Source organism: Metapseudomonas resinovorans DSM 21078 (genome assembly GCF_000423545.1).
Lineage (GTDB): Bacteria > Pseudomonadota > Gammaproteobacteria > Pseudomonadales > Pseudomonadaceae > Metapseudomonas > Metapseudomonas resinovorans.
The window spans coordinates 1-47,626 of record NZ_AUIE01000039.1 but is presented as its reverse complement, the minus strand read 5'-3'; the positions used below and the strand labels follow the sequence as shown (position 1 = coordinate 47,626).

49 protein-coding genes and 1 pseudogene are annotated in these 47,626 nt (G+C 64.9%); 19 read left to right on the top strand and 31 right to left on the bottom strand.

Going from position 1 to position 47,626, the window contains the following annotated elements; all coding sequences use genetic code 11:
- Positions 1–472 precede the first annotated feature (472 nt).
- The 4 genes from thrC to xerD form a co-directional block, all read right to left on the bottom strand.
- The gene (gene thrC, locus G559_RS0121915) at positions 473–1,882 is read right to left on the bottom strand and encodes a threonine synthase (RefSeq protein ID WP_028630305.1); all 1,410 of its coding nucleotides are present in this window, start codon (positions 1,880–1,882) and stop codon (positions 473–475) included.
- 88 nt (positions 1,883–1,970) lie between these two features.
- Positions 1,971–3,275, bottom strand: a complete 1,305-nt coding sequence (locus tag G559_RS0121910; RefSeq protein ID WP_028630304.1) for a homoserine dehydrogenase — start codon at positions 3,273–3,275, stop codon at positions 1,971–1,973.
- A 110-nt stretch (positions 3,276–3,385) separates the two neighbouring features.
- Positions 3,386–4,114: a disulfide isomerase DsbC N-terminal domain-containing protein gene (locus tag G559_RS0121905; RefSeq protein ID WP_028630303.1), complete on the bottom strand. Its 729-nt coding sequence runs from the start codon at positions 4,112–4,114 to the stop codon at positions 3,386–3,388.
- Between the two features lie 188 nt (positions 4,115–4,302).
- Positions 4,303–5,199: a site-specific tyrosine recombinase XerD gene (gene xerD, locus G559_RS0121900; RefSeq protein WP_028630302.1), complete on the bottom strand. Its 897-nt coding sequence runs from the start codon at positions 5,197–5,199 to the stop codon at positions 4,303–4,305.
- A gap of 76 nt (positions 5,200–5,275) precedes the next feature.
- On the opposite strand from xerD, the gene G559_RS0121895 reads away from it, so the two are divergent.
- Together G559_RS0121895 and G559_RS0121890 are read left to right on the top strand one after the other, a co-directional pair.
- Positions 5,276–7,114, top strand: coding sequence for a cation:proton antiporter (locus tag G559_RS0121895; protein ID WP_028630301.1), 1,839 nt, complete (start codon positions 5,276–5,278; stop codon positions 7,112–7,114).
- A 95-nt stretch (positions 7,115–7,209) separates the two neighbouring features.
- Positions 7,210–7,890 (top strand): hypothetical protein, encoded by a 681-nt coding sequence (locus G559_RS0121890; protein WP_028630300.1) that lies wholly within the window; start codon positions 7,210–7,212, stop codon positions 7,888–7,890.
- 45 nt (positions 7,891–7,935) lie between these two features.
- Here G559_RS0121890 and G559_RS0121885 read toward each other — a convergent pair whose 3' ends face one another.
- The 6 genes from G559_RS0121885 to ffh form a co-directional block, all read right to left on the bottom strand.
- A complete protein-coding gene (locus G559_RS0121885) occupies positions 7,936–8,364 on the bottom strand; it encodes an acyl-CoA thioesterase (RefSeq protein ID WP_028630299.1) in 429 nt (142 codons plus the stop codon).
- A gap of 192 nt (positions 8,365–8,556) precedes the next feature.
- On the bottom strand, positions 8,557–8,907 hold the full coding sequence (gene rplS, locus G559_RS0121880; RefSeq protein WP_028630298.1) for a 50S ribosomal protein L19: 351 nt from the start codon (positions 8,905–8,907) through the stop codon (positions 8,557–8,559).
- Positions 8,908–8,951: 44 nt separating this feature from the next.
- Positions 8,952–9,704, bottom strand: a complete 753-nt coding sequence (gene trmD, locus G559_RS0121875; RefSeq protein WP_028630297.1) for a tRNA (guanosine(37)-N1)-methyltransferase TrmD — start codon at positions 9,702–9,704, stop codon at positions 8,952–8,954.
- A 10-nt stretch (positions 9,705–9,714) separates the two neighbouring features.
- Complete coding sequence (gene rimM / locus G559_RS0121870) at positions 9,715–10,251, bottom strand: ribosome maturation factor RimM (protein ID WP_028630296.1); 537 nt, start codon at positions 10,249–10,251, stop codon at positions 9,715–9,717.
- A gap of 8 nt (positions 10,252–10,259) precedes the next feature.
- Positions 10,260–10,511: a 30S ribosomal protein S16 gene (gene rpsP, locus G559_RS0121865; protein WP_028630295.1), complete on the bottom strand. Its 252-nt coding sequence runs from the start codon at positions 10,509–10,511 to the stop codon at positions 10,260–10,262.
- Positions 10,512–10,647: 136 nt separating this feature from the next.
- The gene (gene ffh, locus G559_RS0121860) at positions 10,648–12,021 is read right to left on the bottom strand and encodes a signal recognition particle protein (protein WP_028630294.1); all 1,374 of its coding nucleotides are present in this window, start codon (positions 12,019–12,021) and stop codon (positions 10,648–10,650) included.
- A gap of 156 nt (positions 12,022–12,177) precedes the next feature.
- On the opposite strand from ffh, the gene G559_RS0121855 reads away from it, so the two are divergent.
- The gene (locus G559_RS0121855; RefSeq protein WP_028630293.1) at positions 12,178–12,978 is read left to right on the top strand and encodes a cytochrome C assembly family protein; all 801 of its coding nucleotides are present in this window, start codon (positions 12,178–12,180) and stop codon (positions 12,976–12,978) included.
- Positions 12,979–13,129: 151 nt separating this feature from the next.
- Positions 13,130–13,810, top strand: a pseudogene (locus tag G559_RS0121850) (transporter associated domain-containing protein); the annotation flags it as partial.
- Here the strand turns inward: G559_RS0121850 and G559_RS29190 are convergent.
- Genes G559_RS29190 through G559_RS0121825 form a run of 5 tightly spaced genes read right to left on the bottom strand, consistent with a single transcriptional unit; the run spans position 13,794 to position 17,140 of the window.
- A complete protein-coding gene (locus tag G559_RS29190; RefSeq protein ID WP_081668138.1) occupies positions 13,794–14,588 on the bottom strand; it encodes an SGNH/GDSL hydrolase family protein in 795 nt (264 codons plus the stop codon). The pseudogene G559_RS0121850 and the gene G559_RS29190 sit on opposite strands and share 17 nt — an antisense overlap.
- Complete coding sequence (purT, locus tag G559_RS0121840) at positions 14,585–15,766, bottom strand: formate-dependent phosphoribosylglycinamide formyltransferase (RefSeq protein WP_028630291.1); 1,182 nt, start codon at positions 15,764–15,766, stop codon at positions 14,585–14,587. The genes G559_RS29190 and purT overlap by 4 nt, the downstream gene beginning before the upstream one ends.
- A 17-nt stretch (positions 15,767–15,783) precedes the next feature.
- Complete coding sequence (locus G559_RS0121835) at positions 15,784–15,996, bottom strand: DUF1289 domain-containing protein (RefSeq protein WP_028630290.1); 213 nt, start codon at positions 15,994–15,996, stop codon at positions 15,784–15,786.
- On the bottom strand, positions 15,993–16,517 hold the full coding sequence (locus tag G559_RS0121830; RefSeq protein ID WP_028630289.1) for a gamma carbonic anhydrase family protein: 525 nt from the start codon (positions 16,515–16,517) through the stop codon (positions 15,993–15,995). Before G559_RS0121830 ends, G559_RS0121835 begins: the two co-directional genes overlap by 4 nt.
- A 20-nt stretch (positions 16,518–16,537) precedes the next feature.
- The gene (locus tag G559_RS0121825) at positions 16,538–17,140 is read right to left on the bottom strand and encodes a CoA pyrophosphatase (RefSeq protein ID WP_028630288.1); all 603 of its coding nucleotides are present in this window, start codon (positions 17,138–17,140) and stop codon (positions 16,538–16,540) included.
- Positions 17,141–17,309: 169 nt separating this feature from the next.
- On the opposite strand from G559_RS0121825, the gene G559_RS0121820 reads away from it, so the two are divergent.
- Positions 17,310–17,864 carry an NUDIX hydrolase gene (locus G559_RS0121820; RefSeq protein WP_028630287.1) on the top strand — a complete coding sequence of 185 codons (555 nt, stop codon included), beginning with the start codon at positions 17,310–17,312 and terminating at the stop codon, positions 17,862–17,864.
- 42 nt (positions 17,865–17,906) lie between these two features.
- Positions 17,907–18,410 (top strand): L,D-transpeptidase family protein, encoded by a 504-nt coding sequence (locus tag G559_RS0121815; RefSeq protein WP_028630286.1) that lies wholly within the window; start codon positions 17,907–17,909, stop codon positions 18,408–18,410.
- Positions 18,411–18,566: 156 nt separating this feature from the next.
- On the opposite strand, the gene G559_RS0121810 is transcribed toward G559_RS0121815, so the two are convergent.
- Positions 18,567–19,532: a PA2778 family cysteine peptidase gene (locus G559_RS0121810; RefSeq protein ID WP_028630285.1), complete on the bottom strand. Its 966-nt coding sequence runs from the start codon at positions 19,530–19,532 to the stop codon at positions 18,567–18,569.
- Positions 19,532–19,939, bottom strand: coding sequence for a PA2779 family protein (locus tag G559_RS0121805; RefSeq protein WP_028630284.1), 408 nt, complete (start codon positions 19,937–19,939; stop codon positions 19,532–19,534). Before G559_RS0121805 ends, G559_RS0121810 begins: the two co-directional genes overlap by 1 nt.
- A gap of 166 nt (positions 19,940–20,105) precedes the next feature.
- On the opposite strand from G559_RS0121805, the gene G559_RS0121800 reads away from it, so the two are divergent.
- The 3 genes from G559_RS0121800 (at position 20,106) to G559_RS0121790 (ending at position 24,314) form a co-directional block, all read left to right on the top strand.
- Positions 20,106–20,627 carry a sigma-70 family RNA polymerase sigma factor gene (locus G559_RS0121800; protein WP_051246831.1) on the top strand — a complete coding sequence of 174 codons (522 nt, stop codon included), beginning with the start codon at positions 20,106–20,108 and terminating at the stop codon, positions 20,625–20,627.
- Between the two features lies 1 nt (position 20,628).
- Positions 20,629–21,591, top strand: a complete 963-nt coding sequence (locus tag G559_RS0121795) for a FecR domain-containing protein (RefSeq protein ID WP_028630282.1) — start codon at positions 20,629–20,631, stop codon at positions 21,589–21,591.
- 185 nt (positions 21,592–21,776) lie between these two features.
- Positions 21,777–24,314: a TonB-dependent receptor gene (locus tag G559_RS0121790; RefSeq protein ID WP_081668137.1), complete on the top strand. Its 2,538-nt coding sequence runs from the start codon at positions 21,777–21,779 to the stop codon at positions 24,312–24,314.
- Positions 24,315–24,513: 199 nt separating this feature from the next.
- On the opposite strand, the gene G559_RS29185 is transcribed toward G559_RS0121790, so the two are convergent.
- The 4 genes from G559_RS29185 to G559_RS0121770 form a co-directional block, all read right to left on the bottom strand.
- Positions 24,514–25,023 (bottom strand): DUF3016 domain-containing protein, encoded by a 510-nt coding sequence (locus tag G559_RS29185; RefSeq protein WP_036997709.1) that lies wholly within the window; start codon positions 25,021–25,023, stop codon positions 24,514–24,516.
- A gap of 87 nt (positions 25,024–25,110) precedes the next feature.
- The gene (locus G559_RS0121780; RefSeq protein WP_081668136.1) at positions 25,111–25,434 is read right to left on the bottom strand and encodes a DUF3325 domain-containing protein; all 324 of its coding nucleotides are present in this window, start codon (positions 25,432–25,434) and stop codon (positions 25,111–25,113) included.
- Positions 25,434–26,957, bottom strand: coding sequence for a PepSY-associated TM helix domain-containing protein (locus G559_RS0121775; protein ID WP_028630279.1), 1,524 nt, complete (start codon positions 26,955–26,957; stop codon positions 25,434–25,436). Before G559_RS0121775 ends, G559_RS0121780 begins: the two co-directional genes overlap by 1 nt.
- On the bottom strand, positions 26,954–27,250 hold the full coding sequence (locus G559_RS0121770; protein ID WP_028630278.1) for a DUF3649 domain-containing protein: 297 nt from the start codon (positions 27,248–27,250) through the stop codon (positions 26,954–26,956). The genes G559_RS0121775 and G559_RS0121770 overlap by 4 nt, the downstream gene beginning before the upstream one ends.
- Before the next feature lie 247 nt (positions 27,251–27,497).
- Here G559_RS0121770 and G559_RS0121765 point away from each other — a divergent pair, with 247 nt between their 5' ends.
- On the top strand, positions 27,498–27,809 hold the full coding sequence (locus tag G559_RS0121765; RefSeq protein WP_028630277.1) for a DUF3509 domain-containing protein: 312 nt from the start codon (positions 27,498–27,500) through the stop codon (positions 27,807–27,809).
- Between the two features lie 22 nt (positions 27,810–27,831).
- On the opposite strand, the gene G559_RS0121760 is transcribed toward G559_RS0121765, so the two are convergent.
- Positions 27,832–28,323 carry a phosphate-starvation-inducible protein PsiE gene (locus G559_RS0121760; protein ID WP_028630276.1) on the bottom strand — a complete coding sequence of 164 codons (492 nt, stop codon included), beginning with the start codon at positions 28,321–28,323 and terminating at the stop codon, positions 27,832–27,834.
- 294 nt (positions 28,324–28,617) lie between these two features.
- On the opposite strand from G559_RS0121760, the gene G559_RS0121755 reads away from it, so the two are divergent.
- Both G559_RS0121755 and G559_RS0121750 read left to right on the top strand, forming a co-directional pair.
- Entirely contained in the window at positions 28,618–28,881 is a 264-nt protein-coding gene (locus G559_RS0121755; protein ID WP_028630275.1) for a YebG family protein, read from the top strand.
- Positions 28,882–29,026: 145 nt separating this feature from the next.
- Entirely contained in the window at positions 29,027–29,923 is an 897-nt protein-coding gene (locus G559_RS0121750; protein ID WP_028630274.1) for a sterol desaturase family protein, read from the top strand.
- On the opposite strand, the gene G559_RS0121745 is transcribed toward G559_RS0121750, so the two are convergent.
- The gene (locus tag G559_RS0121745; RefSeq protein ID WP_028630273.1) at positions 29,906–30,583 is read right to left on the bottom strand and encodes a helix-turn-helix domain-containing protein; all 678 of its coding nucleotides are present in this window, start codon (positions 30,581–30,583) and stop codon (positions 29,906–29,908) included. The two genes, G559_RS0121750 and G559_RS0121745, sit on opposite strands and share 18 nt — an antisense overlap.
- A gap of 164 nt (positions 30,584–30,747) precedes the next feature.
- Here G559_RS0121745 and G559_RS30495 point away from each other — a divergent pair, with 164 nt between their 5' ends.
- Together G559_RS30495 and G559_RS0121740 are read left to right on the top strand one after the other, a co-directional pair.
- Positions 30,748–30,900, top strand: coding sequence for a hypothetical protein (locus G559_RS30495; protein ID WP_155945752.1), 153 nt, complete (start codon positions 30,748–30,750; stop codon positions 30,898–30,900).
- Positions 30,901–30,994: 94 nt separating this feature from the next.
- Complete coding sequence (locus tag G559_RS0121740) at positions 30,995–31,861, top strand: DMT family transporter (protein ID WP_028630272.1); 867 nt, start codon at positions 30,995–30,997, stop codon at positions 31,859–31,861.
- Between the two features lie 120 nt (positions 31,862–31,981).
- Here G559_RS0121740 and G559_RS0121735 read toward each other — a convergent pair whose 3' ends face one another.
- The 4 genes from G559_RS0121735 to G559_RS0121720 form a co-directional block, all read right to left on the bottom strand.
- The gene (locus G559_RS0121735) at positions 31,982–33,088 is read right to left on the bottom strand and encodes a dihydrolipoamide acetyltransferase family protein (RefSeq protein WP_028630271.1); all 1,107 of its coding nucleotides are present in this window, start codon (positions 33,086–33,088) and stop codon (positions 31,982–31,984) included.
- 15 nt (positions 33,089–33,103) lie between these two features.
- Positions 33,104–34,105 (bottom strand): alpha-ketoacid dehydrogenase subunit beta, encoded by a 1,002-nt coding sequence (locus G559_RS0121730; protein WP_028630270.1) that lies wholly within the window; start codon positions 34,103–34,105, stop codon positions 33,104–33,106.
- Positions 34,098–35,192 carry a pyruvate dehydrogenase (acetyl-transferring) E1 component subunit alpha gene (gene pdhA, locus G559_RS0121725; protein ID WP_028630269.1) on the bottom strand — a complete coding sequence of 365 codons (1,095 nt, stop codon included), beginning with the start codon at positions 35,190–35,192 and terminating at the stop codon, positions 34,098–34,100. The genes G559_RS0121730 and pdhA overlap by 8 nt, the downstream gene beginning before the upstream one ends.
- Before the next feature lie 92 nt (positions 35,193–35,284).
- Positions 35,285–36,304, bottom strand: a complete 1,020-nt coding sequence (locus G559_RS0121720) for a Leu/Phe/Val dehydrogenase (RefSeq protein ID WP_028630268.1) — start codon at positions 36,302–36,304, stop codon at positions 35,285–35,287.
- A gap of 163 nt (positions 36,305–36,467) precedes the next feature.
- Between G559_RS0121720 and G559_RS0121715 the strand changes: the two genes are divergently transcribed.
- Positions 36,468–37,271, top strand: coding sequence for a SirB1 family protein (locus tag G559_RS0121715; RefSeq protein WP_028630267.1), 804 nt, complete (start codon positions 36,468–36,470; stop codon positions 37,269–37,271).
- 8 nt (positions 37,272–37,279) lie between these two features.
- Here the strand turns inward: G559_RS0121715 and G559_RS0121710 are convergent, their stop codons facing one another.
- The 3 genes from G559_RS0121710 to G559_RS0121700 form a co-directional block, all read right to left on the bottom strand.
- The gene (locus tag G559_RS0121710) at positions 37,280–39,826 is read right to left on the bottom strand and encodes a LuxR C-terminal-related transcriptional regulator (RefSeq protein ID WP_028630266.1); all 2,547 of its coding nucleotides are present in this window, start codon (positions 39,824–39,826) and stop codon (positions 37,280–37,282) included.
- A 185-nt stretch (positions 39,827–40,011) separates the two neighbouring features.
- Positions 40,012–41,379 (bottom strand): DUF1329 domain-containing protein, encoded by a 1,368-nt coding sequence (locus G559_RS0121705; RefSeq protein ID WP_028630265.1) that lies wholly within the window; start codon positions 41,377–41,379, stop codon positions 40,012–40,014.
- A gap of 20 nt (positions 41,380–41,399) precedes the next feature.
- Positions 41,400–43,196, bottom strand: coding sequence for a DUF1302 domain-containing protein (locus G559_RS0121700; protein WP_028630264.1), 1,797 nt, complete (start codon positions 43,194–43,196; stop codon positions 41,400–41,402).
- 254 nt (positions 43,197–43,450) lie between these two features.
- Here G559_RS0121700 and G559_RS0121695 point away from each other — a divergent pair, with 254 nt between their 5' ends.
- The 3 genes from G559_RS0121695 (at position 43,451) to G559_RS0121685 (ending at position 46,363) form a co-directional block, all read left to right on the top strand.
- Positions 43,451–44,227, top strand: coding sequence for a helix-turn-helix domain-containing protein (locus G559_RS0121695; protein ID WP_394296421.1), 777 nt, complete (start codon positions 43,451–43,453; stop codon positions 44,225–44,227).
- Positions 44,228–44,536: 309 nt separating this feature from the next.
- The gene (locus G559_RS0121690; RefSeq protein WP_028630262.1) at positions 44,537–45,943 is read left to right on the top strand and encodes an NAD(P)/FAD-dependent oxidoreductase; all 1,407 of its coding nucleotides are present in this window, start codon (positions 44,537–44,539) and stop codon (positions 45,941–45,943) included.
- 75 nt (positions 45,944–46,018) lie between these two features.
- Positions 46,019–46,363, top strand: a complete 345-nt coding sequence (locus G559_RS0121685; protein ID WP_028630261.1) for a cupin domain-containing protein — start codon at positions 46,019–46,021, stop codon at positions 46,361–46,363.
- Between the two features lie 117 nt (positions 46,364–46,480).
- Here G559_RS0121685 and G559_RS0121680 read toward each other — a convergent pair whose 3' ends face one another.
- Positions 46,481–47,254 (bottom strand): crotonase/enoyl-CoA hydratase family protein, encoded by a 774-nt coding sequence (locus tag G559_RS0121680; RefSeq protein WP_028630260.1) that lies wholly within the window; start codon positions 47,252–47,254, stop codon positions 46,481–46,483.
- Between the two features lie 118 nt (positions 47,255–47,372).
- Between G559_RS0121680 and G559_RS29180 the strand changes: the two genes are divergently transcribed.
- On the top strand, positions 47,373–47,626 hold a 254-nt coding region (locus tag G559_RS29180), incomplete at its 3' end, for a hypothetical protein (RefSeq protein ID WP_036997547.1).

The following is a 47,626-nucleotide window of genomic DNA, read 5'->3' as shown; positions in this document are numbered from 1 at the left end:
CCCTGCATCCGGGTCCGGCTTCGCCGGACTTCCCTCCCTCCATCGTCGCTCCGGGGGCCCGGCGAGAGGGGCCATCCATGGCCCCGCACGCCTCTCGCGGCATCCATGCCGCTCGTCCCCCTGCGCAACGATTCCGCTCGGCCTCCTGAAGGGGCGTAGTCGCTGCCCCTCCTCGACTGCCCGGTTTCAGGCCCGTGTGGGCTTCAGGATGGTTCGTGCCTCGCCGGCGCGAGTCCCCCCTCTCCTCTTCAGGGAGAGGGGCCGGGGCGGGCCGCGTTCGGATGAGGGGGGGGATTGGCACGGAGGCCTGGAGGTACCGGGCTAGAGGGCTCTACTCAACGTTGCAACAGCTAACGCAGACATAGCCAATGAATTCGTCCCTACAGGATTTATACGCCCTCGCGAGGAATCACAAACATGAAAAAGGCCGGCCCCTTTCGGGAGCCGGCCTTTTCGTTTCAGGCGCTCTGACTTACAGCGGCTTGCCGCGGTTGCCATGCTGGCTGACGAAGGTCTGGATCTGCTTCAGGTCGTTTGGCAGCACGGTGCAACGTTCCTCGCGCTGGAACAGATCGGCGAGGTGCGGCGGCAGTGCCGGGGCCTGGCCGACGCCGGCCTTCTCCACCGCTTCCGGGAATTTGACCGGGTGGGCAGTGCCCAGGGTGACCATCGGGGTCGCCAGGCTGCGGCGGCATTCGCGGGCGGCGCGCACGCCGATCGCGGTGTGCGGGTCCAGCAGCTCGCCGCACTCGTTGTAGACCTCGGCGATGGTTTCGCAGGTGGCTGCGTCATCCACGGCCAGCGAATCGAACAACTTGCGCGCTTCGGTCCAGCGGTCTTCCTCGACGCTGAAGCCACCACCCTGCTTGAAGGTGTCCATCAGGTTGGCGATGGCAGCACCGTTACGACCGTGCAGGTCGAACAGCAGGCGCTCGAAGTTGGACGACACCATGATGTCCATGGACGGCGACAGGGTCGGATGCAGGGTGTCCTTGACGTACTGGTTGCCGCTCATGAAGCGGTGCAGGATGTCGTTGCGGTTGGTGGCGACGATCAGTTGGCTGATCGGCAGGCCCATGTTGCGCGCCAGGTAGCCGGCGAAGATGTCGCCGAAGTTGCCGGTGGGCACGGAGAACGCCACGGAACGTGCCGGACCACCCAGCTGGATGGCCGCGTGGAAGTAGTAGACGATCTGGGCCATGATCCGCGCCCAGTTGATCGAGTTGACCGCTACCAGGCGGGTGCCCTTGAGGAAGCCCTGGTCGGCGAAGCTGGCCTTGACCATCTCCTGGCAGTCGTCGAAGTTGCCCTCGACCGCGATGTTGTGGATGTTGTCGCCGAGGATGGTGGTCATCTGGCGACGCTGCACCTCGGACACACGGTTGTGCGGGTGCATGATGAAGATGTCGACGTGCTCGCAGGCCTTGCAGCCTTCGATGGCGGCCGAGCCGGTGTCACCGGAGGTGGCACCCATGATCACCACCCGCTCGCCGCGCTTGCTCAGCACGTGGTCGAGCAGGCGACCCAGCAGTTGCAGGGCGAAGTCCTTGAAGGCCAGGGTCGGACCGTGGAACAGCTCCAGCACCCACTCGTTGCCGTTCAACTGGCGCAGCGGCGCCACGGCGTTGTGGGCGAAGACGCCGTAGGTTTCCTCGAGGATCTTCTTGAAGTCGGCATCGGCAATGCTGCCGGCCACGAAGGGGCGCATCACGCGGAAGGCCAGTTCGTGGTACGGCAGGCCGGCCCAGGAGGCGATTTCTTCCTGGGTGAAGCGCGGCAGGTTTTCCGGGACGTAGAGGCCGCCGTCACTGGCCAGGCCAGCCAGCAGCACGTCTTCGAAGTTCAGGGCCGGAGCCTGGCCGCGGGTACTGATATAGCGCATGTCTTAAAACCTTGGTTTCGAGCGGCCGGGGTCGGTGCGTCGCTCCGGGGGATCGCCCCTCGCGACGGCACCTGCGCCCGGCGGCTGCTTAGTTCAGTTGCTCGACGCGGATGCGCACGACGCTGCCTACCACGTCTTCCAGAGCTTCCAGCGCGGCGATGGCGTCGTTGACGCGCGCCTCGACGACCCGGTGGGTAACCAGGATCATCGGCACCAGGCCGTCCTGCTCTTCGACTTCTTTCTGCATGATGGATTCGATGTTGATGCCACGCTCCGACAGGATGGACGCGACCTGTGCCAGCACACCCGGGTGGTCCTTGGCCTGGATGCGCAGGTAGTAGGCGCTCTCACAGGCTTCGATCGGCAGGATCGGGTGGTCGGACAGCGAGTCCGGCTGGAACGCCAGGTGCGGCACATGGTTCTCCGGGTCGGTGGTCAGCGCGCGAACCACATCCACCACGTCGGCGACCACGGCGGACGCGGTGGCCTCCATGCCGGCGCCAGCGCCGTAGTACAGGGTGCTGCCAGCAGCGTCACCGTTGACCATCACGGCGTTCATCACACCGTTGACATTGGCGATCAGGCGGTCGGCCGGGATCAGGGTTGGGTGCACGCGCAGCTCGAAACCGCTGTCGGTGCGACGCGCCACGCCCAGGTGCTTGATGCGATAGCCCAGGGCTTCGGCGTAATTCACGTCGGCACTGGTCAGCTTGGAGATGCCCTCGGTGTAGGCCTTGTCGAACTGCAGCGGGATACCGAAGGCAATGGAGGCGAGGATGGTCAGCTTGTGGGCGGCATCGATGCCTTCTACGTCGAAGGTCGGATCGGCTTCGGCGTAACCCAGTGCCTGGGCTTCTTTGAGCACGTCTTCAAAGGCACGGCCCTTCTCACGCATTTCGGTGAGGATGAAGTTGCCGGTGCCGTTGATGATGCCGGCCAGCCAGTTGATGCGGTTGGCGGAGAGGCCTTCGCGGATCGCCTTGATCACCGGGATGCCGCCGGCCACGGCGGCTTCGAAGGCAACCATGACGCCCTTCTCGCGGGCCTTGGCGAAGATTTCGTTGCCGTGCACGGCGATCAGCGCCTTGTTGGCGGTAACGACGTGCTTGCCGTTCTCGATGGCCTTCATGACCAGCTCGCGGGCTTGGGTGTAGCCACCGATCAGCTCGATGACGATGTCGATTTCCGGGTTGTTGACCACGTCGAAGATGTCGGCGGTGATGGGGGTAGCGCCGGTATCACATTTCGGGTTGGGACGACGAGCGGCAATCTGGGCAACCTCGATTCCACGCCCGGCACGGCGGGCAATCTCCTCGGCGTTGCGTTTGAGTACGTTGAAGGTGCCGCCACCGACGGTCCCAAGGCCACAGATGCCTACTTTTACCGGCTTCACGCTGAACTCCCCATCATCACTGCGAAAGCGGCCGGGAGTGTCCCGGCCGAGGAAAAGAGCCGCACTTTACGAAGCGGCTGAATATTGGTCAATCGAGGCAGATGCCCGGATTACTTGGCCTCAAGGGCCAGCTTCGCCAGTTGCGGAGCCGGCTGATAGCCCGGAATCATCTGGCCATTGCCCAGCACGATGGCCGGAGTACCGTTGACGCCGATCAGTTGGCCCAGCTCGAACTGCTTGGCCACCGGGTTATCGCAGGTCGCGGCGGGAAGATCCTCACGGGACTTGGCCTTGTTCATGGCAGCCTGGCGGTCCTTGCTGCACCAGACGCTGACCAGGCTGTTGTAGCCGTGGCTGCCGATGCCCTGGCGCGGGAAGGCGACATAACGCACTTCGATACCGCGGCGGTTCAGCTCCGGCACTTCGCTGTGCAGCTTCTGGCAGTAGCCGCAGTCGGTGTCGGTGAACACGGTGATATGGGCCTTGGCGGGCTCCTTGGGCGAGAACACCACCATCTCGCCGGCGGGGATGGCGTTGATTTCCTTGGCGATGGAGCGGCTCTCGGCCTGCTCGGTAAGGTTCACCGGCTTGCCGTTCTGCACGTGGTACAGGTAGCCCTGCATCAGGTACTGACCGTCGGCGCTGGTGTAGAGCATACGGCCGCCCTTGAGCTGGACCTGGTAGATGCCGGTCATCGGGCTTTCACCGATGGATTCGATGGGCAAGCCGAGCTCCAGGGCGTCGAGGGTCTTGCGGATAGCCTGGTCCGGGTCGTCGGCGAGGCTGATGGTGCTGGCAAGGCCGAGGGCCAGACCGGCGATAAGACGGGTCACGCGCATGGGTACTCCTGTCGAGCAGCGGACGTACGGAAATCGCTCAAGCCTAACACAGAAGCCCTGGCGCACAGATGTCGGACGCCCGGCGGCCGTTGTGGGAGAACGGCCGGGGAATTCGTCGGAAGGAAGCGACGCATGCGTGAGGTCCGGGACCTGTGCATGACATCCCTGTCGTGGCGCCTCTGCCTGGCTCACCCCCGTGGATGGTGGCGGGCATGCAGCTCCTGCAGACGAGCCTGGGCGATGTGGGTGTATATCTGCGTGGTGGACAAGTCGCTGTGGCCGAGGAGCATCTGCACCACGCGCAGGTCGGCGCCGTGGTTGAGCAGGTGGGTGGCAAAGGCGTGGCGCAGGGTGTGCGGCGACAGTGACTTGCTGATTCCAGCGACCTGGGCCTGGTGCTTGATGCGGTGCCAGAAGGTCTGGCGGGTCATCTGCTCGCCACGCAGGCTGGGGAACAGCACGTCGCTGGGCTTGCCGTCGAGGAGGAAGGGCCGCGCCTCGCGCTGGTAACGCTCGAGCCAGGCGATGGCCTCCTCGCCCAGGGGAACCAGGCGTTCCTTGCTGCCCTTGCCGAACACCTTCAGCACGCCCTGGCGCAGGTTGACCTGTTCCAGGGTCAGGCTCACCAGCTCGGTGACGCGCAGGCCACAGGCGTAGAGAACTTCAAGCATGGCGCGGTCACGCAGGCCGATAGGATCATCCAGCTCCGGCGCTTCCAGCAGCGCCTCCACATCGGCCTCGGACAGCGACTTGGGCAAGGGACGCCCCAGTTGCGGCAGGTCGATCTGCAAGGTCGGGTCTTCGACGATCAGGTTCTCCCGCAGGAGGAAGCGGTAGAAACCGCGCAGGCCGGAAAGGAAGCGCGCGGTGGAGCGCGCCTTGTAGCCCTGCTCCAGGCGCCAGGCGAGGTGGTCGAGGATCAGGTCGCGTCCGGCCTTGTCCAGCGCCAGACCGCGTTCATCGAGCCAGCCGTTGAAATGGGCGAGATCGCTGCGATAAGCCGAACGCGTATGTTCGGACAGGCCTTTTTCCAGCCAGAGGGCGTCGAGGAAGCGGTCAATCAGAAGGTGATCCAGGGCGGGCATGGCAGACTGCTTGGCGTGTGAGACGCGCTAGTCTTCCACGGGCGTAAACCGATTTCATCCCCGACAAGGAGTCTCGATGAGCGAACACCATATTCTGCTAGGTCTGGGCGGCATCGGCGCGGCCGCTCTGTTCTGCCAGTGGCTGGCCTGGCGCCTGCGCCTACCGGCCATCCTCTTCCTGCTGCTGGCGGGCATTCTCGCGGGTCCGGCTACCGGCCTGCTGGACCCGCAGGCGCTGTTCGGCCCGCTGCTATTCCCACTGATTTCCCTGTCGGTAGCGCTGATCCTCTTCGAAGGCAGCCTTACCCTGCATTTCTCCGAATGGCGTGAAATCGGCACCGTCGTCCGGCGCATGGTCACGGTCGGCGCATTGATCACCTGGGCGGTGATTGCTGTCGCCACGCATTGGCTGCTGGGTTTCTCCTGGGAGCTGTCACTGCTGTTCGGCACCCTGACGCTGGTCACTGGGCCCACCGTCATCGTCCCGATGCTGCGCGTAGTACGGCCGCGATCCTCGATCGCCAACATCCTGCGCTGGGAAGGCATCGTCATCGATCCCATCGGTGCATTGCTGGCGGTCGTGGTGTTCAGCTTCATTGTCAGCCGCGACGACGGCGGCTGGAGCGCCAGCCTTTCGACTTTTGCCGCGGTGATCGCTTGCGGTACTGCGCTGGGCGCGGCCGGTGGCTGGCTGTTCGGCCTGGTACTGCGACGCCACTGGCTGCCGGAATACCTGCAGAACCTCGCGGCACTGGCTGCCGTGCTGGGGGTATTCATCGGCGCCAACCTGCTGGTGCATGAGTCCGGCCTGCTGGCGGTGACCGTCATGGGCATGGGCCTGGCCAACATGCGTGGCGTGGACGTGCGACAAATCCTGCACTTCAAGGAAAACCTCAGCGTCTTGCTGATTTCCGGGCTGTTCATCCTGCTTGCCGCGCGTCTGGATTTTGCTGCCCTGGTGGCCATGGGCCCGGCAACCCTGCTGTTGCTGGCGGTGATCCAGTTCGTCGCACGCCCGTTGAACGTCGCCGTCAGTACGCTGGGTTCCAGCCTGAACTGGCGGGAGCGCGCGCTGCTGGCCTGGATCGCGCCGCGCGGCATAGTCGCGGCGGCGGTGTCCGCGATCTTCTCCTTGCGCCTGATGGAAGCGGGCCACGAACAGGCGCAACTGCTGGTGCCCCTGACGTTCCTGGTGATCATCGGCACCGTGGTGCTGCAAAGCGCAACATCCCGACCGCTGGCACGGCTGCTGAACGTCGCCGAACCGGCGCCATCGGGTTTTCTGATCATCGGCGCCAACCCGGTAGCTCGTGAGGTGGGCAAGGCCCTGCAGAACCTCGATATCCGCGTGCTGCTCACCGACTCCAGTTGGGAGAACATCCGCGCCGCGCGCATGGAAAACCTGCCGACCTACTTTGGCAATCCGACGTCGCAACACGCCGAAGCACACCTGGACCTGGTAGGTCTCGGCCACCTGCTGGCACTCTCCCCGTCCAGCGAACTGAATGCCCTGGCCTGCATGCACTTCCGCCACGATTTCAGTGCGCAGCGCCGATTCACGCTACCCAGCGGCAACGAAAGCCGGCGCAGCGACAAGCACCGCACCAGCGATACGGTACGCGGCCGTCCCCTGGGCAACCAGGCACTGACATATCCGCAGTTCGCCAGCTACCTGTCCAAGGGCGCTGACGTGCGCACCACCACCTTGACCGCAACCTTCGGCTGGAGCGAGTACCAGGCCCTGCACGGCGATCGCGCCACCCTGCTGCTGGCCCTGGATCCGCGGGGCTGGACGCATCTGGCAGGGCAGCCGCTGGACTTCACGCCGGAGAAAGACTGGACCCTGGTGTCCCTGATCGAAACCGAAGCGCAACCCGGTGTTACCGCCGATCGCACACTGGTCCAAACACACTGACAGGCGGCATGGCCAGCCTATCCTTAGTCTGGTGACAGGATCGGGCTGGCCGTGGATGATTTCATCTTGCTATCACCCATTGCCGGTACCGGAACATGGCCAACCAAATGAATTCCCGCCTGGGGCAGATCCTCATCAACAAGGGCCTGATCACCCCCCAGGAGCTGGATGCCGCGATCAAGATGCAACTCACCAGCAAGATGCGGCTGGGTGAAGTACTGATAGCGCAAGGCCTGCTATCCCAGAAGCAACTGACCAAAGCCCTGAAGAAGCAGAGCAATCTGCGTCTGGCGGCTACCCTCGTGGCCGCGTTGATGAGCCCCTTCCAGATGGCCAGCGCCGACATCCAGCGCCTGCAGCCGCCCGCCAGCATCAGCCGCCAGGAAACCCCGCAGGGCCTGCGCCCGCTGACAGACCTGGAGATGAGCAGCGTCAGCGCCCAGGGCCTGGACGATGTGCTGCAGGGTCTGTTCCTGCAGGCAGAAAGCGGCGACGGGCTGGGGGCGGTAAAGCACCTGGCGAAGCTGGTGATGCCGGTGCTGGATAGCCTGGATGCGGAAACCTCGATGAAAGACGTGGTTTACGACACCAGCAAGATGACCTCGATGGTCAACCCGGACGGCTCCGTGAATGTGCGACTACCCAGCTCCATCGGCGAACTGCGCTTCGACAACATCCGCGTCGCAGGCGCGCCACAGGACCAGAGTTTCGGCAGCCTGACGCTGAACAACATCGACCTGTCCCAGGCATCGCTGAAGATCAGCATGCGCAACTGAACCCGGCGGGATACTACAAAGGCACCCTGTGGGTGCCTTTTGCATTCATGCGGCGCTGGCGGCCGGGGGATGGTCTGGCAGAACCTGCACCGGGCGCTTCTCCGCGTCGATGGCGACGAAGCTGAACAGGCCGGTAATGGCCTTTTCGCGGGAGGCGCTGTACATGTCCTCGACGAACACCTCGACCTCCACCTTGAGGCTGGTGTTACCCACCTTCACCACCCGCCCGACCAGTTCTACGATGGAGCCCGCCGGAATCGGGTGCTTGAAGTCGATGCGGTCACTGGAAACAGTCACCAGCGGCAAACGGCAGAAGCGCGTGGCGGTGATAAAGGACACTTCGTCCATCCAGGCCAGGGCAGTACCGCCGAACAGGGTGTTGTGATGGTTAGTGCTGGGCGGGAACACCGCCTTGGTCACCCGGCTCTCGGACAGCTCGGTCCTGCGGGCGATTTCTTGCTCTCTCGGGGTCATGCCACTACTACCTGAATCGAACTCATGTGGCTGCCACTCGTGCGGCGACTCTTGTCGTTCTTCTGTGCGCTGCCGGATGGGCAGTTGCTCCCGGCTGGCGGCACCAGCGGGGCGCGGATTATCCCCTTCCCACGGCCAATAAAAAACCCGCCGAGGCGAACCTGGGCGGGTTTTTGGGGAAAGCTGCGGCGATTAGGCCAGCTTTTCCTTGATACGAGCTGCCTTGCCGGACAGGTCGCGGAGGTAGTACAGCTTGGCTTTGCGCACGTCACCGCGACGCTTGACGCTCAGGCTGTCAACCAGCGGGGAGTAGGTCTGGAAAGTACGCTCAACGCCTACGCCGTTGGAAATTTTGCGCACGGTGAAAGCGCTGTTCAGGCCGCGGTTACGCTTGGCGATGACCACACCTTCGAAGGCCTGCAGACGGGAACGGTCGCCTTCCTTCACTTTAACTTGAACGATTACGGTGTCGCCCGGGGCGAAAGCCGGAATCTCTTTATTCATTTGTTCAGCTTCGAGTTGCTGAATGATCTTGTTGGTCATCGCTATGCTCCTAAGGCAGGCCTTCTGGGCGTGCCATCGATACGTTAACTATCGTCCCGCTGGCGGATGTATTCCTCCAGCAGCTTTTTCTCTTCTCCAGAAAGCGAGCGGCAATCCAGAAGATCAGCCCGACGTTCCCAGGTGCGCCCAAGCGCCTGCTGCAAACGCCATCGCCGGATGTGTTCGTGGTTGCCGCTGAGCAGCACCTCAGGAACACGCTTGCCTGCATACAACTCCGGTCGGGTGTAATGCGGGCAATCGAGCAGTCCATCCGTAAAGGAGTCCTCCTCGGCGGAGTCCGCGTGGCCCAGCGCTCCGGGCAGCAACCGCGTCACCGCATCGATCAGCACCATGGCCGGCAGCTCACCGCCGGACAGGACGTAGTCTCCGATCGACCATTCCTCATCGACGTGCTCTTCAATGAAGCGTTCGTCAATGCCTTCGTAGCGCCCGGCAATGAGGATCAAAGCCTCCTCATTCACCAGCTCGCGCACGGCTGCCTGCTTCAGCTGGCGCCCTTGCGGCGAGAGGTAGATAACCTTCGCTCGATCCCCTGCCGCTGCCTTGGCTGCTGCCAGGGCCCGCTCCAGGGGTTGAATCTTCATCACCATGCCCGGGCCGCCACCGAAGGGCCGATCATCCACCGTCTGGTGGCGGTCCTCCGTGAAGCTCCGTGGGTTCCAGCAGTTGAGCTTGAGCAGCCCCTGCTTCACCGCGCGGCTGGTAATGCCGTACTCGCTGATGGCGGCGAACATCTCGGGGAAGATGCTGATAACTTCGACCTGCATGCTTTTCATGTCAGGCCCCTCAGAAATCAACGTCCCACTCCACCCGGATCTCGCCAGCGTCCAGATTGATCGACAGCACGCACTGCTCCGTATAGGGCAGCAGGCGCTCACGATCATCGAGGCTGCCAGCGCAAGGCTTGACCACCATCACATCGTTGGCACCGGTCTCCAGCAGGTGATCGATTCGACCGAGCAAGTGCCCGTCCTGATTGATCACATTGAGACCTTCCAGCTGATGCCAGTAGAACTCGTCTTCGTCGAGCTCCGGCAGTTCGCTGCGAGGGACACAGATTTCAAATCCTGCGTAGGTACGAGCGACTTCGCGATCGTCCAACCCTTTCAGCCTTACCACCAGGACTTTGCCGTGTACGCGTCCACTGATGACTTCGACCTGCTTTACCTCGTTGTCACGCCTGAGCGTCCAACGGCGGTAATCGAGCACGTTATCCAGCGGATCGGTGAAGGAGTAGACCTTCACCTCGCCACGTACGCCATGCACCGAGAAAATCTTGCCGAGAACGATCAGTTCATCGGCGGGAGCCGGCGTCGTGCTCATAAAGATGCTTAGGCAGCAGCCTTGGCAGCTTCCTTCAGCAGCTGAGCAACACGCTCAGACGGCTGGGCGCCCTGGCTCAGCCAGTAGCTGACGCGCTCCTGGTTCACGGAGAGCTTCACTTCTGCACCGGTGGCGACCGGGTTGAAGAAGCCGATACGCTCTACGAAGCGACCATCGCGCGCATTGCGGCTGTTGGTCACGGTCAGGTGGTAGAAGGGGCGCTTCTTGGAGCCGCCACGGGCAAGACGGATGGTTACCATTGAACTTCGTTCCTATAGTCGGTGCTTTTCAAGCAATGCACACACATGGGCCATGGGCCCGAAAGGCCGCATATTCTAAGGATTATCCGGCCGATTGCAAATCTCTTTTTGCTGGCCGCCGGTCGGCGGCCGGGGCTCACATCTTCGGCATGCCGCCGGGGAACATGCTGCCCATACCGCGCATCATCTTGGCCATGCCGCCCTTGGCGGTGACCTTCTTCATCATTTTCTGCATCTGTTTGTGCTGTTTGATGAGACGCCCAACGTCCTGCACCTGGGTGCCGGAGCCCAGCGCGATGCGGCGCTTGCGCGAACCGCTGATCACTTCCGGGTCGCGACGCTCGGCAGGCGTCATGGAGTTGATGATCGCCTCCATCTGCTTGAACTGCTTCTCCGCGGCGTTCTGTGCGTTGCCCATCTGAGACAGGTTGACGCCGCCGAGCATCGGCAGCTTGTCCATCAGGCCGCCGAGGCCGCCCATGTTCTTCATCTGTTGCAGCTGATCGCGGAAGTCCTCGAGGTCGAAACCCTTGCCCTTCTTGATCTTCTTCGCGAGCTTCTCGGCCTTCTCGCGATCCATGGTCTGCTCGGCCTGCTCGATCAGGCTGAGCACGTCGCCCATGCCGAGGATGCGGGAGGCCACGCGGTCCGGGTGGAAGGGGTCGAGCGCTTCGGTCTTCTCGCCCATGCCGAGGAACTTGATCGGCTTGCCGGTAATGGCGCGCACCGAGAGCGCGGCACCACCACGGGCGTCACCGTCGACCTTGGTCAGCACCACGCCGGTCAGCGGTAGGGCATCGTTGAAGGCCTTGGCGGTGTTGGCGGCGTCCTGACCGGTCATGGCATCGACCACGAACAGGGTTTCCACCGGCTTGATCGCGGCGTGGACCTGCTTGATCTCGTCCATCATCTCGGTGTCGACGTGCAGGCGGCCTGCGGTGTCGACGATGACGACGTCAATGAACTTCAGCTTGGCTTCGCGGATCGCCGCCTCAGCGATATCCACCGGCTTCTGGCTGGTATCGGACGGGAAGAAGGTGACGCCGATGTCATTGGCCAGGGTTTCCAGCTGTTTAATAGCCGCCGGACGGTAGACGTCCGCGGAAACCACCAGCACCGACTTCTTCTTGCGCTCTTTAAGGAAGCGCGACAGTTTGCCCACGGTGGTGGTCTTGCCCGCACCTTGCAGGCCGGCCATCAGGATCACCGCCGGTGGAGCGGCATTCAGCGCCAGGTCCTCGTTGGCAGCGCCCATCAGCTCGACCAGTTCGGCCTGGACGATCTTCACGAAGGCCTGACCCGGGGTCAGGCTCTTGGAAACCTCGGTACCGACCGCACGGTCCTTTATCTTGGCAACGAAGTCCTTCACCACCGGAAGGGCGACGTCGGCCTCGAGCAGAGCCATGCGCACCTCGCGCAGGGTGTCCTTGATGTTGTCCTCGGTCAGTTTGGCCTTGCCGGTGACATGGCGCAGCGTCTGTGAGAGGCGGTCGGTAAGGTTTTCAAACATGCGCGTTCCTTTCGGGCTCTCGTGAGCCCCGGCTGAGCTTGCGGCAGGCGGCGGAGTATAACGAAGACTCGGCGTTGCCGACACCGCCAGCGGTCTTTCACCGGCAGGCCTTGTATGCCACACTCACTGCCTTTCGGGCTTGCCTTACAAGGACTTATGCACCCTCTGCTGCCCAGCCTCCTGGCTGCATTCCTCTATGCGGGCACTACTGGTTACCAGGGCCTTCGCCTTAGCCAGCGCACCACGCCGGACAAGCGCCTGCTGATCATCGGCGGCGGCGTGGCCCTGCTCGCCCATTGCGCCGCGCTCTTCCTCCAGCTGCTGACGCCGGCCGGGCTCTACCTGGACTTCTTCAACGCAGCCAGCCTGATCGCCGCAGCGGTGATTCTGCTGACCATCGTGGCCATCGCGCGGATTCCCATCGAAAACCTGCTGCTCCTGCTGCTACCGCTCGGCGCCCTGACGGTGCTGGCGGCGGCACTGGTACCTGGCGGCACGTCCCAGGCCATCAATGAAGAACCCGGCATTCTTGCCCACATCCTGCTGTCGATCCTGGCCTATGGCCTGCTGACCATGGCGGTGTTCCAGGCACTGCTGCTGCTGTTGCAGGACCACCAGCTCAAGCACAAGCACCCGTCCGGGCTGATCAAGAATTTCCCGGCCCTGCAGACCATGGAGAGCCTGCTGTTCGGCTTCCTCTGGGCCGGCTGGTGCCTGCTGTCGCTGTCGCTGATCTCCGGCTGGGTGTTCGTCGAGAACCTGTTCGCCCAGCACCTGGCACACAAGACCATCCTTTCCTGCATCGCCTGGGTCGTGTTCGGCGTCCTGCTGTGGGGCCGCCACCAGCTTGGATGGCGCGGGCACAAGGCCATCCGCTGGACCCTGGCAGGTTTCTGCCTGCTGATGCTGGCGTACTTCGGCAGCAAGCTGGTCCGCGAATTCATCCTCCACGTCTGACCATCCCATGCACGGACTGCTCGCCGGCCTACTCCTCGGAATCACCCTCTCCCTGGTAGCCGGCGCGCTGGTCGCCTGGTTGGCGACGCGACGCCGCCATGGCGTGGAAATCCAGCCACAATCCCGCCTGCCGGTGGCGGTGGCCGATGCGCTGCAACGGGTTACAGTCAGCTCCATCATGATTCCCCGCAGTGAAATCCAGGGCATCGACCTGGACGCCTCGCCGGACGAACTCCTGGTGCAGTTGCAGAACGCCACCCACACCCGCCTGCCGCTCTATCGCGAAGACATCAACCAGATCGAAGGCATTCTCCACCTGCGCCAACTGCCACGCCTGTTGACCGAAGGCCCAACCAGTGCCGAGCAACTGATGGCCGTGAGCCGAGAAACCTATTTCGTACCCGAAAGCACGCCGCTGCTGACCCAACTGGTGAATTTCCAGAAGCAGAAGCGCCGTCTTGGCATCGTGGTCGACGAGTACGGTGACGTGGTGGGGCTGGTCAGCCTGGAAGACATTTTTCAGGAACTGGTCGGCGAGTTTGGCAGCCTGGAAGACTTCGCCCCCAACCCCGGCATCCAGCCCCGTGACGATGGCCGTTACGAGCTGGACGGCGCGTTACACCTGCGCGAACTGAACCGGGTGCTCGGCTGGCACCTGCCGTGCGACGGCCCCAAGACCCTCAACGGCCTGATCACCGAAGCACTGGAGCAGATTCCCGACTGCAGCGTGTGCCTGAAGGTCGGCCCCTACCGCCTGGAAATCCTCCAATCCAGCGAAAACCGGGTACAGCGCGTACTCGCCTGGCGCGCCGGGCTTACGCCAAAGGCCTAGCAGCCACCTGCGCCAGCCTCCATGGATGACCGGGGATTTCCCCGCCCTCCCCGACCCTGCCGACCATCCAGTCCGCCAGTGCCTCGCCCCAGACGCGATAGCCCAGCGACGACGGATGATAGCCATCCAGTGCCAGGTAATCCGGGCGCATCTCCAGACGGGTAGCACAGCACGCCAACCCTTCGCGCACCGCGAGCGCTCGCAACTGCCGGTCCAGCAAGCGCGCCCGCCAACCCAGCAAATGACGCAGCAGCCAGGGCAAGGCACTGAAATGCTGCAAGGGCGGCACGCCGGCAAACACAACCTGCGCACCTCGCTCCACGAAATGGCGAGCCAGCGCCTGCTGGGATGCCTGCCAACTGCGGCTGGAACTGAAATGCGTGGTGTCGTTGACGCCGAAGACCAGCAGCACCAGGTCGACAGGCTCCTCCGCCACCTGCGGCAACAGCCGCTCCCGCGCTTTGCCGGCGGTGATGCCATTCTCGCCACAAGCCCGCCAGGCGACGGGACGGCCCAAACGCGACGCCAGCGCAGCGGCCAGTTGCCCGGGCAGGGCGAAGTCCAGGCAGGAGGCGCCGACACCGGCGACGGTGGACTCACCTATCAAAAGCAGACGCAGGGGCGCGCCCTCGAGCCCGCCCCCGGCAAGACCGCTCTCAGGCCCGGCAGCTGGCGACAGGCGCAGGGCGGTACGGCGGGTATGCACAGCCATGGGCAGCGCCAGGGGCAACAGCGGCAGCGCCGCTACCCACCAGCAAAGCCCGGCCAGGCGAATCACAGCTGGACGTCTACCGCCTGGGCCGAACGGGTCGCCTTGGCCCGCGCCAGGTCAGTGGATTCGTCCCGCGCGAGGGCCACGCCCATGCGACGCTGGCCGTCTACTTCCGGCTTGCCGAACAGGCGAAGGGCAGTATCCGGCTCGCTGAGGGCGGCACCCAGGTTGCCGAAGCTGACCTGGCTGGACGTGCCTTCGACCAGGATCACCGCCGAAGCGGACGGCCCCACCTGGCGGATTGCCGGGATCGGCAGGCCGAGGATGGCGCGCGCGTGCAGGGCGAATTCGGACAGGTCCTGAGAGATCAGGGTCACCAGACCGGTGTCATGCGGACGCGGAGAAACCTCGCTGAACCACACCTGATCGCCCTTGATGAACAATTCGACACCAAAGAGACCGCGACCACCCAGGGCCTCGGTCACTGCCTGGGCAATGCGCTCCGATTCGGCCAGGGCCTTCGGGCTCATGGCCTGGGGTTGCCAGGACTCGTGGTAGTCACCCTTCACCTGGCGGTGGCCGATGGGCGCGCAGAAGCTGGTACCGCCGACGTGTCGCACGGTGAGCAGGGTGATTTCGTAGTCGAAATCGATGAAGCCCTCGACGATCACCCGCCCCTTGCCGGCGCGACCACCTTCCTGGGCATAGTCCCAGGCCGTCTGGAGGTCAGTGTCGGACTTCAGCACCGACTGGCCCTTGCCGGAGGAACTCATGATCGGTTTGACCACGCAGGGGTAGCCAACGCTGGCCACAGCGGCGCGGTAGTCTTCGAAGCTGTCGGCGAAGTGATAGGGCGAGGTGGGTACGCCCAGCTCCTCAGCCGCGAGACGACGGATGCCTTCGCGGTTCATGGTCAGCTGGGCGGCGCGAGCGGTAGGCACCACGGTGAAGCCTTCAGCTTCCAGCTCCACCAGGGTCGCCGTGGCGATGGCTTCGATCTCCGGCACGATGTAGTGCGGTTTTTCCTGCTCGATCACCGCACGCAGGGCGGCACCATCCAGCATGTTGATCACATGGCTGCGATGAGCCACTTGCATGGCGGGAGCATCAGCATAGCGGTCAACGGCAATCACTTCGCAGCCGAGGCGCTGCAGTTCGATCACCACCTCCTTGCCGAGCTCGCCGGAGCCGCACAGCAGTACACGGGTCGCGCTGGGCGACAAGGGGGTTCCAATACGGGGCATGTCGTTTCCTCGGGGAGTCAAGAGGCCTGGGTCGGGGACGTCATGAACAGGCCACTGGCCTTGGCGCGCTCGAAACAGCGCACCAGGACCTCGCGGCGTTCGGCATTGTCCATGCGACCCCAGCGGGTAATTTCATCGGCGGTGCGCTGGCAGCCGCTGCAGATGTCATGGTCATCCAGTACGCAGACCTGCACGCAGGGCGAGCGGACGGGGCGTTCGGCGTCCATCAATCGTCCTGCTCCGCCAGGTCGCGCGCATAGCGCTGCGCGTTGTGTACATAGTGAGCGGCACTGGCCTCGAGCATCTTCTTCTGTTGCTCGGTCAGCTCGCGCACCACCTTGCCGGGGGAGCCCATGACCAGTGAGCCGTCGGGGATTTCCTTGCCTTCGGGAATCAGCGCATTGGCGCCGATGATGCAGTACTTGCCGATCTTCGCGCCGTTAAGGACCACGGCGTTGATGCCGATCAGGCTGAAGTCCCCCACCGAGCAGCCGTGCAGCATGGCGTTGTGACCGATGGTGACGGAGCGGCCAATGTTCAGCGGGTAGCCCATGTCGGTGTGCATCACAGTGCCATCCTGGACGTTACTGTTCTCACCGATGTGGATCAGTTCGTTGTCGCCGCGCAGCACGGCGCCGAACCAGACGCTGGCACCGGCATCAAGGCGGACCTTGCCGACCAGGGTGGCATTGGGGGCGGCCCAACTGTCGGGGTGGGCTTCGACCTGGGCGGTTCCAAGGCGGTATTTCATCAGGCGCTCCTCGGAAGGGCTTATTTGAGTTTTATGAAGCGTTCGGGGGCACGGGTCATGTCGATGCGGGCGTCGTACACCAGGTTGACCAGTTCGACGACCATGATCGCGGTCAGGCCCCAGATCTTGTATTCGCCATACTGGTAGCTGGGCACGTACCAGCTGCAGCCGAGGTAGTCGATGCGGTGGGTCACCTGCCGGGGGTCGTCACGGAAGAACGCCAGCGGCACGCTGAAGACCGAGTCGATCTCACCGTCGTTGGCCTTGTACTGGACGAAGTCCGGAACCAGCCCCACAAAAGGCGTGACCTTGATGCCATGACGAGAGACCAGGGTGCTGAGCGGGCCGATGACCTCCACCAACCCCGGAGGCAGGCCCACTTCTTCTTCCGCTTCACGCAGTGCGGTGCGGATCAGGTCGGGGTCTTCGGGATCGCGACGGCCACCGGGAAAGGCGACTTCACCGCCGTGAGTGGACAGCCCACTGGCGCGCAGGGTCAGGACGAGTTCGGGCTCGTCGCTGCGTGTGATGGGCACCAGCACCGCAGCTTCGGGGAAGTCGTGATCGGTCTCCAAGGTTCTCGGGGAGTAGCTCTGCACACGACGGAGCAGGTCATCCAGCATGGACTTTCTCATTGTTCTCGACTGCCGGGCATCATGGCACGAACCTTGGGGACGCCCAAGCCCCGCGCCGACCGGACGCACCATTCACCATCTTTGGTTTGCCCTGTACGCCGCTTGCCGTGCGACACCATGCCGCGCCAAGATGAGCGCCTGAGCCAGAGGAACCCCGATGAAATTCTGCAGCCAGTGCGGCGGCCTGGTCGCCCAGCGCATTCCCCAAGGCGATAACCGCCTGCGCTATGTATGCGAACGCTGCCACACCATCCATTACCAGAATCCGCGCATCGTCGCCGGCTGCCTGCCCGTGTGGGAGCAGCAGGTGCTGCTCTGCCGTCGCGCCATCGACCCACGCAAGGGGTACTGGACGCTACCCGCCGGTTTCATGGAGAACGGCGAGACCATGGAACAGGCCGCCACCCGCGAAACCCTCGAAGAAGCCTGCGCGCGGGTGCGCAACCTCAGCCTCTATACCCTGTTCGATCTGCCGCACATCAGCCAGGTGTACACCTTCTTCCGCGCCGAACTGGTCGACCTGGACTTCGCAGCCGGTGACGAAAGCCTGGAAGTGCGCCTTTTCCACGAACGGGATATTCCCTGGTCGGAGCTGGCTTTTCCGACCGTGGGCCGTACCTTAGAATGTTATTTCGCTGACCGTACCGGGCAGGTCTTCCCGGTGCGCAACGAGCCCTTGGCACCGTTGCTGGCCTACTACAAAAAAGCCTGACCGCTAATCTGTTTACTTGAACACTGTGGGGATGTCGTGCCGATGCGCTGGCTGCTAGTCGTACTAATCATGGGCCTTTCGGCTCTCGCCCAGGCGAGCACCACGCCGACGCTGGGTGGCAAAGCCATCGACAAGGTCATGGTGGTGAAATCGGAGCGCAAGCTGCTGCTGATGAATCGCGGTGACATTCTCAAGACCTACCGCATCTCGCTCGGCAAGCAACCGCTCGGCGCCAAGCTGCGCGAAGGCGACCAGCGCACCCCGGAAGGCTTCTACTGGATCGACTGGCGCAAGACCAGCGACAAGTTCAATCTCTCCCTGCATATCTCCTACCCCAATGCCCGCGATGCCGCCAAGGCCCGGGAAAAGGGCGTATCGCCGGGCGGCATGATCATGATCCACGGCACCCCGCTGGATGAGGAATACCCGGAGTGGTACTTCCATACGCTCGACTGGACCGAAGGCTGCATCGCCATGAGGAACTCGGACATGCGCGAAATCTGGAGCCTGGTGAAAGACGGCACCCTGATCGAGATCCGCCCCTGAGTGCATCAGCCACGAAAAAGGCGCCATCTGGCGCCTTTTTCGTGGGCTTCTCCCTGGATCAGGCTGAACTACGCGAAGCCCAACAAGTGGCCGGTTCGAAGGATGGATTGCGCCGGTGTTCTGCAATTGCCCCCCACTTCGCGATGAGGGGCGAATTCATTCGCGAATGGCGGCCCCTTCCCCACACACCGGCAACGCCCCGCACTGCCCCTTGATAGCGGTCCCTGCGGCCAGTGGCGCTGCCAGGCGCGGATCTTGGGGCGCCAGTTGGCGAGCGCAGGCCCGCGCTTGGCTCGCCTGGGCCGTACAACCTTTTTCGTTGAGCACCTCGGAGAGATTGAACCAGCCCAGCGCATAGTCCGGCTTGCGCTTCAGGCTTTCACGCAAGGCACGCTCGGCACCGTCGCGATCGCCATCGGCATAGCGGGCGTTGGCCAGGGCGAAGAGCGGCAACGGCTCCTTCGGCCAGTGTTCGGCAGCGGTGCGGTAGGCCCGCTCAGCCACTGGGCGCTGGGCGGTTTCCTCCAGGTCACTGGCAGCCTTGAGCCAGGGTTCCAGCTGCGCCTCTGCCGGCAACTGGTCCGCAGGGACCGTCACCACGGCCCAACGCTCGGCGCGCTGCCAGGTGCGGTCGAAGCTGCGCAGGTCAGTGACCCAGCGTTTTTCGGTGCCGGAACGCAGCACCAGTTCATCCTTGCTGCGATCGAAACCCACCACTACTGCGAAGTGCCAACGCGGCAGCCAGTCCAGGCCGAGGTTCTGCATTACTAGCACCGGATTACCGGCCGCCACCTGTGCCAACAGCGCATCCAGGCTTGGTTGCAGCGGGTAGACCAGCATGCCGTGCTGGCGCGCGGCGGCCACCAGCTCCAGCTTCAGGCTGCCCTGCCTGGCGGGGAGATAGACCTTCGGCGTCAGCGCCTCGGGCGAGGTCTGCACCCCGCGCTGCACCAGCACCGTGGCCAGCGCCGCCGGGCCGCACTGGTAGATCTCCTGCGGGTAGAACGGTGTCTGGGTCAGTTCCACCCGTTGCGGCAGTCGATCGCTCTGCGGCGACAGCATGGGTTGCTGCCCAGCACAGCCAGCCAGAAGCAAGACCAGGACGACCGACAAGAGCCGCATCAGTTGATGCACTTGATGAAGCTGAAGATGTCTGTGGCGCAGAGCATGTCGGTGATGATGAAGATCACCAGGAACAGCACGATGATGCCCACCCAGCCACCGGCCGGCTCCTGCTCCAGGCGCTGGTTGAACTGCTGCAGTTCGGCCGGTGTCAGGCTGGCGATTCGCGCTTCCACCTGTTCACGCGGTACGCCAAGAGATTCGAGCTTCTGCTGCACCTGCTTGTCGTCGAGCATGGCGCGCAGCTGTGCCTGGTCCACCGGTTGCTGCTGCGGCAACTGCTGCTCCTGCAGGGCCTGGGGGGTGCCGATCATGGCGGCCTGGGCCAGGGGCATCTGGGCGAGGAAGAGGAACTGGCTGGCAATCAGGCAGGAAGCGAGACGACGGTTGCAAGGACGCGAGAGCATAGTGGTTTCTCCAGATATTGTGGCCAGTTGACCACGGTACGTGTTTTCCGGTTCCAGCTTTCCTAAAACAAACGCGGAAAATTCACCCTGATATTCAGATTATTGCTGAACTCCGGCCGGCAGCTATAGAATGCGAAACATTCCCATTTGCTTCCGAGTCCAGCTCTTGAATCACGGTGCCGACGTCCTTCCGCCTCCGCCGGCCGAATCCCTGCACACGCTCTACCGCGATCACCATGGTTGGCTGACGGGCTGGCTGCGCCGTCGCCTGGGCTGCCCACAGAATGCCGCTGACCTCGCCCAGGACACCTTCCTGCGCGTCCTGCTGGCACGGGAAAAACCGGTGATCCTGGAGCCCCGCGCCTTCCTCACCACAGTGGCCAAACGCGTATTGGCCAACCACTACCGCCGCCAGGACATCGAGCGCGCCTACCTCGAAGCCCTCGCCGCGCAACCGGAAGCCCTGGCCCCGAGCGAAGAGGAACGCGCCATCATCCTGGAAACCCTGGTGGAGCTGGACCGCCTGCTGGACGGCCTGCCAGCCGTGGTGAAGAAGGTATTCCTGCTGGCCCAGGTGGACGGCATGACCTACGCCGAAATCGCCGACCAGCTCGACATTTCCCTCTCCACTGTCAAACGCCACATGGTCAAGGCTGCCCAGCGCTGTTACTTCGCGGAGAGCTTCTGAGATGAACCTCTCTGCCGTGGACCGCAGCCGAATCGCCCCAGCTGTCGCCGAGCAGGCCGTGGAATGGCTGGTGGAGCTGCAGGGTGGCGATATCAGCGACCAGCGCCGGCAGGCCTGGCAGGACTGGCGCGCCGCCGACGCCGAACATGAACGCGCCTGGCAGCGTATCGAGGCGATCAACCTTGGCCTGCGCGGCCTGGACACACCGCTGACCCTGGCAGCCTTGGGCGCCCCCGCCCGCCGCAGCCGTCGCGAGGCCCTGAAGCTGCTGGTGCTCTGCGCCCTGGTCGGCGGCGGCGCCATCAGCCTGCGCGACAGCGAATCCCTGCTGGCCCTGCGCAGTGATGAGGCCACCGGTGTCGGCGAACGCCGCGCGCTCAAACTGGCCGATGGCTCGCGCCTGGAGCTGAACACCGCCAGCGCCGTGGATATCCGCTTCGATGCCAGACAACGACTGATCGAAATGCGTCAGGGGGAAATCCTCGTCGATGCCGTCAGCGACTCACGTCCGCTGCGCATCCACACGCCTCAAGGGCTGATCGAAAGCCGTGGTGGCCGCCTCAATGTGCGCATCCTCGAACGCAGCAGTCGGGTCAGCCTGTTCGATGGCAGCGCCGATCTGCTGGCCGACGGTCAGAGCCAGTCGCTGCTGCCCGGCCAGCAGGCCAACCTCTCGCCGACACGCATCGGCACACCGAGAAGCGCCAGCGAAGACAACCTGGCCTGGACCCAGGGCATGCTGGTCGCCAGCCATATGCGCCTGGACGACTTCCTCGCCGAACTGGGCCGCTACCGCCGCGGCCACCTTGGCTGCGACCCACAGGTGGCCGGGCTGCTGATCTCCGGCAGTTACCCGCTGGATAACACCGAACGCATTATCGCCATGTTGCCCAAGGCGCTGCCGGTGGAGGTGCACAGCCTGACCCGTTACTGGGTCAAGGTGCATCCGCGCGCCACGGGGTGACACCCGGAGGCTCGGAACGATGGGTATCGCTGCGCTCCACGCCATCCTACGACTCGCCCCGTGGGCAGGAGGGCGTTGAGCCCAAGACGGCACCCATAACTTTTTTTTCGAAAGCTGAGCCTTTTTTTCGATCTCGCGTGACAAGGCAGGCAGAGACCCTTCCTTTTTACCGACGAGACGCCGCCATGCAGTCCCCGCAACGCCTTCGTACCTTCCCCCGCACGCCCCTTGCCCGCGCCCTGATGCTGGGCTTGGGCCTGGCCGCCGTCCTGCCCGCGCCGACCTTTGCCGCCAGCCTGGAAATCAGCGCCGAAAGCCAGCGCCAGGCGTTCGACATTCCCGCAGGCCCGCTGGAGTCGGCGCTCAACCAATTCGGCCGCGAAGCCGGCGTGCTGCTGTCCTTCAGCCCCGAGCTGACCGCGGGCCGCCAGACCCAGGGCCTGCACGGTCAGTACGGCGTCGACGAGGGCCTGCGCCAACTGCTGGCCGGTAGCGGCCTGCAGGCCGTGGCTCAGGACGGCGGCTACAGCCTGCAGTCCAGCGGCGCGGCCATCGAAGTGGACCGTCAGGTCGTGATCGGCTCCCGCGCGCCGACCAGCATCAGCGAGCTGCCAGGCACCGTCTGGATCATCGACGCCCCTCAGCTGCAGGAGCAGACCAAAGGTGGCGTGCCCTTCAAGGAAGCCCTGGGCCAGTTGATTCCCGGCCTCGACATCGGCCCACAGGGCCGCACCAACTACGGCCAGAACATGCGCGGCCGTAGCGCCCTGGTGATGATCGACGGCGTCTCCCTGAACAGCTCCCGTGGCATCAGCCGCCAGTTCGACTCCATCGACCCGTTCAACGTCGAACGCATCGAAGTGCTCTCCGGCGCCAGCGCGGTCTACGGCGGTGGCGCCACCGGCGGCATCATCAACATCGTCACCAAAAAGGGCGAGTCAGGCCCGGCGCGCTTCAACAGTGAGGTGGGTCTGCGCAGCGGCTTCGAGACCAGCCAGGACCACGACTGGCGCGTCGCCCAATCCGTCAGCGGTGGCAGTGAGCAGATCAAGGGCCGCGCCTCGGTCGCCTACCAGAAGAACGGCGCCGCCTACGATGGCAGCGGCGACCAGGTGATGCTCGACATCACCCAGACCGACCTGCAGTACAACCAGTCGGTGGATGTCATGGGCAGCCTCGACTTCGCCTTCGCCAACGGCCACAGCCTGAGCCTGGGTGCCCAGTGGTACGACTCCGGTTACGACGGTGACAAGGGCGTCGACCTCGGCCGCGACTTCCGTGGCCTGCGCGGCCTGGAACCCTTCGAGATCGAAGGCGGCGCCAGCTTCGACCGTGAGCCGCGCACCGAGCGCCAGCAGGTCAACGCCACCTACCACGCCCCCGAAACGCTCGGCCACGACCTCTACCTGCAGGCGTACTACCGCAGCGAGGAAATGGCCTTCCAGCCCTACCCGAGCATCGCCTTCACCGGCACCGGCGCGATCAACCCTGCCCGCTCCTATTACTCCGCCTCCCAGCAGGACACCGACTACTACGGGCTGAAAGCCGTTCTGGTGAAGGAATGGGACCGTTTCACCCTGACCTATGGCGCGGACATCGAGCGCGAAAGCTTCGACGCAGACCAGGCGCTGTTCGACCTGAACACCGCCGCCCAGACCGGTGGCCTGGTGGCCGACGAATACGCCAAGGTCGGCCGCTACCCCGGCATCGACACCGACAGCAACTCGCTGTTCGCCCAGGGCAGCTGGCGCGCCACCGACGCCCTCACCCTGTCCGGCGGCGTGCGTCGCCAGCGCACCAACAATGATGTCGGCGACTTCGTCGCGGCGGCCCAGCAGATCCAGATCAGCAAGGGCAACGGCACCAGCGCCGACGCCATTCCCGGCGGCGAGAAGGACTACCAGGTCGACCTCTACAACTTCGGTGCCGTCTACAAGCTGAACAAGGCCCAGCAGGTCTGGGCCAACTACTCCGAAGGCTTCGAGCTGCCCGACCCGGCCAAGTACTACGGCCAGGGCACCTACTCCGCCGCGCCGGTCAACGGCCATTGGATGCTGCAGAGAGGCGTGAATGTCGAGGACTCGGCCCTCGACGGCATCAAGACCAAGCAGGTGGAACTCGGCTGGCGCCACTACGACGGCAGCCTGGATGCCCAGTTGGCAGCCTTCTATGCCTGGTCCGACAAGAGCATCACCTACAACCGCACCACCCTGCTGGTGGAGCAGTTGGACAACAAGAAGCGCAACTACGGCCTGGAAGGTCAGGCCAACTACTGGCTGACCGAGAACTGGCAGGTGGGCACCAGCGCGCTGGCAATCCGCTCGCAACAGAAGATCGACGACCGCTGGCAGAAACAGGACGTGACCGCCGCCAGCCCCTCCAAACTGACCGCCTTCGTCGGCTGGCGTGACGACGACACCAGCCTGCGCCTGCAGGGTGTGCGTACCTTCAACCTCTCCGACGACGGCAACGTCCTCGCCAGTGGCCAGTTCGACGGAAACGACCACAAGATCGACGGCTATACGACCTTCGACCTCCTGGGCAGCCAGGTCCTGCCGGTGGGCACCCTCAACTTCGGCATCCAGAACCTGCTGGACAAGGACTACACCACCGTCTGGGGTCAGCGCGCCCAAGTGTTCTACAGCGCCAACATCCCCGCCGACCTGTTCGACTACCACGGCCGTGGCCGTACCTACAGCCTGAGCTACAGCGTGGAGTTCTAAACCCTCTCCCCCAACCCCTCTTCCTGACGGGAGAGGGGTGACGCCCGGTTCACCTTCTACACAGGAACGGTAGCCCGGATGCAATCCGGGAATGACCCCACCCTCGCTCCCGGATTTCATCCGGGCTACGGACTTTCGGCACAGCCCGGCAGGGGCGAATTCATTCGCCAAGCGGGCCGCAGGTCCGCCTCATGGCCCCTCAATACGACACCGTCTTGTCCTTCGGTCCGATGTTCCAGCGGAACCAGTCGTCCAGCATGGTTTTCTCGTAACGCAGGCGGTCGTTGCTGAAGTAGTAGTTGCCGTGTTGCAGGTAGGACTGGTCAATCACCGTGGCATCGCGGCTGACCAGGGGCTTGCCGTCCTGCTCCAGGCTGTAGTGCAGCTTGATCCTGGGCCAGGTCACTTCACGCATGAAGCGCACATCCTGGAAGTTCACCCGCCAGGGTTCGTACCGGCCGGCCAGGTCGATGTCGAGGATGTCGACCTTGAGGGTCTGTCCGGGCTGCAGGTAGCGCTTGCCGAGTTTCTCGATATGCGCCTTGAGGTCCTTCAGCACGACGTCATCCGCGCCCCGGCCGTAATCGCGGTACAGACGCGCGTCGCTGTACTTCTCCGGGTGGGTGAAGCTGACCTCGGTGGTGGATGCCAGCGCACTCGGGGACAGGATCAACAGGGCCAGCACGATGAGGGGCGACGTGGGTCGCATGGAACACCTCCTGACGGTGATGCGGGGCACCGCCAGATTCAGTGTACGCCCGTCAATGCGAACGCGAAGCGGCTCCAGTCGGACGGTTCAGACCAGCGCCAGTACACCGCCCCCCAGCGGCAACAGGCCAACCAGCGGCAGCACCCAGCGGGTCTGCCAGGCCAGCAGCGCCACCAGCAGCAGGCCGGCCAGCATCAGTTGGCAAAGCCAGATCACACTGCCGATCTCGCCGCCCAACTGGGCGATGCTCAGGGCCAGGGCAAGCAGCATGGCGAACACCGCGCCCATCCGCAGCAAACGGATGCGCGACTCACTCGGGGCACCGCTGAAAACCAGCTTGTGCTGGCGCGACATGGCCAGCGCCAGGCCGGTCATGGCCAGGTAGCAGAAGGCAAAACCGAGGACCAGCATCAAGCGCTCTCCTCCACCAGGCGACGGCGCACGCGGGGCGCCTTCGCCACCTGCGGTTGCGAGCGTCGCCAGGCCAGCAAGCCGCAGAGGGCGCCAGATGCCAGCAGTACCAGGTCGATACCGGCCATATCCCAATCGCCGCGTGCCAGCGTCGCCAGCAGGCTGCCTTCGGGCGTGACCAGAGCATTGAGCAGCGGCAGGCCCAGGGCCAGGACAGTCACGACGGCGAGCACGTCGCGGGCGACCTTGCCGCTGTTGCGGCGCAGCACCGCCCAAGCCGCCACCAGCAGCCAGACACCCACGAAAACCCAGGTTTCCGCGCTGGCGCGCTCGGCCATGCCGGCCGGCAGCAGGCGGTTGCCGTAGAGCAGGCCCAGGCTGGCGACCGGCAGGCCGCCCACCACCGCGCCGTTCAGGGCACGCACCAGGCCGATGCCGTAGCCGCCGCGCGTCTCACGCTTGCGCAGCCAGACCTGCAGGCCGGCTACCAGCATGGCGCAGCCCATCAGGCCGAGCAGCAGGTAGAGGGCACGGACGATCTGCCCGCCAAACTGCGCCATGTGCAGGTTGGTCAGCCAGGCGTAGCTCTGGTAGCCCGGGCTATAGGGCTTCTGTTCGTGGAGCAGTTCGCCGCTGGCGGCGTCGTAGGACAGCGTCCACTGGAAGTCGACGATGCCGGAACGGTCGTAGCGGCGGATGTCCACCACCGCTGCAGCGTCGCCCGGATGGTGCACGCTGATCCAGCCGGTTTCGTTGCCGCCCCAGCGACGATGGGCATCGGCCACCAGGCCATCAAGCGAGGTTGCCGGCGGTGCGGGGCGCTTCACCGCCTCGCGGTGGTAGGCACCCATGGTGTCGTTGAAGAACGCTTCCGCGTTGCCCTTGTAGGCCAGCTGGATGCCAGCGGGCATGTAGAAGACGACGAAGATCGCCAGGCCCGTGTAGGCGATAAGCAGGTGGAACGGCAACCCCACCACACCGAACAGGTTGTGGGCGTCCAGCCAGGCGCGCTGGCCGTTGGCGTCCGGGCGCAGGGTGAAGAAGTCCTTGAAGATGCGGCGGTGGATGATGATGCCGCTGATCAGCGCCACCAGCATGAACATCGCGGCGATGGCCACGATGTACATGCCGATCATGCCGGCGTTGAGGTCGTAGTGCAGGGTGAAGAAGAACAGCCCACCCACGGTTTCCGGCATCGCCTCGCCGGTTGCCGGGTCGAGGGCGAAGCGCACGAACTCGCTTTCGTCGGCCGGCTCGTAACCGGCCCAGTAGAAGGGTTCGCGCTCGCTCGGCGGGCGGATCCAGATGGCATGGGCGTCCGGCGCCTTGGCCAGCATGGCCTCGCGCACCTGGTCGACGGTCATGCTGTGGCTTGAGGGCTCGTGCAGCGCTGGGCGCATCCAGCGCTCCAGCTCCTTGTCGAAGCAGGCGATGCTGCCGGCGAAGAAGATGACGAAGAGCAGCCAGGACGGCAGCAGCCCGCCCCAGGTGTGCAGTCCCGCCATGGATTGGCGCAGGCTCATGGTCGTACTCCGAAATCGCTGGGCAGGTAGGCCGCCAGGGCCATCAGTGCCGTCAGCCCGGCCAGCACCAGCCAAGCGCGCAAGGCCGAACGCGCCGCGAAGGCATAGAGGATGGCGAGGGTGTAGACGGCGAAGCAGGACAGGCTGGCGAACACCACCCGGTCACTGCGCACCAGCGGCAGATAGACGGTCAGGAACGCTGTGGCGGCATAGGCCGCGGCATAACCGCCGAGGATTGCCGCCAGCACCCGCGCGGTCACGTCCCAGCGCGTGGAAGTCTTGGCTTTGCTCACGTTAGTTCCTTGGTCAAGGACGTTCCCGGCGGAAGTGTTCCGACGCGCAAGAGGAATTCTCAGAAATAAACTGAGAATTATTTACATGCGCATGCGAATTGCAACAGAGAAATTCTATCGGTCCACAGGGAACGACCCGGATCAGGCTATGCGCGACAGCTGGTCGGCCCACCGGTCATTGCGGTTCGAACTTTGCACATCTCCTGGCGTCCATCGACTCATCGCTCGACCAATCAGGTGACAGGCCATGTACAACCCATTCCAGATCCTCACCGACGCTTTCCAGGCCGAATACCGGGTCAACCTCAGTCTCGTAAGCCCGGACGGCAGCATCATGCTGACCCTGACCAACGAACGCGGCGTGGTGGCGCGGCGCATGATCAGCGCGGCTCAGCGCAATGACCCGGTACGCCTGCAGCGGGTAATCGAAAGCGTCCGCCTGGGCATCGCCATCGAGAATGGTCACAAGGTGGGGGAATTGCTCACCAGCATGACCGGCGGCCATGTGGCGCCGGTGCGCACGGGGCGGGTCAACGCCGCACAGATAGCGCGCATCTGATGCACGCTATCCGTGCATGGGGTCAGGCCTCGCCTTCCGCCTCGATCTGACGACGCAGGCGCTGCCGACGCGGCGGGGCATCGATCTGCACCGAAGGGAAGCGCGAAGACGCGAACCGCACCACAAGGATCGCCAGGGCCAGCAGCAAAATGGCTCCAGAGACATACACCACGCCCAGATCCGGCCGGTGGTGATGCGAGACATCGGAAATCAGCAGGCGGGTCAGCGCGGTGATCGCCACATAGATCAGGAAGCGCACCGGCATGTGGTTGGTCTTGAAGTAGATGCCGACCATGGCACCCAGTTCGAGGTAGATGAACAGCAGCAGAATGTCATCGACCGTGATGTGCCCCTTCTCCACCATCCCCAGAAACGCCACAACCGCGGCCCAGGCGGTGATCCCGCCGATGGCGAACAGCGCCAGGTAGTGGAAGCTCTCCACGAGGAGATTGCCCAGCGATTCGGCCAGGCCATGCACGTTTTCGCGCAACGCTTCAGCCCAGTTGATCTTCACGATACAGCTCCTTGGTACGACGGGCCCGATGGTGCCGGGCGAAAGTGACAGGGGAGTTATGCAGGATGAGGGCCGCAACGGGCCTTGCGCCACGAGGCAGGTTGTCGCAGCCCGTGCGTGGCCCGGGCAACGGCTATGCTTGGGCTCCAGCGGAATCAAGGCCGATCCGCAGCGCGGGCTGACGTCGGTGGGCAAGTGGAAATTTCCTACGGGCTATTTCCATTTGCCATCATTCCGAATACTGTACGCACATCCAGTATTATTAACCCAATTATCAAAGGTGAGGGGTGATGAATGGCCGTCGAAGTGGTGTACCGCAGCAGCCGCGATCCGGAGCGCCTGTTCATGGATAAGGCCGAAGCCGATCGATACGACAAGATGCTCGAGCTGGCCGAGTCCCTGGCCGAAGTCCTGCAAAAAGCGGTGCCCTCGCTGAGCGAACAGCAGGTGGAAGACATCGGCATATTCATGGCCAAGCACCGCGATACCTTCGCCCGCGCCTTCAAGAATCAGCCGGATGCACTGGCTGAACTGGAGCTGGCCGGCAACGCCGAGTAACGCTGCCTGGGGAGCCCCGACTGCCCCCATGAGGCTCAGGGCTCCACTCGCAACCATCCGCGACGCGGACCGACTTTGCGCCGTTTTTTCAAGCCCGCCTGTGGCGTCGAACCGATGCTGGGACACCCCCTATCAGGAGTGCCCCATGCGTATTCTCATTGCCCGACTCTATGCCCCGGTTTTTTTCTTCGGCTTCATCGCGCACTCACTCTGGCTGAGCAGTTGGCATCCGGGGCAGCCGGTCTGGCTGCTGGTGCTGCTCGCCAGTGCGATCGCCCTCTCCTTCGCGGCCGAAGCCTGGTTGCCCTACCGGCGGGAATGGAACCAGGACCATCGCGATCGCTGGCGGGATGTCCTGCACGCAAGCGTCAATGAAGGGTTGGCCGGCCTTGGGCTGCTGGCCATTCCGTTCACCGCCTCCCTTATCCCAACCTCTGGCCTGTGGCCCGATGCCTGGCCCCTCTGGTTGCAGCTGCTGATCGCCGTATCGGTGGCGGACCTGGGGATCACGCTCATGCACCTGCTCAGCCACCGCCTGACAGTGCTCTGGCGCCTGCATGCGGTGCATCACAGCGTGCGGCGGATGTACGGATTCAACGGCCTGATGAAGCATCCGCTCCATCAGACGCTGGAAGCCCTGGCGGGCACCGCCCCGCTGCTGATGCTCGGCATGCCGGAACACGTCGCCGCGCTGCTGGCCTTCGCCATCGCCATCCAGTTACTGCTCCAGCACAGCAACGTCGACATGCGCCTCGGCGCATTGCGCCATCTCTTCGCCTGGGCTCCCGTGCACCGCTTCCACCACATGAAGTACGGCAAGGCCGGGGACGTGAACTTCGCCCTGTTCTTCAGTTTCTGGGACAGGCTGCTCGGGACCGCCTTCTACCATCCGCACTACCGCATGAGCAGCGACGATCTGGGCATCGGTGGGCGGCCCGACTACCCGGATACCTACCTGGCCCAGTTGGCCGCCCCTTTCTTGCCGCAAGGCCCGGAGGGGACATCTCCGACTACCCCGGATGCCCTACTCCAACAGCCTTAGCCGCAGATTGCGCAAGGTTCGGTCGGCACGCACACCGAAGGTGCTGCGTACCGTCCGAGAAAAGTGCGCGGCGTCCGCAAACCCCGCCGCATGCGCCGCGTGGGTCAACGGCTCTCCGGCCATGGCCAATGCCAGTGCAAGACGCAGGCGACGCCAGAGCACCAGACGCCGGACCGAAAGCCCGACCTGCTCGCCGAACAGCCGCTCGAGCTGGCTGAGAGAAAGGCAGGCCTGACGCGCCACGGCCACGGCACTGACCTTCTCCGTCAGCAACTGATCGACCGCCTCCAGCGCCCGGGCGATACGCGGGTCCATGACGCGCCTGGGTGCAGCGCGCAACCGATCGGCCAATGCCTGCAAACCGGGCTCGGCGCCATCCAGCGCAGAACGGAGACTCTCGAAGCTGAACGCCAGCGGTTCGGCGTAGACCGTCACCATGGGCTGGCAGGCATCCTCCAGCGCATGCACCCGCATCGACTCCAGCAGCACCATCTGCCCGCTCACTGGCTGCCCGTCCACCGTCAGGCGCACGGGCGCCTCCAGCGCCAGCAGCGCCTGATGGGCGTAGTGAGCATGGGGGCGGGTGGCTCCGCTGGCGCCTGCGATCAAACAGTAGTCACGGGCCAGCCAGAGGGCTCCTTGCCAGGGCGAGTCAGTCACGGTGCCGGCTCCGAGCCAGGATCGAGGCAGGCATCAATAGCGCCAATGGATGCCCCACGGCAAGCACGCCCAGTTCACCCCCGAACGGTAATTGACGCCCCTGCGAAGAAGGTCTAGTTTTCCGAGGTCCCCACCCGGGGCCCACCACCTTTGGCGAATCCCAGATGCCCAACGCAAGCGCCCATACCGCGATGACCACCGATCCTGTCGGTGCCCGCGTGCGCGCCTGCCTGTCACCGATGTCCCCACCTGTCGCACCGCCGCCTGCCGTGCGTGCCGGCTTCCCGCCGCCGCCCCCGTACGTGCTGCTCGGCTGATCACCAGCCGCTGATACCGCTCCGGCCCTGACCACTTTCGGTCCGCGTTCGCACACGCCGGAGCCTGTTGCTGCTCACTGACAGGTGAACATTCATGACGTTGGACAAATCCGTCTGGGGCGCGACTGCCTCGACTTCGCTATTCGTGCTGCTGTGGAGCAGTGGCGCGATCTTCGCCCGGCTGGGCCTGGACCACGCCTCGCCCTTCGCCTTCCTCACCCTGCGCTTCGCCCTGGCCTTCGCCACCCTGTTGCTGCTGTGCAACTGGCGCGGCCAGGGGCTACCGGAGCGCGGCAGCCGCTTGAAAGTGGCGGGCATCGGCCTGCTGCTGATCGGCGGCTACACCATCTGCTACCTGCTGGCGCTGGATAACGGCATCACCCCCGGCGTGCTCGCCGCACTGCTCGGGGTGCAGCCGATCCTCACGCTGGTGGTGCTGGAACGACGCTTTCCCCTGGCGCGCCTGTTGGGCCTGGGCATCGCCCTTGGCGGGCTGGTGCTGCTGGTGTGGCAGAGCATCGGCAAGGCGCAGGTGACCAGCCTTGGGCTGATCTACGCCCTCGCCTCGCTGGGCAGCATGACCGTCGGCGCCATCCTGCAGAAAGGCTTGCAGCAATCGCCCATGCAACTGTTGCCCGTGCAATACGGCGCCAGCCTGCTGGCCTGCCTGCTCCTGGTGCCTTACAAGCCCTTCCACTTCGAGGCGACCCTGGACTTCGCCATTCCCTTGCTGTGGCTGGCGCTGGTGATCTCGGTGGTGGCACAGCTGCTGCTCTATCGGCTGATGCAGGCGGGCAATCTGGTGAACGTCACCAGCCTGTTCTACCTGGTGCCCGTGGTAACGGCGGGGATGGACTACCTCTTCCTCGGCAACGCCCTGGCGCCCCTTGGCCTGGCCGGGATGGGCGGGATACTGGCGGGACTGGTGCTGGTGTTCGGCGTGGGCAGCCGGAGCGGCTGAGGCCCGCGTCCCAGCCCCTCTCCCGGAAAAGGGAGAGGGGACTCCAAGCCGATCTTTGGCACAGCCCTGTAGAGGCGAATTCATTCGCCATGCAGGCCGCAGGCCTGCCCGCCTCTTGCCTTACGGCAGCTCCAATGCCTGCACCAGCGCCTTGAGGAACCGCGCCGCCTCGCCACCGGTTACCGCCCGGTGGTCGAAGGTCAGCGACAGCGGCAGCACCGGGTGGATTTCCACCTTGCCCTGCCAGGCCACCACCTCGTCGCGGATGCCGCCGGCGCCGATGATCGCCACCTGGGGCGGCACCACCACCGGGTTGGCGTAGCGGCCGAACAGGGTGCCGAAGTTGGACAGCGTAATGGTGGCGCCCATCATTTCCTGCGGCGGGATCGAGCGCGCTTTCACGTCCGCCCGCAGCCGCGCCATGCCCTCCTTCAGGTCCTCCGCGCTGCGCCCACCGACATTACGCAGCACCGGCACGAAGAGCCCATCCGGCGTGTCGACGGCGATGCCGAGGTCGAGCTTGTCGTGCTGGCGGATGGACAGCGCGCGGCCGTCGAACCAACTGTTGAGGATCGGCTCCACCTCGCAGGCCGCGGCGATGGCCTTGCCCAGGCGGATCAGCGGATCGCGGGCTTCCGGCCAGCGGTGCAGGTCGGCATCGCCGAAGATGGTCACCGGCACCACTTCGGCGTGGGAACGCGCCATGTTGATCGCCATGCTGCGACGCACGCCGCGCAACCGTTCGCCACCGAAGCTGTCACGGGCCGTTTGCGCGGCCTGCTCCACATCGGCGCGGGTGACCAGGCCATCAGGGCCTGAGCCGGCCAGGGCTGCCAGCTCCACCCCCACCTGCCGGGCCAGTTGGCGCACCGCCGGGGTGGCGCGCGGCGCCAGGTGTTCGCGGGTGGAGGGTGCGGCGCCGACGAAGAAGCGGTCGGCCTGGGCATTGCCGCCGCCTTCCAGGCGACCCACTACGGTGCCGGCGTCAGCGTCCTCGCCCTCATAGCCGAGCAGTGGTTCGCCGACGTGGAGGATGTCGCCTTCCTTGCCGAAGGTCTTCGCCACTACGCCATCGTGGGGCGCCGGAATGTCCACCAGGGCCTTGGCGGTTTCCACCGAGACGAGCAGTTGGTCGGCCCTGACGTTGTCCCCCGCCTTCACGTGCCACTGGACGATTTCCGCTTCCTGCAGGCCTTCGCCCAGGTCGGGCAGTTTGAAGTATTTCATCGTACGCTCCTCGTCTCAGGCGTAGTTCAGCACCAGGTCGCAGGCCGCGAGGATGTCCTCGGGGCTGGGGAAATAGAGCTGTTCCAGGCGATACAGCGGCGGCGGTATGTCCGGCGCGGTGACCCGCTGGATCGGCGCCTGCAGGTCGAGCAGCGCGCGCTCGTAGAGGCTGGCGGCGATCTCCGCGCCCACCCCGCAGCTGCGCGGAGCCTCATGGACGATCACGCAGCGACCGGTCTTGCGCACCGAGGCTTCCAGGGTGTCGAGGTCCAGCGGCTTGATGCAGGCGACGTCTATCACTTCGACCGACACGCCCTGTTCTTCCAGACGTGCGGCTGCCTGCAGGGTTTCATGAACGCTGGCGCCCCAACTGATCAGGGTGATGTCCGAGCCCTCGCGCAGGGTGAAGCAGCTGTCCAGGGGCAGGCGCTTGCCATCGTCGATGATCGGTTGCGGGTTCATCCGATAGAGCCGGGTAGGTTCGAGGAAGATCACCGGGTCCGGGTCATCGATGGCCGCCAGCAGCAGGCCATAGGCCCGCGCCGGCGAGGACGGGATGACCACGCGCAGGCCGGGGATGTGGGCGAACAGCGCTTCGGTGCTTTCGCTGTGGTGCTCCGGCGCGCGGATGCCGGCGCCCATGGGGCTGCGCAGCACCATCGGGCAGGTCAACCGGCCACGGGTGCGGCAACGGATGCGGCTGGCGTGGGACACCAGGTGTTCCATGGCGGCGTAGATGAAGCCGAGGAACTGGATTTCCATCACCGGTTTCAGGCCCTGGGCGGCCATACCAACAGCCAGGCCAGCGATCATGGTTTCCGCCAGCGGGGTGTCGATCACCCGCTTGAAGCCGAAGCGGTCGCGCAGGCCGAGGGTGGCGCGGAACACGCCGCCGTTGATGCCCACATCCTCGCCGAGGATGACGACGTTCTCGTCTTCCTGCATGGCGCGGTGCAGGGCCATGTTCACGGCTTCCAGCAGGGCACGTTTTTCCGTGGTGGCGTTGAGGTTACTCATGGCGACCTCCTTCTTCGCGACGGGCGACCCGTTCCATCAGCATTTCCCGCTGATCGCCCAGTGCAGCCGGCCAGCGGGCGTAGACGTGGTCGAGCACCGAGTCCACCGGTTGGGTGCCAATCGTCTCGAAGTTATCCACAGCCGCCTGCACCTGGCGCTGGCAGTCGGCGATCAGTGCCTGCTCGCGGCCTTCGTCCCAGACCCGGTGGCCAGCCAGGAAAGCCTGCAGGCGCTTGATCGGCTCTTCCTGCCAGGCGGCCTTGACCTCCTCGGCGCTGCGGTAGCGGGTGGCATCGTCGGCGGTGGTGTGATCCCCCAGGCGGTAGCTGATGCACTCCAGCAGGACCGGCCCCTTGCCGTGGCGAGCACGGTCGAGCGCCCATTGCACGCGGTCGTAGACGGCCAGCACGTCGTTGCCGTCCACCTGTTCGCCATGGAAGCCGGCGCCGATGGCCTTCTGCGCCAGGGTCGGCGCGCCGCTCTGGATACGCCGGGGCACCGAGATCGCCCACTGGTTGTTGTTCACCACGAAAAGCACCGGCAACTGCCAGGCACCGGCCACGTTGAGGGCTTCGAGGAAGTCACCCTTGCTGGTGGCGCCATCCCCGCAGGTGGTCACCACCGCGCGGTGCTGGCCGCGGATCTTGATTGCGGTGGCTACGCCGCAGGCATGCAGGGCCTGGGTGGCGATGGGTACGCAGATGGGGAAGTCCTCTTTCGAGCGCGGGTCCTGGAAGTCGCTGCCGCGTTCGTCGCCGCCCCAGTAGAGGAGGATTTCTTCCATGCGCACGCCGCGCATCAGTTGCACGGCGGTGTCGCGGTAGTAGGGCACCAGCACGTCTTCACCACGCATCAGGCTGCCGATGGCGACGCCGATGGCTTCCTGGCCCAGGGTCGGCGCGTAGGTGCCGATACGGCCGGTACGCTGCAGGGCCACCGCCTTCTGGTCGAAGAGGCGGGTCAGCACCATGCGGCGGTAGAGGTCGGTGAGCAGGTTGAAGTCGTCGGCCCAGGCCGGCAGTTCGCCGACCAGCCGTCCCTCGGGGTCGAGGACGCGCGTGTAGGGCAGTTCGATCCGGTTGGACATGGCAATTCTCCTTACACCTTTTGGGTGCCTGCACAGGGCCCGGGGCTTGTGGCTCCGGGAGCTAACGGGCCGGGCCGCTGGTTGGCGGCCGTTCAGCCGAACAACAGGCGCTCGGCCAGGGCGTCGGCGACCCGTGCGGGGGATCGCTTGTCGGCCTGGGCGTGCGCGTAGATCTCGGTGAGGCGCTGGCTGATCCGCGACAGGTGCGCGGTGATCGCCGGCAAACCGGCGCCCTTGTGCTTGAGGGCGACGTAGATGAGCCCGCCGGAGTTGATCACGTAGTCCGGCGCATAAAGGATGCCGCGCGCTTCCATCTCGTCGGCGATCTCGGAACTGGCGAGCTGGTTATTGGCCGCTCCAGCCACCGCCGCGCAACGCAACTGGCCCACGGTCTGGGCATTGAGAATGCCGCCGAGGCCGCACGGCGCAAGGATGTCACACGGGGTGGTGAGGAAGGCGTCGGCCGCCACCGGTTGGGCGCCCAGTTGCTCTATTGCCAGTTGCACGCGGCCGGTGTCGAGGTCGCTGACCAGCAGTTCGGCGCCCACTGCATGGAGCTGTTCAGCCAGGGCATAGCCCACATGGCCGAGGCCCTGCACGGCAACGCGCAGGCCTTCCAGGTCATCGCTGCCGAGGCGCGCATGGGCGGTGGCACGGATACCGGCGAAGACCCCGAGCGCGGTGTGCGGCGAGGGGTCGCCAGCGGCGGTGGTGCTGGTGACATGGCTGGTCTGCTGGGCGATGCAGTCCATGTCGGCACTGGACGTGCCGCTGTCCACGGCGGTGATGTAGCGGCCGCCCAGGGACTCGATCATGCGCCCGAAGGCTTCGAACAGCGCAGCACGGTCATTCACGTGGGCCGACCGGATGATCACCGCCTTGCCGCCCCCCTGGTCGAGACCGGCCAGGGCGGCCTTGTAGCTCATGCCCTGGGCGAGGCGGATGGCATCGCGGATGGCGCTTTCATCATCGGGATAGGCGAGGTATCGGCAACCGCCAAGGGCCGGACCGAGGCGAGTGTTGTGGATGGCGATGATGGCCTTGAGTCCGGTGACAGGATCGTTGGCGAGGTGCAGCGCCTCCAGCCGGGCGTTTTCCATCATGGCGAACATGGCGGGCTCCCTTCCTGACGTTAGGGCCAGTATAGGCCGAGCTTCGCCGTCCGCCCCCTCGTATCCGGGCATAAGCCGAGGTGCCGAGATAACCACGGCGGGTGCCACTACTGGACGAAAATCAACCAGTTGGCTACAAGGAATCAACCCTTCGGAGATGCCCATGGATCCGCGCCAACGCTGTCTAGCCTGCCTCGAACGCGACCCTCCGGCGATGCTGGAGTCGGCCCTGTGGATTGCCGCCGAGCATGACCCTCGCCTCGACCCGGAGCAGGTGCTGCGGGATTTCGGCGGTCTGCTCCAGCTGGTGGCCGCCGGCCTGCCGAACCTGGCGCCAGCGGAGCTGGCCCAACCCCTGCTGCGGCGCCTGAATGAGCTGGACTTCCATGAGGACGACGACACGCCCCTGCGCCCGCACGCTGCGCTACTGCCCCAGGTGCTGACGCGGCGACGCGGACAACCGCTATCCCTGGCGCTGATCGCCCTGGAGCTGGCCGCCCGATTGGGCATTCCGCTGTCCGGCGTCAGTTTCCCCGGCCACTTCCTGCTGCGCGTGCCGGGCGCCGACCACCTGCTCGACCCGTGCAGCGGACGCCGCCTCTACACCCGCGACTGCCGCGACCTGCTGGTGCGGGTGCAGGGTCCACAGGCCGAACTCCAGGCCGCGCACCTGCAAACCGCCAGCGCACGGGAAATGATCCAGCGCCTGTCGCGCAACCTGCGCATGCTGCACCTGGAAGCGGGCGAGTCCCTGGCCGCGCTGAAGGACGCTGAGCGCGTGCTGTTGCTCGGCCCGCCAAACATGCACGACCACCTGGCGCGTGCCGACATCTACCAGCGCCTGGATTGCCCCCAGGCGGAACGCTATGACCTGGAGCGCGCCCTGCTGCTCTGCGACAACCCCGCCCAGCACCTGCAACTGGCCCAGCGCCTGCGTCGGCTGGGGCATGTCCAGCCGCTGCACTGAGTCCGGATTTACATCAGCCCCAATGACTTGGCGTGCGCCACCGCCTGGGTCCGCCGCTTCACCCCCAGCTTGCCGTTGATGCGTCGGGCGTGGGTCTTCACGGTGTGCAGCGAGATGAACAGGCGTTCGGCGATTTCCTGGTTGGAACTGCCTTGAGCGATCAACCCGAGGACTTCCAGCTCGCGCTGGCTGAGTGGCCCAACGGCGCCCTCGACAGCGTCATCGCCGTCCTCCATGCCCAGGGCCCTGAGCATGTCCGGTTGACGCAATTGCAGCTCGCGCAGCGGCTGCTGCAGGTTGATCTGGTTGGCCAGGGTCAGGCCATCGCGTAGCTGGGTCGCGGCCGTGTCGAGGTCGCCGGCCAGGTACTCGCATTCGGCCAACGCTACGTGAATCTCGACTTCCAGCGCCGGCATGCCGGCCTCGCGGGCTTTGTGCAACTGCCCGAGCAGGCGCTGCCGGGCGTTGAACACCTCCCCCTCGTAAAGCTCGGCCAGGGCGAGGTGCCATTCGATGCGTGGAATCAGGTCGAGGGTCGCCGGTGGCGCCTGCACCGCATGCTCGCCACGGAAATGCTTGAGCACCCGCAACAGCGCATGACGCGCCTGGCCACTGCGCCCTTGCATCAGCAGCAGGCTGCTACTGACTTGCAGCAACACCGCGCGGTAGACGCGCTCGGGGATATGACGCATCTGCATCAGGCGCTCGGCTTCCCGCAGACGATCGAAGGCCGAATCGAACGCTCGGCGGTTAGCATCCAGCGTGGCCAGGCCGAGGAATCCGAAGAGGGCACGGTAGTCGCCGCAACTGCGGGCCTCTTGCAAGCCGTACTGGTAATGCTCGCGGGCCCGTTCGTCGTTGCCCTGGCGCAAGGCGAGGCGGCCGCGCCGCAGCGCCAGGCGGCCGAGCAGCGGGCTGGCCAGCCGCGCCTGGGGCGCCAGGAAGTCCTGCGCCCGCTCAAGCACCGCGTCGGCACGCAGCAATGCGCCTCGATGTTCGAGGATCTGCGCATGGTCCAGTTCGAGAAACGCCTCCATCAGCAGGTTGCCATGACTGCGCGCCAACAGCAGGGCCTCGCGATTGAGGCCCTGGGCATCGTCCAGCTTGCCGTCCAGCAACGCCTGCTGGGTAAGGCCGGAGTAGCAGATCAGGCTCTGTTCCCAGGCAGATTCGGGCAAGACGTCCAGCGCCTCGCGCAGGTGCAGGCGGGCACCGGGGGAGTCGCCCTGCAGGTGCGCCAGCAACCCGTACTGCGCCTGCCAGTACGCCACCAGTGCCTGCTGCGATGCTGCATCCGGCTGCGGCAGGAAGCGCGCCTGTTCGGCGATACAGGCCGCCGCCTCGTCCAGTTGCCCGGAGAACAGCAACGCGCCGGCCAGCATGCGCATGCAATGGGGCGAAACCAGCAGCAGGTTTTCGTCGACTTCCCGATTCAGGCGCAGCAGCAAGGCAACGTTGCGTCCCTGGAACAAATGTTCGACGCCCAGATGCTGCAGCAGGCTGACGGCGGCTTCCGGCTGGCCGGCTTCCAGTGCATGTTCGACGGCGGTCTGCCATTCACCCTGCGCGGCAAACCACTGGCAGGCGCGCAGGTGCCAGCCGCGACCGGCCTGTGCATCCCGTGCCCGCATCTTGCTGGCCAGCGGTGCAAACACGCGGAACCAGCCGGGTTGCTCGGCCAACGGTTCGATGAAGCTGCCCAGCGCCTGCAGATCTCGCAGCAACACAGCGCCTGCTCGGTTGCCGAACAGGTGGTCGCAGAGCGCCGCGTTGAAACGCGGCAAATGCACCAACGCATGCCAGGCCTCGATCTGCTCGGCGTCGAGGCTGGAAAACAGTTCATGGTCGAGGTACGCCGCCAATGTGGCGGAATGGCCGATACCGCTGCCGTACTCGGCAAAGCCCCACTCCGGTGGTTCGAGCAAGGCCATGCGCAGGCCCGCGCACCAACCGCCGGTACTTTCCAGCAGCCGACTGGCGGCATCGCCGGGCCAGTCCAGGGGTGATTGGGCGAGCAGCTTGAGCAATTCACCGCGCTCGAAGGCCAGGGCGTTGGCGTCCAACTCCAGCAGTTCGCCGTCGATCAACAGGCGCGGCAAATTGCAGGAAGGACGGCGACGACCGCTGAGCCACCAGCTCACGGACGAACTGCTGGCATTCAGTAAACGATCCAGGCAGGCATCGAGCTCAGCGTTGGGCCGACGACAGTAGTCATCCAGCATCAACCAGGTGGGCGTGTTCCAGGCAGCCAATGCACGCACCAGGCCCTCTTCATCCGCAACCGCGATTCCCAGGGCGTCCGCCAACATTGCGCAGAACTCGGCGACCGTTCGTTCCCGTCCCCCCAGGGGCAGCCAATGTACCGTGCAATCGCTCGGGCGGCGTGCCGCGCACTCCATCAGCAGGACGCTCTTGCCGCTGCCAGCGGGCGCGCAGAGCAGACGCAGGCGTGACGTGGAAGCGAGCAGGCGCTCGCACAGGCGTGGACGCGGGGCATGCAACGCCGGCAGACGGGGCAGGTGGGCAAAGGTTTCGAAGCGGCTCATGGCAGACATCCGGGTGTGCCTTTTGTTCTTGTGGGGGCGACCTGAATCCACACCCTAGGCCTCTATCTCGAGCTTTATGAAGGATCATTCAAAGCCCTGATCCAGCGCCATAAAAAAGGCGGCCAACGGCCGCCAGGTTCTGGAGTAGTGCAATCACATGCCTTGCCTGGCGCACATCCCTGTGCGCCGGTTGCTCAGCGTACTCCGGCGTTACGCAGCGCCGCCGGGGTGTAGTCGGCCGCCTTGCCGACGAAGCCGAATTCGAAGCTGTGCTTCTCTTCGTTCTTCATGCCCAGGGCCAGGTAGCGGCCGGCGACGATGTCGTACAGGGCTTCCAGGGTGTAGGCCGGAACCTGCTGGTGGTAGTAGAACTGGGCATGCCCTTCGGCGACGCGCCAGAGCTGGCCGCGACCGTCGTAGTGATCCACCAGCGCCACCTGCCAGCTGTCTTCGTCGATGAACATGTGGCGCTTGGCGTAGATGTGGCGCTCGCCCGGCTTCACGGTGGCGACCACCTCCCACACGCGGTGCAGCTCGTAACGCGTCAGGTCCTGGTTGATGTGCCCTGCCTTGATCACGTCGTCGTACTTGAGCTGCGGCGAATCCAGCTTGTAGCTGTTGTAGGGGATGTACATCTCCTTCTTGCCCACCAGCTTCCAGTCGTAGCGGTCTGGCGCGCCGGAGAACATGTCGAAGTTGTCCGAGGTGCGCAGGCCGTCCGCGGCGGTGCCCGGGCCGTCGTAGGCGACCTGCGGGGCGCGGCGCACCCGGCGCTGGCCGGCGTTGTAGATCCACGCCAGGCGCGGCTCCTTGACCTGGTCCAGGGTCTCGTGGACCAGCAGCACGTTACCGGCCAGGCGCGACGGCGCGGTGACCTGCTGCTTGAAGTAGAGCAGCACGTTCTCGCCCTTGGCCGCCGGCAGGTCCGGCATCTCCTGGGGTACGGCCACTTCTTCCTCGAAGCGGATCGGCGTGTAGGAGCCGTTCACCTGGGGGGTCGCCTGGGTGATGATCCGCCGCAGGTTGCCGCCACGGTAACGGGTGATGTGGTTCCAGATCACTTCCACGCCGTTCTTCGGGATGGGGAAGGCGTAGTAGCGGCTGGCGGTGAAGTTGGACAGGCCGTTGCCATCGTTGATCGGCTGCACGTTGAGCGCGCTCTTCTTCGCCGCTTCGTACACCGCCGGCGGCACGGCGACCGTGCGATGGGTCGGGTAGACCGGAATGCGGTAGGTGTCGGGGTAGCGCTTGAGCATCGCCACCTGGCCGTCGGAGAGTTTGTCCTTGTACTGCTCGACGTTGGCCGCGGTGATGGTGAACAACGGCTTTTCGCTGGCGAACGGGTCGGCGAGGAAGCCCTTGGCATCCACCGCACCGGCGTTCTTGCCGAGGCCACCGCTCCACTCGGGAATGCTGCCATCGGCATTGCCGGCCTTCTCCGCGCCCAGTGGGGTCAGGCTGGTGCCGAGTTTCGCCGCCTCATCGGCGGATACCGCCGCCATCACGTTGGCGGCCAGCAGGGACAGCGCCAGGGCGCCGCATTTCAGGATCGTCTTGCGCATCTTCATGTTCCCTTTGCCCCTCAGAAGTTCACGCCGAAGCTGACCGCGAGGAAGTCACGGTCTACCAGCGTGTTGTACTTGCCGCCGAAGAAGTCGGTGTAACTGAGGCTCGCGGTGTAGGTGTTCTGGTAGTCGGCATCGACGCCGATGCTCAGTGCCTTGGCGCCTTCGTTGAACAGACCGTTGGGGCCGTAGCCGTCGACGTCGTGGGACCAGGCGAGGTTGGGCCGCAGGTTGATGCCGGCAATCGCGTTGCTGTAGTCGAGCACGGCACGGGTGCGGTAGCCCCAGGAGGTGCTGGTGACGAAACCGTGGGTGTCGCCGCCGAAACCGTAGGCGCCGTAGATCGAGTCGCGGCCGTAGCGCAGCTCGCGAGTCGACTCCAGGCCGCCGACATGCACCACACCGATTTCACCCACCAGGGTCAGGCGGTCCGCGCCCATCACCTGGTCGATGAAGTGGGTCAGGGTGGTCTGTACCTGGGTGATTTCCTTGCGCTTGTAGCCGGTGTTGTCGGCACCGGGGCGGGTGGCAATGGGCGAGGCCGCGCCGCCGGCGATGGGGTTGACCAGGGCCAGGGTCATGTCGGTGGTGTTCAACTGCACCGGCGCGTTGGGGCGATAGCTCAGCTCGCCGCTCCAGGCCGTTCCGGTGGGTAGCGTGGTGGAAAAACTCAGGCCGTAGAGCTGGATGTCTTCCGGGTACTCCAGGTAGTACTGGCCATTGCCGAGCAGGGTGCTCTGGGCCAGGCCGGCTCCGCTACCCGGGACAATGCCATTGGCGGTGGCGACGATGCCGGGAATCGCCGCCAGGGTTGCGGCGCTGGCGGTGGTGGTGCCCACCAAGGGTGTGCGGCTGTGGTAGTTCATGAAGTACGCGCCGTACTCGGTCTCGTCGCCCAGCCAGCGCAGGGCCGTACCGAACTGGCCGCCGTCACGGGCGTCACGGTCGCCACCACGCGGCAGGATCACGCCTTCGGAGGTAACGTCAAAACCCTGGCCGAACGCCGCCGCGATGGGCTGCAATGGCGCGATGGCCGGGCTGCCCACGGTGTAGCCGGTGTCGCAACCGTCAGCCGCCACATCGGACGTGGCGAAAAAGGTGCCGCAGTTGTCGAGGACAGTCTGGTCCCACTCCAGTTGATAGAAGGCCTCGGCGGACAGGTTGTCGGTCAGGCTCTGGGACACGTAGAACATGTTGACCGGAATCAGACCTTCCTTGAGCTCTGCACCAGGGCGGCGGAATGCGGACACGTCGATCGGGTTGATCGAGTTGATGCTGTTGCCGATGAAGGTGCTTTCACCCCAGCTCACCACCTGCTTGCCCAGCCGCACGCTGCCCGGCAGGTCGGCGATGGCGTAGTTGTGATAGATGAACGCATCGAGTAGCTGAGCCCCCGAGGACTTGGAACCTTCCTTGCGGTTGTGGTCGCTGATGTCCTTGAACAGGCGGCTCTCATCCTTCAGCTCGAAGTCGTACCAGTACTTGCCACGGACGAACACACCGGTATCGCCGTACTTCAGTTCGAGGTCATGGATACCCTTGAAGATTTTCGAGAAGGTCTCGCCCTTCTTGAAGTTGAGGCGACCGTCATCGCCGGTCGAAGACTGCCCCTTGCCCCCGTTGTTGACGCTGATCAGGTCTGGATCGGCACCGCGCATGGACCAGCTCGCGCCCACCGACAGCGAGGAGTCGAATTGCCCCTCGATCTCGCCGATGTTGAAGGAGACCGCGTGAGCCTGGGCGGCGAATCCCATGGCGACTGCGGCGGCCAGCGCGTGCGGCCGGAAAACTGCGCGCATTGTTGTTCTTGTCATGCGGCTTTCCTGGTTAGTGAAGGAAGGCACAACCCTAACCAGTCACCCGTGCAGGCGATAAGCGCACCAAGGAGGGATTCATCCTGTCGCTCGAAAGAGTGAATCCGCGCTCTGCAATGCCGCCTGGCGCACCCTGATGGACGCCCTGCATAGCGCATCATCCAGAACATGGATGGAACTTCTGCCGCTCACTACCTCAGGGCCGCTGACTGAGGCATCCTGAGCGGGTCCCACCGCCCTGACCGACCATGACCATGCAAGACGCCCTCCCCGACCCGCAGACCGACGCCACCCGTGATGTGGTGACGCGTTACCACCTGAGCTGGAAAGCCCGTGACATCGAAGCCGTATTAGCGCTCTACCACCCCGAGGTGGAATACAACGACTTCTTCCAGAACCGCTGCATGCGCCGCGAAGACCTGCGGGATTACCTCCAGGCCACCATGCCCACCGGCCCGGACGATTTCCTCGAACACAACGACCGCATCCGCATCGACGGCGACACGGCCTTCATCCAGTACGCCATCAGCGTCGCCGGCGGCGGTACCTTCCGCGCCAGCGAAGCCATCACCGTGCGCGACGGCTTGATCTGGCGAATCAACGAGTACGCCCTGCTGGTTCAACCCGCCTCGCAGACCAGCAAGCACCCGTCGCAGCGGCCAGCGGCCAGCCGCCTGGGTCTTTCGGCGCGGCAGCTGGGCATGCTGGCGCGGGATATCGAGGAATACTTCCAGCGCTCCAAGCCCTACCTTGATCCCGCGCTGGACCTGCACCAGGTCGCCGGCGCCACCGGTTACACCCGCAACCAGATTTCCTACCTGCTGAACCAGATGCTTGGGCAGAGCTTCTACCAATACGTCAACCAGGCGCGACTGGAGCACCTGCTCAGGCTGCTGGAAACCGCCGTGCCGCCCGTGCGCATCGACGAACTCGCCTTCAGCGCTGGCTTCAACTCGCTCTCGGCCTTCTACCGCTGCTTTCGCCAGCACACCGGCCTGTCGCCCAAGGCCTACCTCAAGCAGCTACTGTAGGGACGGATTCATTCACCCTGCAGGCCGAAAGCCGGCCCCTACCGAGGCGATGGGGCAGCTGCATTGCCCGTAGGAGCTGGCTTGCCAGCGAATGGCCGCGTTTCGCTGGCAAGCCAGCTCCTACAAGGCTCTTGGCCCGATGGTAGATCTCTCGCAACAGCTAACGCAGACATAGCGAATGAATTCGCCCCTACAACCGTCATCCAGACCGCCGCGCCCTCGCATTCCCAGCGTGCCCGCGCACACGACAAGCGCACCGCCACCCTCTAGCCTTGCCCGTCATGACAACCTTTGACCGGGGACCTGCCTATGCAGAACTGGCGCGAAATCAGCCTGTGGATGGACCAGCTCGATGAGGACCTCAAGCCACGACCGTCGCTGTCCGGCTCGCTGGAGGTGGATGTGGCGATCATCGGCGCCGGCTACACCGGGCTGTGGACGGCCTACTACCTGAAGCGCCAGGCCCCCGAGCTGAGGATCGCCATGGTCGAGGCGCAGTTCGCCGGCTTCGGTGCCAGCGGCCGCAACGGTGGCTGGCTGATGGGCAACCTGCTGGGCGAGGACCGCGCCCTGGCATCGCTGCCCGCCGAGGTGCGCAAGGCCTCCTTCGACCTGCTCCATGGCATTCCCGATGAAGTAGCCGAGGTGCTGGAGCGTGAAGGTATCGACTGCCACTACCGCAAGGCCGGCATCCTCTACTGCGCCGCACGCTACCCGGAACAGGAGAAGCGCCTGCGCGAGCAGTTGGCGGACCTGCATGCCGAGGGCCTGAGCGAAGCCGACTACCGCTGGCTGAGCCCCGAGGAACTGAACGGCCAGTTGCGTGTGGCCAATCCCTACGGCGGCATCCATACCCCGCACTGCGCGACCATCCAGCCAGCGCGCCTGGTGCGCGGCCTGGCAGAAGCGGTGGAACGCATGGGTGTGCAGCTGTTCGAGCAGAGCCCCGCCACCCATTGGCAGCCGGGTCTGGTACGCACCCCCCAGGGCGAGATCAAGGCCCATTGGGTGGTGCCCGCCATCGAAGGCTATGCCGCCAGCCTGCCGCCGCTCGGCAAGTACCAGTTGCCGGTGCAGAGCCTGCTGATCGCCACCGAACCGCTGAGCGACGCCCAGTGGGCGGAAATCGGCCTGGAGCATGGCCAGGCGTTCAGCGAGAGCAGCCGCCAGGTCACGTATGCACAACGCACCGCCGACAACCGCCTGGCCTTTGGCGCGCGCGGCGGCTACCGCTTCGGCGGTCGGCTACGGGAGGACTTCCAGCTCAGCGTTGACGAGGTCGACTTGCGCCGCTACCTGCTCGGCGAGCTCTTCCCGCAGCTACGCAACGTGCGCATCACCCACAGCTGGGGCGGCAACCTGGGCATGGCGCGGCGCTTCCATCCGCACATGCTGGTTGACCGCAACAACGGCATCGCCCTCTCCGGCGGTTACGGCGGCGAAGGTGTTGGCGCCAGCAACCTGGGCGGGCGCACCCTGGCCGACCTGATCCTCGGCAAGGAGACCCTGCTCACCCGCCAGCCCTGGGTGCTGGGCGATGGCCCGCTGGACCGCCTGAGCGCCTGGGAGCCCGAGCCCTGCCGCTGGCTCGGCTACAACGCGATCATCCGCAGCTTCGTCCACGAAGACCGGGTGCTGGCCAACCCCCACAGTGCGCCCTGGCGCCGTGCCATGGCGCAGAAGCTGGCCAACCTGATGGAAGGCCTGATGCGCTGAGCCGCACGAAATCCAATCTCACCCGTTCGCGAGCAGAGCTCGCTCCTACATCCAGGCATTTGCGGAGCCAACAACATGAAAGCCACTTTGCTGAAGAACACCCACGACCTGCCCCTGTCCGAACCGAACCCGGTACCCGTGCCCGTCGGCGAACCCGTGCCGCAGACTCGCGTGCACTCGGTGGAGCGCACCGACGGCGTGGAAACCGGCATCTGGGAATGCAGCCCCGGCCGCTTCCGCCGGCAGATCGTCGAGCAGGAGTTCTGCCACTTCACCCATGGCCGCTGCACCTTCACCCCCGATGGCGGCGAGCCCATCGAAATCAACGCCGGCGACGCCCTGCTGCTGCCGGCCAACAGCCTGGGCATCTGGGATGTGAAGGAGACCCTGCGCAAGACGTACGTGATCATTTCGCGCTGACGAACTTTCGCCCCTTCATGCGCTGCAGGGGCCAACTCATTCGCCAAGCAGAACGAAGTTCTGCCGAAGGAGTTTCGCCTCGCGCTTGCGAAACGCCGCCCGCTGCAACCTACGGAATCAATCGTCGAATCGCCCGTGCCGCCCCTGCCCCGCTTTGAAGGATCGGGCACCGGCCAGCGTCTCGCCGCTGTGGATAACCTTCATCCCACCCGCGAATTCATTGGCAAGGGCCTCCTCGAACGGCAAGTCCCACTGGGCATAGGCGCTGGCACGATCAGCGAGCATGCACCGCAGCGGGAATGCAGCAATGGCGTGGGCCAGTTCCTCGGCCGCCGCACGGGCTTCACCCTTCGGCACCACCCGGTTGGCCAGCCCCATGGCCAAAGCCTCCTGGGCCTTTACCGGACGCCCGGTGAGAATCAGGTCCAGCGCCCGCCCCTGACCGATGACTCGCGGCAAACGCACAGTGCCGCCGTCGATCAGTGGCACACCAAAGCGGCGGCAGAACACGCCGAACACCGCGTCCTCGGCCATCACCCGCATATCCGCCAACAGCGCCAGCTCCAGCCCACCGGCCACGGCATGGCCTTCGACGGCGGCGATCAGTGGTTTCTGCAGTTGCATCCGGCTCGGCCCCATGGGCCCATCGCCCTCGGGATCAAGGCGATTGCGCCGCGCACCGTCCTCGGCCACCGCCCCCAGGTCGGCACCGGCACAGAAGGTGCCGCCAGCCCCGGTGAGCACAGCGACACGCGCTTCCTCGTCCACCTCGAACGCCCGCAGCGCCGCTGCCAGTGCGTCAGCCGTGGGCCGGTCGACGGCGTTACGCACGTCGGGCCGGTCGATGATCAACGTGGTGACCGGACCGTTCTTCTCGACTCTTACGTTCATGGGGGCTCCTGGGGGTGGAAATGAAGAACTGCTTTTTCTGTAGATCCTATGCAAAGGCCGCCCGCACGCCGATTCTTAATCCGGGGGATAGAAGGTTTGGCCCAGAGGAGGAATCGACATGCGAACGGCCTACGTTGAACAGCATAGTGCGAATGAACCGGTCCTGGCAGTGGCGCTGGAGTTGGCCAAGGCCAGTTGGAAAGTGGCGCTGAGCGATGCCCGGCGCAACCCCCGGCTGAAGACAGTCGACGCACCGCAGCCCCTGGCGCGCCTGGAGCAGGTGGTGCAAACGATCGCGGAGACGCGCGCGCTCTGGGCGTTGCCGGCGTCCGCCAGAGTGGTCGTGGTGTATGAAGCGGGCCAGGATGGTTT

Bases quoted from the DNA above. Each gene is read 5' to 3' on its own strand.
- thrC (WP_028630305.1), bottom strand. From the start codon at position 1,882: ATGCGCTATATCAGTACCCGCGGCCAGGCTCCGGCCCTGAACTTCGAA.
- G559_RS0121905 (WP_028630303.1), bottom strand. From the start codon at position 4,114: ATGCGCGTGACCCGTCTTATCGCCGGTCTGGCCCTCGGCCTTGCCAGC.
- xerD (WP_028630302.1), bottom strand. From the start codon at position 5,199: ATGCCCGCCCTGGATCACCTTCTGATTGACCGCTTCCTCGACGCCCTC.
- G559_RS0121895 (WP_028630301.1), top strand. From the start codon at position 5,276: ATGAGCGAACACCATATTCTGCTAGGTCTGGGCGGCATCGGCGCGGCC.
- G559_RS0121890 (WP_028630300.1), top strand. From the start codon at position 7,210: ATGGCCAACCAAATGAATTCCCGCCTGGGGCAGATCCTCATCAACAAG.
- G559_RS0121885 (WP_028630299.1), bottom strand. From the start codon at position 8,364: ATGACCCCGAGAGAGCAAGAAATCGCCCGCAGGACCGAGCTGTCCGAG.
- rplS (WP_028630298.1), bottom strand. From the start codon at position 8,907: ATGACCAACAAGATCATTCAGCAACTCGAAGCTGAACAAATGAATAAA.
- trmD (WP_028630297.1), bottom strand. From the start codon at position 9,704: ATGAAAAGCATGCAGGTCGAAGTTATCAGCATCTTCCCCGAGATGTTC.
- rimM (WP_028630296.1), bottom strand. From the start codon at position 10,251: ATGAGCACGACGCCGGCTCCCGCCGATGAACTGATCGTTCTCGGCAAG.
- rpsP (WP_028630295.1), bottom strand. From the start codon at position 10,511: ATGGTAACCATCCGTCTTGCCCGTGGCGGCTCCAAGAAGCGCCCCTTC.
- ffh (WP_028630294.1), bottom strand. From the start codon at position 12,021: ATGTTTGAAAACCTTACCGACCGCCTCTCACAGACGCTGCGCCATGTC.
- G559_RS0121855 (WP_028630293.1), top strand. From the start codon at position 12,178: ATGCACCCTCTGCTGCCCAGCCTCCTGGCTGCATTCCTCTATGCGGGC.
- purT (WP_028630291.1), bottom strand. From the start codon at position 15,766: ATGCCCCGTATTGGAACCCCCTTGTCGCCCAGCGCGACCCGTGTACTG.
- G559_RS0121830 (WP_028630289.1), bottom strand. From the start codon at position 16,517: ATGAAATACCGCCTTGGAACCGCCCAGGTCGAAGCCCACCCCGACAGT.
- G559_RS0121825 (WP_028630288.1), bottom strand. From the start codon at position 17,140: ATGCTGGATGACCTGCTCCGTCGTGTGCAGAGCTACTCCCCGAGAACC.
- G559_RS0121820 (WP_028630287.1), top strand. From the start codon at position 17,310: ATGAAATTCTGCAGCCAGTGCGGCGGCCTGGTCGCCCAGCGCATTCCC.
- G559_RS0121815 (WP_028630286.1), top strand. From the start codon at position 17,907: ATGCGCTGGCTGCTAGTCGTACTAATCATGGGCCTTTCGGCTCTCGCC.
- G559_RS0121810 (WP_028630285.1), bottom strand. From the start codon at position 19,532: ATGCGGCTCTTGTCGGTCGTCCTGGTCTTGCTTCTGGCTGGCTGTGCT.
- G559_RS0121805 (WP_028630284.1), bottom strand. From the start codon at position 19,939: ATGCTCTCGCGTCCTTGCAACCGTCGTCTCGCTTCCTGCCTGATTGCC.
- G559_RS0121795 (WP_028630282.1), top strand. From the start codon at position 20,629: ATGAACCTCTCTGCCGTGGACCGCAGCCGAATCGCCCCAGCTGTCGCC.
- G559_RS0121790 (WP_081668137.1), top strand. From the start codon at position 21,777: ATGCAGTCCCCGCAACGCCTTCGTACCTTCCCCCGCACGCCCCTTGCC.
- G559_RS29185 (WP_036997709.1), bottom strand. From the start codon at position 25,023: ATGCGACCCACGTCGCCCCTCATCGTGCTGGCCCTGTTGATCCTGTCC.
- G559_RS0121780 (WP_081668136.1), bottom strand. From the start codon at position 25,434: ATGCTGGTCCTCGGTTTTGCCTTCTGCTACCTGGCCATGACCGGCCTG.
- G559_RS0121775 (WP_028630279.1), bottom strand. From the start codon at position 26,957: ATGAGCCTGCGCCAATCCATGGCGGGACTGCACACCTGGGGCGGGCTG.
- G559_RS0121765 (WP_028630277.1), top strand. From the start codon at position 27,498: ATGTACAACCCATTCCAGATCCTCACCGACGCTTTCCAGGCCGAATAC.
- G559_RS0121755 (WP_028630275.1), top strand. From the start codon at position 28,618: ATGGCCGTCGAAGTGGTGTACCGCAGCAGCCGCGATCCGGAGCGCCTG.
- G559_RS0121750 (WP_028630274.1), top strand. From the start codon at position 29,027: ATGCGTATTCTCATTGCCCGACTCTATGCCCCGGTTTTTTTCTTCGGC.
- G559_RS30495 (WP_155945752.1), top strand. From the start codon at position 30,748: ATGCCCAACGCAAGCGCCCATACCGCGATGACCACCGATCCTGTCGGT.
- G559_RS0121740 (WP_028630272.1), top strand. From the start codon at position 30,995: ATGACGTTGGACAAATCCGTCTGGGGCGCGACTGCCTCGACTTCGCTA.
- G559_RS0121735 (WP_028630271.1), bottom strand. From the start codon at position 33,088: ATGAAATACTTCAAACTGCCCGACCTGGGCGAAGGCCTGCAGGAAGCG.
- G559_RS0121730 (WP_028630270.1), bottom strand. From the start codon at position 34,105: ATGAGTAACCTCAACGCCACCACGGAAAAACGTGCCCTGCTGGAAGCC.
- pdhA (WP_028630269.1), bottom strand. From the start codon at position 35,192: ATGTCCAACCGGATCGAACTGCCCTACACGCGCGTCCTCGACCCCGAG.
- G559_RS0121720 (WP_028630268.1), bottom strand. From the start codon at position 36,304: ATGTTCGCCATGATGGAAAACGCCCGGCTGGAGGCGCTGCACCTCGCC.
- G559_RS0121715 (WP_028630267.1), top strand. From the start codon at position 36,468: ATGGATCCGCGCCAACGCTGTCTAGCCTGCCTCGAACGCGACCCTCCG.
- G559_RS0121710 (WP_028630266.1), bottom strand. From the start codon at position 39,826: ATGTCTGCCATGAGCCGCTTCGAAACCTTTGCCCACCTGCCCCGTCTG.
- G559_RS0121705 (WP_028630265.1), bottom strand. From the start codon at position 41,379: ATGCGCAAGACGATCCTGAAATGCGGCGCCCTGGCGCTGTCCCTGCTG.
- G559_RS0121700 (WP_028630264.1), bottom strand. From the start codon at position 43,196: ATGACAAGAACAACAATGCGCGCAGTTTTCCGGCCGCACGCGCTGGCC.
- G559_RS0121695 (WP_394296421.1), top strand. From the start codon at position 43,451: ATGCAAGACGCCCTCCCCGACCCGCAGACCGACGCCACCCGTGATGTG.
- G559_RS0121690 (WP_028630262.1), top strand. From the start codon at position 44,537: ATGCAGAACTGGCGCGAAATCAGCCTGTGGATGGACCAGCTCGATGAG.
- G559_RS0121685 (WP_028630261.1), top strand. From the start codon at position 46,019: ATGAAAGCCACTTTGCTGAAGAACACCCACGACCTGCCCCTGTCCGAA.
- G559_RS0121680 (WP_028630260.1), bottom strand. From the start codon at position 47,254: ATGAACGTAAGAGTCGAGAAGAACGGTCCGGTCACCACGTTGATCATC.